37 protein-coding genes are annotated in these 40,686 nt (G+C 66.7%); 20 read left to right on the top strand and 17 right to left on the bottom strand.

Translation table 11 applies throughout. The features are described 5' to 3' along the window. The coding region (locus ACWIQA_RS08420; RefSeq protein WP_448582625.1) for an ACP S-malonyltransferase at positions 1-515 on the bottom strand (515 nt) is incomplete at its 3' end. A 440-nt stretch (positions 516-955) separates the two neighbouring features. Here ACWIQA_RS08420 and ACWIQA_RS08415 point away from each other — a divergent pair. Beyond that, positions 956-2,029, top strand: a complete 1,074-nt coding sequence (locus ACWIQA_RS08415; RefSeq protein WP_448582624.1) for a tetratricopeptide repeat protein — start codon at positions 956-958, stop codon at positions 2,027-2,029. On the opposite strand, the gene pgeF is transcribed toward ACWIQA_RS08415, so the two are convergent. The 4 genes from pgeF to ACWIQA_RS08395 are packed head-to-tail and all read right to left on the bottom strand — an operon-like array spanning position 2,008 to position 7,393. Next, the gene (gene pgeF, locus ACWIQA_RS08410) at positions 2,008-3,306 is read right to left on the bottom strand and encodes a peptidoglycan editing factor PgeF (protein ID WP_448582623.1); all 1,299 of its coding nucleotides are present in this window, start codon (positions 3,304-3,306) and stop codon (positions 2,008-2,010) included. The genes ACWIQA_RS08415 and pgeF overlap by 22 nt on opposite strands. Beyond that, positions 3,303-5,027, bottom strand: a complete 1,725-nt coding sequence (locus tag ACWIQA_RS08405; protein WP_448582622.1) for a class I adenylate-forming enzyme family protein — start codon at positions 5,025-5,027, stop codon at positions 3,303-3,305. The genes pgeF and ACWIQA_RS08405 overlap by 4 nt, the downstream gene beginning before the upstream one ends. Positions 5,028-5,038: 11 nt before the next feature. Then, entirely contained in the window at positions 5,039-6,178 is a 1,140-nt protein-coding gene (locus ACWIQA_RS08400) for an acyl-CoA dehydrogenase family protein (RefSeq protein WP_448582621.1), read from the bottom strand. A gap of 18 nt (positions 6,179-6,196) precedes the next feature. After that, entirely contained in the window at positions 6,197-7,393 is a 1,197-nt protein-coding gene (locus tag ACWIQA_RS08395) for an acyl-CoA dehydrogenase family protein (RefSeq protein WP_448582620.1), read from the bottom strand. A gap of 65 nt (positions 7,394-7,458) precedes the next feature. Between ACWIQA_RS08395 and lgt the strand changes: the two genes are divergently transcribed. The 4 genes from lgt (at position 7,459) to ACWIQA_RS08375 (ending at position 13,104) form a co-directional block, all read left to right on the top strand. Further along, a complete protein-coding gene (lgt, locus tag ACWIQA_RS08390) occupies positions 7,459-8,280 on the top strand; it encodes a prolipoprotein diacylglyceryl transferase (RefSeq protein ID WP_448582619.1) in 822 nt (273 codons plus the stop codon). Further along, entirely contained in the window at positions 8,277-9,332 is a 1,056-nt protein-coding gene (locus ACWIQA_RS08385; RefSeq protein ID WP_448582618.1) for a class I SAM-dependent methyltransferase, read from the top strand. The genes lgt and ACWIQA_RS08385 overlap by 4 nt, the downstream gene beginning before the upstream one ends. Next, positions 9,329-11,131: an aminopeptidase P family protein gene (locus ACWIQA_RS08380; protein WP_448582617.1), complete on the top strand. Its 1,803-nt coding sequence runs from the start codon at positions 9,329-9,331 to the stop codon at positions 11,129-11,131. Before ACWIQA_RS08385 ends, ACWIQA_RS08380 begins: the two co-directional genes overlap by 4 nt. A gap of 209 nt (positions 11,132-11,340) precedes the next feature. Continuing rightward, positions 11,341-13,104: a SulP family inorganic anion transporter gene (locus tag ACWIQA_RS08375; RefSeq protein WP_448582616.1), complete on the top strand. Its 1,764-nt coding sequence runs from the start codon at positions 11,341-11,343 to the stop codon at positions 13,102-13,104. Between the two features lie 161 nt (positions 13,105-13,265). Here the strand turns inward: ACWIQA_RS08375 and pnp are convergent, their stop codons facing one another. From pnp to polA, 5 genes are all read right to left on the bottom strand, one after another. Further along, a complete protein-coding gene (pnp, locus tag ACWIQA_RS08370; RefSeq protein ID WP_448582615.1) occupies positions 13,266-15,566 on the bottom strand; it encodes a polyribonucleotide nucleotidyltransferase in 2,301 nt (766 codons plus the stop codon). A 122-nt stretch (positions 15,567-15,688) separates the two neighbouring features. Next, entirely contained in the window at positions 15,689-15,958 is a 270-nt protein-coding gene (gene rpsO, locus ACWIQA_RS08365; protein WP_448582614.1) for a 30S ribosomal protein S15, read from the bottom strand. After that, positions 15,897-16,859 (bottom strand): tRNA pseudouridine(55) synthase TruB, encoded by a 963-nt coding sequence (truB, locus tag ACWIQA_RS08360; protein ID WP_448582613.1) that lies wholly within the window; start codon positions 16,857-16,859, stop codon positions 15,897-15,899. The genes rpsO and truB overlap by 62 nt, the downstream gene beginning before the upstream one ends. Next, on the bottom strand, positions 16,856-17,437 hold the full coding sequence (locus tag ACWIQA_RS08355; protein ID WP_448582612.1) for a YbaY family lipoprotein: 582 nt from the start codon (positions 17,435-17,437) through the stop codon (positions 16,856-16,858). Before ACWIQA_RS08355 ends, truB begins: the two co-directional genes overlap by 4 nt. 104 nt (positions 17,438-17,541) lie before the next feature. Beyond that, the gene (gene polA / locus ACWIQA_RS08350) at positions 17,542-20,316 is read right to left on the bottom strand and encodes a DNA polymerase I (protein WP_448582611.1); all 2,775 of its coding nucleotides are present in this window, start codon (positions 20,314-20,316) and stop codon (positions 17,542-17,544) included. Positions 20,317-20,631: 315 nt separating this feature from the next. Between polA and ACWIQA_RS08345 the strand changes: the two genes are divergently transcribed. Beyond that, positions 20,632-22,014 carry a hypothetical protein gene (locus ACWIQA_RS08345; RefSeq protein WP_448582610.1) on the top strand — a complete coding sequence of 461 codons (1,383 nt, stop codon included), beginning with the start codon at positions 20,632-20,634 and terminating at the stop codon, positions 22,012-22,014. Between the two features lie 66 nt (positions 22,015-22,080). After that, the gene (locus ACWIQA_RS08340) at positions 22,081-23,082 is read left to right on the top strand and encodes an NAD(P)H-dependent flavin oxidoreductase (protein WP_448582609.1); all 1,002 of its coding nucleotides are present in this window, start codon (positions 22,081-22,083) and stop codon (positions 23,080-23,082) included. Here ACWIQA_RS08340 and ACWIQA_RS08335 read toward each other — a convergent pair. Both ACWIQA_RS08335 and ACWIQA_RS08330 read right to left on the bottom strand, forming a co-directional pair. Then, positions 23,079-24,260 (bottom strand): acyl-CoA dehydrogenase family protein, encoded by a 1,182-nt coding sequence (locus ACWIQA_RS08335; RefSeq protein WP_448582608.1) that lies wholly within the window; start codon positions 24,258-24,260, stop codon positions 23,079-23,081. The genes ACWIQA_RS08340 and ACWIQA_RS08335 overlap by 4 nt on opposite strands. Next, a complete protein-coding gene (locus ACWIQA_RS08330; RefSeq protein WP_448582607.1) occupies positions 24,260-24,994 on the bottom strand; it encodes an SDR family NAD(P)-dependent oxidoreductase in 735 nt (244 codons plus the stop codon). Before ACWIQA_RS08330 ends, ACWIQA_RS08335 begins: the two co-directional genes overlap by 1 nt. Before the next feature lie 113 nt (positions 24,995-25,107). On the opposite strand from ACWIQA_RS08330, the gene ACWIQA_RS08325 reads away from it, so the two are divergent. After that, a complete protein-coding gene (locus tag ACWIQA_RS08325; RefSeq protein WP_448582606.1) occupies positions 25,108-26,358 on the top strand; it encodes an acetyl-CoA C-acetyltransferase in 1,251 nt (416 codons plus the stop codon). A 107-nt stretch (positions 26,359-26,465) separates the two neighbouring features. Here ACWIQA_RS08325 and ACWIQA_RS08320 read toward each other — a convergent pair whose 3' ends face one another. The 3 genes from ACWIQA_RS08320 to metZ are packed head-to-tail and all read right to left on the bottom strand — an operon-like array spanning position 26,466 to position 28,899. Beyond that, complete coding sequence (locus ACWIQA_RS08320; RefSeq protein WP_448582605.1) at positions 26,466-27,266, bottom strand: LysR substrate-binding domain-containing protein; 801 nt, start codon at positions 27,264-27,266, stop codon at positions 26,466-26,468. Positions 27,267-27,280: 14 nt separating this feature from the next. Then, entirely contained in the window at positions 27,281-27,697 is a 417-nt protein-coding gene (apaG, locus tag ACWIQA_RS08315; RefSeq protein WP_448582604.1) for a Co2+/Mg2+ efflux protein ApaG, read from the bottom strand. After that, positions 27,694-28,899, bottom strand: a complete 1,206-nt coding sequence (metZ, locus tag ACWIQA_RS08310) for an O-succinylhomoserine sulfhydrylase (protein ID WP_448582603.1) — start codon at positions 28,897-28,899, stop codon at positions 27,694-27,696. Before metZ ends, apaG begins: the two co-directional genes overlap by 4 nt. Before the next feature lie 116 nt (positions 28,900-29,015). Between metZ and ACWIQA_RS08305 the strand changes: the two genes are divergently transcribed. Next, positions 29,016-29,636: a glutathione peroxidase gene (locus tag ACWIQA_RS08305; RefSeq protein WP_448582602.1), complete on the top strand. Its 621-nt coding sequence runs from the start codon at positions 29,016-29,018 to the stop codon at positions 29,634-29,636. Next, positions 29,633-30,076: an MliC family protein gene (locus ACWIQA_RS08300; protein ID WP_448582601.1), complete on the top strand. Its 444-nt coding sequence runs from the start codon at positions 29,633-29,635 to the stop codon at positions 30,074-30,076. Before ACWIQA_RS08305 ends, ACWIQA_RS08300 begins: the two co-directional genes overlap by 4 nt. A 180-nt stretch (positions 30,077-30,256) precedes the next feature. Here ACWIQA_RS08300 and glpD read toward each other — a convergent pair whose 3' ends face one another. Continuing rightward, positions 30,257-31,711: a glycerol-3-phosphate dehydrogenase gene (gene glpD / locus ACWIQA_RS08295; RefSeq protein WP_448582600.1), complete on the bottom strand. Its 1,455-nt coding sequence runs from the start codon at positions 31,709-31,711 to the stop codon at positions 30,257-30,259. Positions 31,712-31,848: 137 nt separating this feature from the next. Between glpD and ACWIQA_RS08290 the strand changes: the two genes are divergently transcribed. The 6 genes from ACWIQA_RS08290 (at position 31,849) to ACWIQA_RS08265 (ending at position 36,623) form a co-directional block, all read left to right on the top strand. Then, the gene (locus ACWIQA_RS08290; protein WP_448582599.1) at positions 31,849-32,859 is read left to right on the top strand and encodes a thiamine pyrophosphate-dependent dehydrogenase E1 component subunit alpha; all 1,011 of its coding nucleotides are present in this window, start codon (positions 31,849-31,851) and stop codon (positions 32,857-32,859) included. After that, entirely contained in the window at positions 32,856-33,863 is a 1,008-nt protein-coding gene (locus ACWIQA_RS08285; protein WP_448582598.1) for an alpha-ketoacid dehydrogenase subunit beta, read from the top strand. Before ACWIQA_RS08290 ends, ACWIQA_RS08285 begins: the two co-directional genes overlap by 4 nt. Continuing rightward, positions 33,860-34,096, top strand: a complete 237-nt coding sequence (locus tag ACWIQA_RS08280; protein ID WP_448582597.1) for a lipoyl domain-containing protein — start codon at positions 33,860-33,862, stop codon at positions 34,094-34,096. The genes ACWIQA_RS08285 and ACWIQA_RS08280 overlap by 4 nt, the downstream gene beginning before the upstream one ends. A 108-nt stretch (positions 34,097-34,204) precedes the next feature. Then, positions 34,205-34,903, top strand: coding sequence for a 2-oxo acid dehydrogenase subunit E2 (locus tag ACWIQA_RS08275; protein ID WP_448582596.1), 699 nt, complete (start codon positions 34,205-34,207; stop codon positions 34,901-34,903). Between the two features lie 29 nt (positions 34,904-34,932). Further along, positions 34,933-35,646, top strand: a complete 714-nt coding sequence (locus tag ACWIQA_RS08270) for a superoxide dismutase (protein WP_448582595.1) — start codon at positions 34,933-34,935, stop codon at positions 35,644-35,646. Further along, entirely contained in the window at positions 35,643-36,623 is a 981-nt protein-coding gene (locus ACWIQA_RS08265; protein ID WP_448582594.1) for a right-handed parallel beta-helix repeat-containing protein, read from the top strand. The genes ACWIQA_RS08270 and ACWIQA_RS08265 overlap by 4 nt, the downstream gene beginning before the upstream one ends. A gap of 82 nt (positions 36,624-36,705) precedes the next feature. On the opposite strand, the gene ACWIQA_RS08260 is transcribed toward ACWIQA_RS08265, so the two are convergent. After that, a complete protein-coding gene (locus tag ACWIQA_RS08260) occupies positions 36,706-37,164 on the bottom strand; it encodes a TlpA family protein disulfide reductase (protein WP_448582593.1) in 459 nt (152 codons plus the stop codon). A gap of 133 nt (positions 37,165-37,297) precedes the next feature. On the opposite strand from ACWIQA_RS08260, the gene argH reads away from it, so the two are divergent. The 4 genes from argH to ACWIQA_RS08240 all read left to right on the top strand — a co-directional run. After that, positions 37,298-38,698, top strand: coding sequence for an argininosuccinate lyase (gene argH, locus ACWIQA_RS08255; protein WP_448582592.1), 1,401 nt, complete (start codon positions 37,298-37,300; stop codon positions 38,696-38,698). Continuing rightward, the gene (locus tag ACWIQA_RS08250; RefSeq protein WP_448582591.1) at positions 38,695-38,940 is read left to right on the top strand and encodes a hypothetical protein; all 246 of its coding nucleotides are present in this window, start codon (positions 38,695-38,697) and stop codon (positions 38,938-38,940) included. The genes argH and ACWIQA_RS08250 overlap by 4 nt, the downstream gene beginning before the upstream one ends. After that, complete coding sequence (lysA, locus tag ACWIQA_RS08245) at positions 38,940-40,211, top strand: diaminopimelate decarboxylase (protein WP_448582590.1); 1,272 nt, start codon at positions 38,940-38,942, stop codon at positions 40,209-40,211. Before ACWIQA_RS08250 ends, lysA begins: the two co-directional genes overlap by 1 nt. Next, positions 40,208-40,686, top strand: a 479-nt coding sequence (locus ACWIQA_RS08240) for a sugar phosphate nucleotidyltransferase (RefSeq protein WP_448582589.1), incomplete at its 3' end; no start/stop codon positions are given. The genes lysA and ACWIQA_RS08240, both read left to right, overlap by 4 nt.

Below are 40,686 nucleotides of genomic sequence, written 5' to 3'. Positions count from 1 at the left end.
TCCTTGGCGAGGCGCATGGCCCGCGTGACCGCTGCGATATGGCCGGAGACGACGACCTGGCCGGGGGCATTGTCGTTGGCGGCGGCAAGCACTTCGCCCTGGGCGGCTTCGGCAGCGATGGCAGCAACATCCGCAAAGCCGAGGCCGAGGAGGGCGGCCATGGCGCCTTCGCCCTGGGGCACGGCCGCCTGCATGGCCTCGCCGCGCAGGCGCAGCAGGCGGGCTGTGGTGGCAAGCGGAAGCGCGCGGGCGGCGGCGAGTGCGGAATATTCGCCAAGACTGTGGCCGGCGACAGCGACGGCGACTTCTCCAAGGCGCAAGCCCGCCTCCTTCTCAAGGACGGCAAGAGCAGCAAGGCTTGCCGCCATGATGGCCGGCTGGGCATTGGCAGTGAGGGTGAGCTCCGCATCTGGCCCCTCGAACATGAGGCGGGAGAGATGTGCGCCGAGCGCCTCGTCCACTTCGCCGAACACTTCGCGGGCAGCGGCGCTTGCGTCTGCCAGTGCCTTGCCCATGCCGGCAGCCTGGCTGCCCTGGCCTGGAAAGATGAATGCTGTTGCCAATCCCCGCCTCTTCGTTGCGCTGATCCCGGCGCGCCGGCGCGGGTTCGGCGGCGACCTAGTCGCACAGGGCGCAGGACAGAAGCCCCTTTTTTGCCGGAAATCCGCCTTGGCCCAGCGCTTGCCCCCTTTTTTTGCCGGCGCGCTTTGGATATGCCTTTTTCCTTCCGTGGGGAGTGGCCTGCCGTCCACCCGGGGAACCGGGCATGTGCGGCATGTGCCCAAAGCCCTGGGTCCAACGGCGCCGGCCAAGGAGCGGGCAGGCGCGGGAGGTCGGGGCGGTGGTGGCAAATGCGGGCACGGTGCCCGGCAAGCGAGGGGTGGTGATGGCAGTGACTGGGGTTCAATCGAAGGGCAGAGCGGGCTGGCGGTCGCCGCGGGGGGCTGTTTTGGCCTTGGGCCTTCTCTTTGCGGGCGCGGCAGCGCCAGCGCTTGCGCAGGCTCTGCCGCCTGCCGTCGGCAGGCCGCTGCAGGCGGCCCAGAGCGCAGCGCGGGCCGGCAACACGGGCGCAGCGCAGAGCGCGATCGACCAGGCCCGGGCAGCTGCGAAGACTCCGGCCGAGCGGCGGGCAGTTTCCCAGATGGCGGCCTATGTCTACACAAGGTCAGGCAATTTCGGCCGGGCTGCAGCCGAGCTGGAGGCGATCGGTGCGCCGCCGTCGCAGCTGGCGCCGCTCTATTACCAGGCCCGCCAGTATGACAAAGCGATCGCTGCAGCGCAGAAATCGGGCCAGACCACGATTATTGCGCAATCCTATCTGCAGCAGAACAAGCCGGCAGAGGCAGCCAAGATCTACCAGCAGATGGTGGCCAGGAACCCGAACAACCTCGCGGCACTCCAGAACCTTGCCGGTGCCCAATTCGCAATGGGCGATCGCGCTGGCTATACCCAGACCATCCAGAAGCTGGTGCGGCTGGACCCGACTCCGGCGCGCTGGCGCTCGCTCCTTGCGGACATGAAGAACCAGCCGATGTCACGCGAGGCAAAGCTTGGCCTTTATCACTTGATGCTCGAGACGGGCTCCATCCGCAGCGCAGCCGAAGTCGAGGATTTTGCGAAGGTGGCGATCGTCTCCGGCCAAGCGGGCTATGCCGAGAAAGTGGTGCGCAGTGCTGTCGCTGGCGGGCTCGTCGAGCCTTCGAACAGCATGGCGCAGAAGATCGTCGATGCGGCCAGCAAGCGCTCGGCGGACGCGCTGCGCACGGCAACAGCGGACGCCAAGGACCCGGCCCGGGCGCTGGGTGCTGGCAATGCCTTCCTTGGCGCCAACCGGTATCCCGATGCGATCTCGGCCTACACGGTTGCCGAGAAGGGCCCGAACGCGGACTCGGCCAGGCTGTTCCGCGGCATTGCGACCCTGAAGGCGGGCAATCGCGCCGGTGCGCGCCAGATCTTCGAGCAAATGAAGACGGGGCCGATGGCAGACATTGCCGGGCTGTGGGCGCTCTATTCGGCAACCAGCGGCTGAGCGGAAAGGGCAACGAGGCTCAACTGGCGGCCATAGTCTGGCTCGCCAGCGCGCGTTGCGCGGCGGTAGCTGAAGAAGCGCGCCGCATCTGTGCAGGTGTCAAGGCCGAGGTCGATGATCTGGCCGACGTGCGCGCGGGCAAGCCGGGCGCGGCAATAGCCGGGCAGGTCGAAGTGGGGCCGGCCTTGCGGGCCATCGGCGAAAAAGGCAGCGCTGCTTTCGTCTTCGCGCTCGAAGCGGGCGCGGAACTCGGGGCCGACCTCATAGCTTGCCGCCGAAATGGTGGGGCCGATGACAGCGACAGTGTGTGATGGCCGGGCCCCCAAGCGGGCCATGGCGGCAAGTGTTGCTTCGAGCACGCCGGCAAGGGCGCCCCTCCAGCCGGCGTGGGCGGCGCCGATGACGCCGGCGGTGCTGTCAGAGAAGAGCACGGGTGCGCAATCGGCAGTCAGGATCCCGAGTGCCAGTCCAGGCTGGTCGGTCACCAGCGCGTCGGCATGGGGGCGGGCAGTATCGGGCCAGTCTCCAGCTTCGATGCAGCGTGCCGAATGGACCTGGTGCAAGGTGACAAGGCGAGCACCGGGTGCCACGGCTTCCAGCGCGCGGGCGCGGTTGGCGGCGACGGCCGAGCGCCGGTCTGCCGAGCCGAGACTGGTGTTGAGCCCGGCATGGAGCCCCCGGGAAGCCCCGCCAGTGCGGCCGAGGAAGCCGTGGGGCACGCCGAGCGCGGGGGCCTTGAGGCAGGTGAGGCGATCGGCGGGCCCGAGCGGGCGGGCGAGGATGCGGTCATCGTCGATGCGGCTTCCAACCTGGAACGGGTAGCCGCCGATCTCGCGGAAGCCAAAGCCTTCATAGAAGCGCCGGGCGCGGTGATTGTCGATGTAGACGGTGAGGCAGATGTCGTCGAAGCCGCGGGTGGAGGCCTCGTCGAGCGCCCAGGCGAGGAGTGCCTGGGCAAGGCCGCTGCCCTTCGCCTCCTCCTCGAGGTAGAGCTGGCGCAGCACGATCCAGCGCCGGCTGGTCGGCGGCAGGGGGAGCCTTTGCGGGCCAAGCAGGACATAGCCGAGGAGGCGGCCGTCTCTTGCTTCGCCGAGCATGGCAGCAAAACGCGGTTCGGCAAGCTCGGCAGCGAAGCGTTCGACCGGGCATGTCGCAAGGAAGGCGGCGAGATCCTCTGGCGGGTAGAGGTGGCCGAAAGTGGCCGAAAAGGCGCGGTGGAAAAGGTCAGCGACCCGGGAGGCGTCAGCGACGCGTGCGCGCCGCAGCGTGAAGATCACGCGGCCTTGCCCAGATGCTCGGCGCGGAAGCGGGTGCGCAGGCCGACCTTGTCGATCTTGCCAGAGCCGAGCTTGGGCAGCGGCTCGGAGGCAATCCACACGCGTGCCGGCACCTTGAAGGCGGCAAGCTCGCGCGCGACGAACTGGATAACGGCTTCGCCTTCGAGCGGCTCGCCGGGCTTGGGATAGACGACAGCGCCGACGATTTCGCCCAGCCGCTCATCGGGCAGGCCGAAGACGCTTGCCTCGGCGACGGCCGGGTGGCTGTAGATGGCGGCCTCGACTTCGACCGCCGAGATATTCTCGCCGCCGCGGATGATGATGTCCTTCTTGCGGTCAACGATGGTGAGATAGCCGTCTTCGTCGAACCGGCCGAGATCGCCGGTTCGGAACCAACCATCCTTGGTGAAGGCGGCATCCGTTGCAAGCGGCTTCATCCAGTAGCCGCGGACGTTGGCGACCGAGCGGATGCACACTTCGCCGACCTCGCCTGTCGGGAGCGGGCGCATCGCCTCATCGGCGATAATCATCTCGACGATCGGCTTCGACGGCCGCCCGGTGGAGGCGGGCTTGAGGCGGTAGTTGTCGCGGATATTGCCGGCGCCCACGCCATTGGTTTCGGTGAGCCCATAGCCAATGGCCGGGTTCTTGCCGGGAAAGGCTTTGGCAAGGCGTTCGACATGCTCAGGCGGGCGCGGCGCACCGCCGCCGGCGATATCAACGAGGCTTGAGAGATCATATTTGTCACGATCCGGATGCTGCATGAGCTCCAGGCTCATGGTGGGGACGCCGACGAAGTAGGTGCAGCGCTCGGCCTCAATGAGGCGCAGCGCCTCGCCTGCGTCCCAGCGGTGCATGATGATGAGCTTGCGGCCGATTGCGATCGAGACGAGGAGGACGGGGACGAGGCCGGTGATGTGGAACAGGGGGACATTCAAGAGCATGATTTGCTGCGGCGGAAGCTGCACGCCCTGCTGTGATGCAAGTTGCAGCATGGCGAGGCCCTGGACGAGGTAGGAGAGGGTGCCCGAGACAATGCCGCGGTGAGTCGAGACAGCGCCCTTGGGGGCGCCGGTCGAGCCGCTCGTATACATGATGGTCGCATCATCCTCGGGATGGATTTCAGACAGGAACCAGGGCGCGGGCGGCGAGTCGGCGAGCGCGTCATCAAGGGTTGTGGCGCCATGCTCGGCGGCAACGGCGTGGCTTGTGCGCACGGCAATCATGGGGAGGGAAAGGCCCGGAATTGCGGCAATGCGCCGGAGCCGCTCCTCATCGACCAGGGCGAGGCGGGCGCCGCTGTCGCGCAGGCCATAGGCAAGTTCATCTGACTGCCACCAGGCGTTCATGGGCACGACGACGGCACCCAGCATGATGGCGCCGAGGAAGAGCGTGATCCACTCGGGATAGTTGCGCATCGCAATCGCCACCCTGTCTCCTTTGGCGATGCCGTGCCGATGCTGGAGCATGGCGGCCATGCGGGTGGCCAGCGCGCTCACCTCGCCGAAGCGGAGGCGTTCACCCTGGTAGACGAGGAACTCCTTCTCGGCATGGGCGGGCATGAACATGGCAACGAGATCGCGCAGGTTGCCGGGCGCGTTGACGAAGCCGGGAAGCTCGAGGCCGCGCACCGTCACGGGGCCGACGGCGAGCGGCCCGCCGGGGGCCGTGATCGCCGCGATCGCCGCATCCTGGGCGAGATCGAGGGGGGTGAGCGCCATCCTGTGTCTCCCTAATAGCGCATGAGGCGGGCGATGCGGTCGCCATGGAAGGCGAAGTCGCCGAAGGTCTCGGCCGCCGCACGTGCGCGCTTCATGTAAAAGCCGATGTCGGCATCGTCGGTCATGCCGATGCCGCCATGCATCTGGATGCTCTCGTTGGTGGCAAGCTTTGCGACTTCGCCGACCTTGGCCTTGGCAAGGCTTGCGAACACCGGGGCGCGCGCGTCGGCCTCATCAAGCGCCCGCAGCGCCTTCAAGGTGACCGACTTGGCGAGCTCGATTTCGCAGAAGAGGTGGGCGGCGCGATGCTGGAGCGCCTGGAAGCTGCCGATGGGACGGCCGAACTGTTCGCGAGTCTTCAAATAGGCGAGGGTAAGCGCAAAGGCCCGGTCCGCGATGCCGAGCATTTCTGCGGCAAGGCAGGCGCGGCCGGCATCGAGTGCGGCTTCGAGAAGGGCGAGGCCCTCGCCGACGGTGCCGAGGACGTCAGCGCCATCAAGTTCGACACCTTCGAGCGTGACACGCGCCACATTGCGGCAATCGACCATGGAGCGGGGCTCGACTGTCACGCCTTTGGCTTTGGGGTCGACGAGGAAGAGTGTGATGCCGCTCTCCTCTCTCTCGCTGCCAGACGTGCGGGCAGCCACAATGAGACGGTCAGCGACCTGGCCGTCGAGGACGAAGGGTTTGACGCCCGAGAGGCGGAAGCCGTTGCCCGAGGGTTCGGCGCGCGTTGCGATATGGGCAGGCGTGTGGCGGGGCTTCTCATCCGCGGCGAGCGCCACGATCATCTGGGCTGCCGCCATCTTGGGGAGAAGGGCGGCCTTTTGCTCATCGCTTCCGCCTCGGGAGACGAGCGTGGCAGCAAGAATGCCCGTCGAAAAAAAGGGGGAGAGGGAGAGATTGCGGCCGATTGCCTCCTGGATAAGGCCGGCGGCGACCATGCCAAGACCGGCGCCCCCATGGGCTTGCGGAATGGCAACGCCAGCAAAGCCGAGCTCGGCCATCTTCGCCCACAGCTCGCGGTCAAAGCCGGTTGGGTCCTTGCTGTCGCGAAGGCGGCGCAGTTCCGAGACGGGGGCATGCTCGGCGAAGAAGCCTTCGGCGGAGTCGCGGATCATCCGCTCATCATCGGTCAGTGCGAGCGCCATCGCCTCCTCCCCCGGTTTTCAGGCCGCCGGCAGCTGCAGCAAGTTCTTGGCGATGATGTTCAATTGCACTTCGCTTGTGCCGCCTTCAATTGAATTGGCGCGGCTGCGGAGCCAGGCGCGGGCCAAGTCCCCTTCGCGGTCCTTTCCTTCCCAGAGCAGGCTTTCCGTCCCCTGGAGCGACATCATCAGCTCCATGCGGCGCTTGTTGAGCTCGGTGCCATAATATTTGAGCATGGAGGAAAGGGCGCCGACCCCCTGGCCTGCCTTTGCTTCGTCCTTGACCCGCTCCATGGTGAGCGCAAAGGCCCAGCTGTCGATTTCCTGGCGGATGACATCGGTGCGAAGCAGCGAATCGGGAAGTGTCCCGTCTTCGCTGAGGCCGAGCGCGCGCTTGGCAATCTGGGCCATGCCGTCGCGGCCTTCGGTAGCGCCTGAGTCCATCCCACCGATCATCTCGCGCTCGTGGGTCAAGAGATATTTGGCAATTTCCCAGCCGCGGCCACGCGCGCCGACCAGGTTTGCAGCCGGCACCCGGACATTGTCAAAGAAGGTCTGGCAGAAGGGCGAGGAGCCGGAAATGAGGCGGATGGGGGCCGTGGAAACACCGGGGCTTTCCATGTCGAAGAGAAGGAAGCTGATGCCAAGATGCTTGGGCGCGTCTGGCTCGGTGCGCACCAGGCAGAAGATCCAGTCGGCCTTGTCGGCGTAGCTGGTCCAGATCTTCTGGCCATTGACGATGAAATGGTCGCCATCGAGGACGGCGGAGGTGCGCAAGGAGGCGAGATCCGAGCCGGCGCCAGGTTCGGAATAGCCCTGGCACCAGCGGATCTCGCCGCGGGCGATCGGCGGCAGATGCGCCTGCTTCTGCGCTTCACTGCCGAACTTGAGGAGGGCAGGACCCAGCATCCAGATGCCGAAGGACGAGAGCGGGGGACGCGCGCGGATCCGGCGCATTTCCTGCTGCAGGACCTTGGCTTGGGCTTTCGCAAGGCCGCCGCCGCCATATTCGCGCGGCCATTCCGGCACGGTCCAGCCGCGTTCCGCCATCCGCTCCAGCCAAAGCTTCTGGGCGGGTGAGGAAAAGACGAAACGGCGGCCGCCCCAGCAGATGTCGCTGTCGGAGCGGACGGGTAGACGCATCTCCTCCGGGCAGTTGGCCGCAAGCCAGGCGCGCGTCTCGCTCCGGAATTCTGCAAGCTCGGCTGTTTCGTCCATGTCCCTCTCTCCGGCCCGGTTCGGCCCCATGGCGCTTTCGCGCGCACTTCCGTATTGCAGCGCCCATGCCGTTTTGGAAGCCTCCCGTCGAATGGACGCGCCTTGGGCTTGATCCGGTCGCTCTGTCCTTGGGGCCGTTCGACCTGCGCTGGTACAGCCTTGCCTATATCGCTGGGATCCTCCTCGGCTGGCGGCTGCTGGTGCGGATGATCCGGCTGCCAGGGAGCCCGGTGGAGCGGCGCCATGTGGACGATCTCGTCACCTGGTGCACCATCGGGGTAATTGCCGGCGGGCGGCTTGCCTATGTGCTGTTCTACGATCCTGCCACCTATCTCGCCAATCCCGTCAAGATCCTCGCCCTTTGGGAAGGGGGCATGGCCTTCCATGGTGGGCTTCTGGGCGTGATCCTCGCCATTGTGCTTTACTGCCGGGCGCAAGCGCTCAGCGTCTGGCGGGTGCTCGACTATGTGGCGGTGGTGACGCCCATCGGCCTCCTGCTTGGCCGGCTGGCCAATTTCGTGAACGGGGAGCTGTGGGGCCGGCCGACCGACGGCAGCTGGGGGCTCATTTTTCCTGGCGGCGGGCCCCAGCCGCGCCACCCGAGCCAGCTCTATGAGGCGGCGCTCGAAGGGGCAGTGCTGCTGGTGCTGCTCTCCTTCCTGTTCTGGCGCACCGATGCACGGTTGAAGCCCGGGCTGCTTGGCGGCCTGTTCGTGCTGCTCTATGGGCTGTTCCGCTTTCTGGTTGAGTTCTTCCGCGAGCCTGATGCGCAGCTTGGCACGCTTGCGACTGGGCTCACCATGGGCCAGACGCTCTCGGTGCCGATGATCCTCTTCGGGGTGTGGCATATTGCGCGGGTGCGCCATCGCCAGCCTGCCCTGCCGTGAGTTTCCGCGACGCGCTTGTGGCGCGGATCCGGGCCGAAGGGCCGTTGCCGCTTGCGCGTGTGATGGCACTCGCCAACGCCCATTATTATGCCCATTGCGAGCCGTTTGGGGCGGCAGGCGATTTCGTGACGGCGCCCGAAGTGAGCCAGATGTTCGGCGAGCTGGTGGGGGCCTGGTGTGCGGAGCTTTGGCAGCGCGCCGGGCGGCCGCGCGTCTATCTCGTCGAGCTGGGTCCGGGCCGGGGAACGCTCGCCCAGGACATGCTGCGGGCCTGTGCTGCGGCCGGCCTCGTGCCGCCGGTCCATTTCGTCGAGACCTCGGAACGGCTGCGGCGGCTGCAGCGCGAAGCGGTGCCGCGGGCGTGCTTCCATGCCGATCTCTCGACCCTGCCCGATGACGGGCCGCTCCTGGTCGTGGCCAACGAGTTTCTCGATTCGCTGCCCTTGACCCAGTTCGAGCGGACCGCGCTCGGCTGGGCGGTCCGGACGGTGGCCGAAGACGGCGGCGAGCCCGTGTTCCGGGCGGTCGAGCCGGTCAGGCTGGCGATGATCCCGGAAGCGCTGGTCGAGGCACCCGAGGGCGCGGTCTTCGAGCGCAACTTCGCTGCCGAGCAGGTGGCAGCGACGCTCGCGCGGCGGCTCTCGGCGCAGGGCGGGGCAGCGCTCGTCGTCGATTATGGCCATTCCGGGCCGGCGCTGGGTGACACGCTCCAGGCGCTCCTCGATGGCAGGCCGACGCCGCCGCTCGCCGCGCTGGGGGAAGGGGACTTGAGCGCCCATGTCGATTTTGCTGCGGTCGCAGCAGCGGCCGCGCGGGCAGCACCAGTCAAATCCTTCGGGCCGGTCGCTCAGGGCGCGTTCCTGCTGGCGCTCGGGCTTGGCGCCCGCGCCCAAGCGCTCAAGGCCGGCAAGCCCGCCCATGTGCGCGGCCGCATTGAAGCTGAGGCCGCACGCCTGGCTGGCGTCGGCGCGATGGGCGGGCTGTTCCGGGCGCTGGCGCTCGTTGCGCCGGGCTGGCCAGCGCCTGCCGGCTTTCCTAGCATGGCCACATGACCGACTCGCCCCTAGCGCTTCTGCGCGCCGAGCTTGCAGCACAAGGCCTTGATGGCTTCCTGGTGCCACTGACGGACGCCCATATGAGCGAATATGTGGCGGCCTATGCAAGGCGGCTGGAATGGCTGACGGGCTTTACCGGCTCGGCGGGCTCGGCCGTGGTGCTTCCTGGGAAGGCGGCCATCTTCGTCGATGGGCGCTACACGCTGCAGGTCAGGGACGAGGTGGACCCGGCCGACTTTGAAATCTGCGGCGTGCCGCAGACATCGCCAGGGGCCTGGCTTGCTGCCCATGCGAACGCGGGTGCGACCATCGGCTTCGACCCCTGGCTTCACAGCCGCCGCGAGCTCGACTTGATCCGCCGCGCCGCGCCGGGAGTGCGGCTGGTGGCGGTGGCAGCGAACCCGGTGGACCGGGCCTGGGCCGGGCAGCCGCCGCGGCCCAATGGGCCAGCGCTGGTGCACGATCTCGCCTTTGCTGGCGAAACGCACGCAGACAAGCGCGCCCGGATCGGGGCTGCGATTGCCGCAGCAGGTGCGGAGCTTGGTGTCATTGCAGCGCTTGATTCGATCGCCTGGGCGTTCAACCTGCGCGGCACGGATGTTAACCGAACCCCGGTTGTGGAAGCGTTTGCGCTGGTTGCAGCAGATGGGGCGGCGACCCTCTTCATCGCGCCGGAGAAGGTGACGCCAGAAGTGCGCGCCCATCTGGGCGAAGGGGTGCAAATCCGCGCTTACGCCGAGTTCGCCGCAGCGCTGGCAGAGCTCGGCGGCAGGCGGGTGCTGGTTGATCCGGCCGGCTCCGTCACTGCCATTTCCGATGCGCTGGAAGCCGCAGGGGCCACGCTTGTGCTTGCGCGGGATCCGACGGTGCTGCTGAAGGCCCAGAAGAACCCGGTGGAAGTGGCGGGAACACGCGCTGCCCATGTGCGCGATGGCCTAGCGGTTTCGCGCTTTCTCGCCTGGCTCGACCGCGAGGCGCCGGGCGGCGGGCTGGATGAGCTTGCCGCCCAAGCGAAGCTCGAGGCCTTCCGGCGGGAGTCGAACCTGTTTCGGGATCTTTCCTTCGACACGATTTCGGCCTTCGGGCCCAATGGGGCTTTCCCGCACTATCGCTCCTCTGCGGCCACCAACCGCAAGCTCGCAGGCGACAGCCTCTATCTCGTCGACTCCGGCGCCCAATATCCCGACGGCACGACGGACATCACCCGCACGGTCGCCATCGGCACGCCCACGCCCGAAATGCGGGACCATTTCACGCGCGTGCTCAAGGGCCATATTGCGCTTGCTGAGGCGCGCTTTCCGCGAGGTACGCGGGGCGGCCAGCTCGACATCCTCGCCCGCCAGCATCTGTGGGCCGTGGGCCTCGACTATGCCCATGGAACCGGCCATGGGGTGGGGAGCTATCTTTCGGTGCATGAGGGTCCGCAGCGGATCGCGGCCTCGGCAGCGGCGGCGGGGATCGATGAGCCCCTGCTGCCCGGCATGATCCTCTCGAACGAGCCCGGCTTCTACAGGCTTGGAAGCTATGGCATCCGGATCGAGAACCTGGTGCTCGTGGTTGAGGATGCGCGGCCTGGCGACATCGAGCCGATGCTCGCCTTCGAGACGCTGACGCTGGCGCCCATCGACCTCCGCCTGGTTGCACCAGCGCTGATGACGCCAGCGGAGATCGCCTGGCTCGATAGCTACCATGCCCGGGTGCGCGAGGCGCTGCTGCCCCAGCTTGCCGGTGCTGAGGCCCGCTGGCTGGAGGCTGCGACACAGCCGCTCGAACGCGCGCTTGCAGCTGCGGCCTGAGCAAGGGGGATCTCTGGCGGGTTTTCCTGAAGCTTGACTTGCCGCCTGGGGGGCCGAAGGCCAGCTGCCGAGATGGAATTTGCTGCTGGGGAGCAAAGCGGGGCAGCGCAAGGCCATATCAGCGCCTTTCCATCGACGTCTGGCGGTGCCCGACGGCGTGGGCCTCGTCCCGGATGTGCGACCCGGGGCCTGCACGTGCCTGCGGCGCTGTGAGGCTCGCGGCTGCGCTGCCGATCCTGGAGTGGGGGCGGCACTATGACCGCAAGATGCTCGCAAGCGACGTGGTCGCAGCGCTGGTTGTTACCATCATGCTGGTGCCGCAAAGCCTTGCTTATGCGCTGCTCGCCGGGCTTCCCGCCGAAGTCGGGCTCTATGCCTCGATCGCGCCGCTCCTTCTTTATGCCCTGTTCGGCACCAGCCGGACACTTGCCGTGGGGCCAGTGGCCGTCATTGCGCTGATGACGGCAACGGCGGCCGGAAGCGTTGCAGCCGAGGGCAGTGCCGAATATCTTGAGGCGGCGCTGGCGCTTGCGCTGCTCTCAGGCCTGATCCTGCTCGCCATGGGCGTGCTGCGGCTTGGCTTTCTTGCCAACCTTCTCTCGCACCCCGTCATCTCCGGCTTTATCACTGCTTCCGGAATTCTGATTGCAACGAGCCAGCTCCGGCACCTGTTCGGCGTTGCCGGTGGCGGTGACACGCTTCCGGAAATGCTGACGGCGCTGCTGCCGGCGCTCTCTCAAACCCACGTGCCCACACTCGTTGTCGGACTGGCTTCGCTCCTGTTTCTGGTGTGGGCGCGGCAGGGGCTGAAGCCGCTCCTGGAGCGGCTTGGGCTTGCGCCCCGGGCTGCTGAGCTTGCCGCGCGCGGCGGGCCTGCACTTGCTGTCATCGGCGCCATTGCTGCCGTGGCCGGACTTGGGCTCGATGCAAAAGGGGTGGCCGTGGTGGGCACCATTCCCGCTGGCCTTCCGCCGCTCGGCCTGCCGGAGCCCGATCCTGACCTATGGGGGCGGCTTGCTGTTCCGGCCTTCCTCATTGCGCTTGTGGGCTTTGTCGAATCGGTTTCGGTTGCGCAGACGCTGGCAGCGCGGCGCCGGCAGAGGATTGTGCCCGACCAGGAGCTCATCGGGCTTGGTGCTGCAAATGTGGCAGCAGCGGCAACCGGCGGGATGCCCGTGACTGGCGGGTTCGCGCGCTCGGTCGTCAATTTCGATGCCGGGGCCGAGACTCCGGCGGCGGGCGCGTTCACTGCCGTTGGCATATTCCTGGCCGCCCTGTTTCTGGCGCCATTGCTGGCGCTGCTGCCAGTTGCGACGCTTTCGGCGACCATCATCGTCGCCGTGCTTGCCATCATCGATGTCAACGCGCCACTTCGCATCTTTCGCTATTCTCGGCGCGACTTCGCTGCCATGGCGATTACGATTCTGGTCACTCTGCTCGCGGGTGTTGAGCCAGGAATCGTGGCTGGCGTGGCCGCGAGCCTCCTCCTGCACTTGTGGCGGAGTGCAACGCCGCATGCAGCGATCGTCGGCCGAGTGCCGGGGACGGAGCATTTCCGCAACGTCCAAAGGCATGAGGTCATCACTTTTCCGCACCTGCTGACGGTGCGGGTGGACGAGAGCCTCACCTACCTGAACGCCCGCTGGCTCGAGGAATTCCTGCTTGCGGAAGTGGCGGCGCGGCCGGCGCTCTGCCACGTGGTCCTCATGTGTTCGGCGGTGAACGCGATCGATGCCTCGGCACTGGAGAGCCTCGAGGCGATCAACCACCGGTTGGCCGACGCCGGCATCCGGCTGCATCTTTCCGAAGTGAAGGGGCCAGTGATGGACCGGCTGCAGAAGTCGCACTTCCTCGACGACCTCTCAGGCCGGGTGTTCCTGTCCCAGCATGACGCCTTCTTAACGCTTGCGGCCGATCCGGACGGGATGGCGCCACCGCTCCCTGACCCCTGGGGGCCGCGCGGTCTCATCTGAAGGCGGGGGCTCGGCCGCGACTCGGCCCCTGGCGGGCTTGCCCTGCGTGCCTGTGACCGGAACCGGCGCCGGGCCAGGGGGAAAGGCGACGGGAGGCCGGCCGAACCCTCGCCGACAAGGGGATGACAAGGGGTGTGCGGGCCGGAGTGTCACCCCAAGTCCTACTCGTCGCCGACCAGGAAGGCAGGGAGCGGTGCCTTGCTGCCATCGTCCTCGCCTGCCCGCCCGGCGCGTGGCCCGCGGTCACGGCGGAGGCTGCGGCTGCTGCCCAGCTCCTCGCGGCGCTGGCCCTTGCTTGTGTTGCGGTCCCGGCTGTTGCGCTCGCGCCGCTCGCCCTGGGGTTCGCGCGGTGAGCGCGTGTCGGGGAGCTCCTCGCCAGTCTCCTGGTCGACGACCCGCATTGAGAGCTTGACCTTGCCGCGCTCGTCGATGCCGATGACCTTGACCTTCACGACCTGGCCTTCGGAAAGCACGTCGGAGACTTTGGCCACGCGCTCGTTGCGGATTTCCGAGATGTGGACAAGCCCGTCACGAGTGCCGAGGAAGTTCACGAAGGCGCCGAAATCGGGCATGCCGACCACCTTGCCAGTATAGATCTTGCCTACTTCCGGCTCGGCGGTGATGCCGAGGATCCAGTCCTTTGCAGCCCTGATTTTCTCAAGGTCGGGACTTGCAATGCGGACGGTGCCGTCGTCCTCGATGTCGACCTTGGCGCCCGTGGTTGCGACAATTTCACGGATGACCTTGCCGCCAGTGCCGATGACTTCGCGAATCTTGTCTTTGGGGATGGTGAGCGTTTCGATACGCGGAGCGTGGGCCGACATTTCGGTGCGGGCGCCAGTGATGACCTTTGCCATCTCGGCAAGGATGTGGGCGCGGCCTTCCTTCGCCTGGGCGAGCGCTTGCGCCATGATCTCCTCGGTGATGCCGGCGATCTTGATGTCCATCTGGAGCGAAGTCACGCCCGCGCTGGTGCCAGCCACCTTGAAGTCCATGTCCCCCAGATGATCCTCATCGCCGAGGATGTCGGAAATGACGGCAAACTCGCCCCCCTCGAGGATGAGGCCCATGGCGATTCCGGCAACCGGACGGGGCAGGGGCACGCCTGCATCCATGAGGGCAAGGGAGGCGCCGCACACGGTGGCCATGGAGGAGGAGCCATTGCTCTCGGTAATGTCGGAGACGACCCGGATGGTATAGGGGAATTCCTCTTTCGAAGGCAGCAGCGGGTGGATTGCCCGCCAGGCAAGCTTGCCATGGCCGATCTCGCGCCGGCCTGGAGGGCCGAACCGCCCCACCTCGCCCACCGAATAGGGCGGGAAATTATAGTGGAGCATGAAGCGCTCGTAGCGCAGGCCATCGAGGCCATCGATCATTTGTTCCGAGTCCGCGGTCCCGAGGGTGGTGGTGACAATGGCCTGGGTTTCGCCGCGGGTGAAAAGGGCCGAGCCATGGGCCCGCGGCAGGAAGCCGACGATGCAGTCGATCGGGCGGACGGTCCTCGTGTCGCGACCGTCGATGCGGCGGCCTTCCCTGAGGATGGCAGTGCGCACAATCTCGGCCTCGAGGCTTTTTACAAGCTTCATGGCCTTCATCTGCCTGGCCGGCTCGGTATCGGCGAAGAGGCTGCGCGCCTTCTCGCGCGCCTTCTCAAGTGCGGTGTGGCGGTCCTGCTTGCCCGTGAGGCGATAGGCGGCAGCGATGTCGGCTCCGACTGCATCCCGGAGCGCTGCCAGGATGGTAGCGGCGCTGTCGTCGGCCGGCAGCTCCCAAGGGTCGCGTGCGGCCTGCTCGGCAAGCGCGATGATGAGGCCGATGACGGGCTGGATGGCGCGATGGGCAAACATGACGGCGCCGAGCATTTCCTCCTCGGACAGCTCCTTCGCTTCGGACTCAACCATCATGACGGCAGGCGCCGTGCCAGCGACGACAAGGTCGAGACGGCCTTCGGCGAGTTCCGCCTTGGAGGGATTCAGCTGATACTGGCCGTCGCGGAAGCCGACCCTGGCAGCCCCGATCGGGCCCATGAAGGGCACGCCTGAAAGCGTGAGCGCAGCCGAGGCCGCGATCATTGCGACGATATCGGCCTCGTTTTCGCCATCATAGGAGAGGACCTGGGCGATGACATTCACTTCGTTGGTGAAGCCCTCCGGAAAGAGGGGGCGGATCGGGCGATCGATGAGGCGGGAGGTGAGCGTCTCATGTTCGGTTGCGCCGCGCTCGCGCTTGAAAAAGCCACCCGGGATCCGGCCGGCGGCGGAGAATTTCTCCTGGTAGTGGACTGTGAGTGGGAAGAAGTCCTGGCCTTCCTTGACTGTGCGTGCGGCGGTCACCGCGCACAGCACGACGGTCTCCCCATAGGTTGCCAGGACTGCGCCATCGGCCTGGCGGGCGATGCGGCCAGTCTCGAGGGTGAGCGTGCGCCCGCCCCATTCGATCGATTTCCGGACAGTGTTGAACATCTGCTCTCTCTTCCGCCCCCGACCGGATTGCCGAGAGCCTTTCAATGACATGCAGCCGGATGCCGCTCGCGGTGGACCCGGCATGCGAAAACGGCCTCCCGCGAGGGGAGGCCGCAGCCGGGCTATTTGCGCAAGCCCAGCTTGGCGATGAGCGCCTGGTAGCGCTCGGTGTCGGTCCGCTTCAGATAATCGAGCAATGACCGGCGCTTGTTGACGAGCATCAAGAGGCCGCGCCGGGAGTGGTTGTCTTTGGCGTGGACCTTGAAATGCTCGGTCAAGTTGTTGATCCGCTCGGTCAGGATGGCGACCTGGACTTCCGGGCTGCCCGTATCATTGCTGCCCCGGGCGTTGTCTGCGATGAGCGCTTGCTTGCGCTCGGCGGTGATCGACATCGTGTCTCTCCTCCAAGTTCAGTCCCCGGACGACACGGATGTCGCCTTGCGAAACCTCGACCAGTGCGACCGGAACAGACCCGAGCGTCGCAAGATGGAGGCCGGGTTTCGCTTCGGGGCCCGCAATGCGCCGCCCAGCTTGCAAATGGGCTGCGTCTGCGGGAGTGACCGCAAGGACCGGGATGCCGTCCAGTCCAGCGGCAAGCGGCAACAGGGCCTGTTCAACATGTGCCTCCTGCACGAGTCGGAGCGCCTTGTCCAGTGGGAGGGCCTGCTCCTCACGGAAAGGGCCAGCAGCGGTGCGCCGCAGCATCGAAACATGGCCGACGGTGCCAAGTGCTGCTGCGATGTCGCGCGCGAGGCTGCGCACATAGGTCCCCTTGGAGCAGCGGACCTCAAGGGTTGCACTTTCGCCATCGGCTGCAACGAGGGCGAGGCGTTCAATGACGATGTCGCGCTCGGGCAAGACCACCGCCTCACCAGCGCGGGCGCGGGCGTAGGCGCGCCGGCCCTCCACCCGGATGGCGGAGAAGGCAGGCGGGCGCTGGCGAATGCTGCCTGTAAACTGCGGCAGGATGGCAGCAATGGCGGAAGCCTGCGGGCGCAACGGGCGTGTTGCGACCACAGGGCCTTCGGCATCGTCAGTGGCGGTTGCCGTGCCGAAGCGGATGGTGAAGCGGTAGGACTTCGAGCTGTGCAAGAGATGGCCGGCGAGCTTGGTGGCCTCGCCGATGGCAACCGGAAGCACGCCCGTGGCGAGCGGGTCGAGCGTGCCGCCATGGCCCAACTTGGTCTTGCCGTGGCCGCCGGCACGAAGGGCATGCTTGAGCTTGCCAATGATGTTGGCGCTGGTTGCGCCGACGGGCTTGTCAATGACAAGCCAGCCGTGGAGCCTGCTCACCGCCTCGCTGGTACCAGCTGCAGTTCAAGCGCAGGGGCCGCCGGGCCTTCGGCAAGCACGCGGTTCCGCGTGTCAGTGATGTAGCCCAAGCTCCCATCGGGGAATTCGAGGCGGGCCGAGACAGCGTAGATGCGGCCGGGGGTGATGCGCGCTGGATCAAAGCGCAGGAGGAAGTGGAGCGGCACCTGGTTGCCAGCCGTGGTGATCGTTGAAGAGGCGATCTCTTCGGCTGCAGCGTCCATCCGGGAGACGTCGGCAAGGAGCACGCGGGCGCGGCTGCCCGGGGGAAGCGCCAGGCGATCGCGCTTGTCGATCGACCCCCAGAGGATGCCAGGCGTGGGCGCTTGCGGCCGGCGGGGACACATCATCGTGGCAGAACTGCCGCCCCGGATGGTCAGCTGCTCGGGGGTGACGGTCAGGGTGAGCTCGCCAGCGACATAGGTGCCAGCGGTACCCGCCGCCTTGAAGGCGGTGGTCTCGAGCGCGCCATTCTCGACCTCGAGGGTGCCGGCCGCGGGGTTTTCGCGCACTTCAACGAGCCGACCGTTGGGGCAGATATAGGCGGGAAGGGAAGGCATGACGACAACCTCGCTTGGTGGCTGAGCAATGGTGGCAGGAGGCGGCGCCTCCTTCGCGCAGGCGGCCAGGAGCGCAGCGGCGCCAAGGGCGATCCGAAATGAAGTCAATGCGCGTCTCCCCAAGTCTGGCCCCGGCCGACTTCAACGCCCAGGGGCACATCAAGGTCAAGCGCGGGCCGGTGTGCTTGCTCCATGACGGCGACAATGATGTCAACTGCCCGATCCGCCTCGGCTTCCGGGCTTTCGAACAGGAGCTCGTCATGGACCTGGAGGAGCATGCGGGTGCCAGCAAGGCCGGCGGACGCAAGCGCTGGCCCAACGCGGATCATGGCGCGCTTGATGATGTCGGCCGCAGTGCCCTGGATGGGGGCGTTGATGGCGGCGCGCTCGGCATTGCCGCGCTCGGCCTGGTTTTTTGCGCGGATGGCCGGCAGATGGATGCGGCGGCCGAACAGGGTCGTCACAAAGCCGTCGGCGCGCGCCTGCTCCCGGGTTTCGGCCATGTAGCGCTGGATACCGGGGAAGCGTGCGAAATAGCGGTCAATGAACGCCTGCGCTTCCTCGCGCGGGATGCCCATGCGCTGGGCAAGGCCGAACGCGGAGACGCCGTAGATGATCGAGAAGTTGATGGTCTTCGCACGTGCGCGCGCCTCGCGCGGGACAGGCTCGCCCTCCGGGATGCCGAAGACCTGGCGGGCGGTCAGCGCATGGATGTCCGCACCTTCGCTGTAGGCGGCCTTCAATTCGGGCACGTTTGCAACATGGGCCATGAGACGCAGCTCGATCTGGTTATAGTCGGCAGAAAGCAGCACATGGCCGGGTGGAGCGATGAAGGCCTTGCGGATGCGCCGGCCAGCTTCGGTGCGGACCGGGATGTTCTGCAAATTGGGGTCGGTTGAGGCCAGGCGCCCAGTCGAGGTGCCAGCAAGCGAGAAGCTGGTGTGGACTCGGCCAGTCTTCGCGTTGATGCAGGCCTGGAGCGCTTCGGTGTAGGTCGAGCGCAGCTTCTGGACTTCGCGCCAGTCGAGGATCTTGCGGGCGATCTCAGCGCCCTCGCCATGGGCAAGGCGCTCGAGTTCGGTGACATCGGTCGACCACTGGCCGGACTTCCCCTTCCGGCCACCGGGCAGGCCGAGCTTTTCGAACAGGATCGCGCCGATCTGCTTGGGGCTGCCGAGCGTGAAGGGCTCGCCAGCAAGGGCATGGACTTCGCCTTCGAGTCGCTCCATTTCACGTGCGAATTCGGCGGACAATTGCTTGAGCTCAGCTGCATCGACAAGGATGCCAGCGCGCTCCATGGCCGCCACCACAGGAACGAGCGGCCGGTCGCACCATTCATAGGCGCGCGTGACCCGCTCCCGCCAGAGCCGGGGTTTGAGCCTCTGCCACAGCCGCAGCGTGACATCGGCATCTTCGGCAGCATAGGCCGTGGCGCGATCGAGGGGAACGTCGGCGAAGCTGCCCTTGCCAGCGACTTCGCGGAAGCCAAGCGGGAGGTGGCCGAAATGGCGCTCTGAAAGCTCGTCCATGCCATGGCCGTGGAGCCCGCCCGCGAGCGCGTAGGAGAGGAGCATGCTGTCATCGAATGGCGAAATCGCGATGCCGTGGGCGGCCATCACCACCATGTCGTACTTGAGATTGTGGCCGACCTTGAGGACGGCGGGATCTTCAAGGAGCGGCTTGAGAAGGGCAAGTGCTTCCGGCTTGTCGAGCTGGACTGGGCGCTCGGCATAGAGGCCTTCGCCAGAGCGGTGGCCAAGCGGCACATAGCAGGCCCGCCCGGGTGCCGTTGCAAGGCTGAAGCCGACGAGCTCGGCGGCAACCGCATCAAGGCTCGTTGTCTCGGTATCGAAGGCAACGACGCCGGCAGCGCGCGCCTCGGCGATCCAGGCTTCGAGCTGTGCCCGCGTGGTCACGGTTTCGTAGGCGGAGGTGTCGAAGGCCGGCTGGCCGGGCCGGGCCTCCGCCTCGGTGGCGCGCGCGGCTTCGCGGGCCGCGGCCTGGCCGTCGGCAGACAGGCGGGCGGTCAGCGAACGGAAGCCATGGGCCGTGAAGAAGCTCGCGGCGCGGGCCTCGTCGAGGCGGTCGGGGAGTTTGAGGGCTTCGAGCCCGGGGTCCAGCGGCAGGTCGCAACGCAGCGCGACGAGCTGGCGGGAGAGGCGGGCGGCCTCGGCATGGGTTTGGAGCGCCTCGCGCAGCTTCGGCCGCTTCACCTCGTCCAGCCGGGCGAGCAGGCTCTCGACATCGCCGAACTGCTGGACGAGCTCGGCGGCGGTCTTGGGGCCGACCGAGGGCACGCCGGGAATATTGTCGACACTGTCCCCCATGAGCGCGAGGACATCAGCAAGCCGGGCTGGCGAAACACCCCATTTCTCTTCGACTGCGGCTGCATCGAAACATCGGTTGTGCATGGTGTCGCGGAGCGTGAGGCCGGGGCGGACCAGCTGCATCAAGTCCTTGTCGGAGGAGATGATGGTGACACGCCAGCCGCGCGCGAGCGCCGCCTCAGCGTAGGATGCAATGAGGTCGTCGGCCTCATAGTCGGGACGCTCGATGCAAGGGACCCCAAGCGCTGCAACGGCTGCGCGGACGAGCGGGAACTGGGGGACGAGATCTTCGGGCGGATCGGGCCGGTTGGCCTTGTAGAGGGGATAGAGGTCGTTGCGGAAACTGCGCTTGGCAGCATCAAGGACGACAGCGAGATAATCCTCCTCCGGGCTGCGGCGCGCTTCCTCGATGAGCTGCCAGAGCATGGCGGTGAAACCGAAGACGGCGCCGACGGGCGTGCCATGGGGGTCGGTCAGCGGCGGCAAGCGGTGGTAGGCGCGAAAGATGAAGCCCGAGCCATCGATGAGCGTCAAGTGCGGGGGCCGTGCCATTGCCCCTGCCCTAGCCGGGTTCGGCCCGGGGGGGAACCGGCCCTCTGAAACCAACCTGAAATATGGTTAAGCGCCTGTCAGACGAACCGTTCTGGTAACGGGATGGAGCGGTGTTGACCCTCCGCGGGGCTTGGTCGAATTGGTCCTGGCCGCTCGGACGACTGCAGGACAAGCAGCGCAGGGTTGGTGGGAGGTGAGCGCCAGCTGGCGGGGACTGGCTCTGGAATGCGTGTGTTCTGGAGCCTTCCGCTGCGCGTCCCCTTCCTTTTCGAACGCCAGAATGGGTCGCCCGGCCCTGCCGGAAAGGAGTCCAGCATGTCTTTTCCCTTCTCTTGCGTCCGGTTTGCGGACGGTTGTTCCGCCGTGTCGCTGTCGCGCCGGTCGCTTGTGGGTTTTGGCCTTGCGCTTGCGGTTGCGCCTCAAGCCGCGCGTGGTGGCGGAACGCCTGCGGGCAACATGGTGACGGTTTCGACTGCGGCGGAACTTTTGGCTGCGGCCCGTGCTGCGGCCCCGGGGGATGTCATCCTCCTTGCTCCCGGCCATTATGGGGCCGCCAATCTTTCGGGAATCGTCAAGTCCGGCAACGGGATCATCATCCGCCCGGCGACTTCGACAAGGCCCCAGTTCACAGCGCTCAATCTCACCAATGCGCAGGGGCTCACCCTCGTCAATCTCAATGTCGTCGGCTCTGCAAGCCCGGTCGTCAACCTCTCTGGGGCAAGCGACATCCGGCTTGCTGGCCTTCTTGTCAGTGGCAGCCCCAACAACAACCCCTGGGATGATGCGAACACGGGGCTTTGGATTCGCTCGGCGAGCCGGATCAGTGTGGCAAGCTGCCGGTTCCAGGACCTGCGGCTTGGCCTTTATGTCCAGCGCGCAGCAGGTGTCATCATTGCCGAGTCGACCTTCCAGTATGTGCGGGAGGGGATCAATGCCTGTGCAAGCGAGCGGCTCCTCCTCCGCCGCTGCCGGTTCCAGCATTTCCTGCCCAACTATGCGGCAGGCGAGCATCCGGATGCCATCCAGTTCTGGATGAGTGGCGAAACCGAGGGGATGCGGGATGTGGTGGTTGCCGAGAACTTCATGCCATTGGGGGACAAGCGGCCAGTGCAGGGCGTGTTTTTGACCGAAGGCTATCTTCCGCCGGAGCTCAAGGGAACGATGTTCCACGAGCACCTGGAGGTGCGCGACAATATCTACTACGGCTCTTCCTCCCATGGCATCACCTGCGGGTTCGGGAAGAATGTCCTTATCTGGAAGAACACGATCCTTGCCTCGCCGCATGCCGACATCAACGCCATCGTCAATGATCCGACTGGCCGGACGGGAAGCGGCTTCCAGCCGCAGCTGCGGCTGTGGGACGCCTATGGCATCCGCGTGGAGCGCAACATCTCGACCATTTTCAACCTGCCAGCACCTGGGGTGACGCAATCGGCCAACATCAAGCTCTGGGACAAGCAGACCGGAACAGGCGTGCCGCATGCCGAGATTTTCGGCGCCCGGCCGACGGCTCTGTTGCCAGCGCTGTCGGAGTTCCGGGTGCGTCCCGGCTCGATTGCTGCAGCCCAAGGCGCAGGTGCCACACCGCCTGCAACCGCGGGTGCGACCAGCCTTTCCGACAGTGCAGCGCTTGCGCGTGTCAACGGCTACCATGCAACCCTTGCAAATTTTGACCAGTGGTTCAGCCCGGGCTTCTAGGCCGAGGTTGACGGCTGCTTCCCGCAAGCGCAGGGCAGGCGCCGTCTTCCGGGAAGGAGCCTTCTGATGCCGTTTGCAACCCGCATCACCACGCTTCTTGGCATTGCCCATCCCATTGTGCAGGGGGGCATGCAGTCGGTCGGCGTGGCGGAGCTTGCGTCGGCCGTCTCGAACGCAGGCGGGCTTGGCATCCTGACGGCGCTGACCCAGCCGAGCCCTGAGGCGCTGCGCGAGGAGATCCAGCGCTGCCGGGCGCTGACGACGAAACCGTTTGGCGTGAACATCACCGTCTTTCCGACGATGATGCGCCCCGACTATGTCGCCTATGCCAAGGCGGCGCTTGCCGAGGGAGTCCGGATCTTCGAGACGGCGGGCACCCAGGCGGTTGCCGAAGTCTGGGAAGTGCTGCGCCGGCATGACACGCTCATCCTCCACAAGTGCACGGCTGTCCGCCACGCGCTCTCGGCCGAGCGCAAGGGTGTCGATGTGATTTCAATCGATGGGTTCGAATGCGCTGGCCACCCCGGCGAGGATGATATCCCCGGCCTCATCCTCATTCCGGCGGCAGCCGACAAGGTGAAGATTCCGCTGCTTGCTTCCGGCGGGTTCGCGGATGGCCGCGGCCTGGTGGCCGCCCTCGCGCTCGGCGCTGAGGGCATCAACATGGGAACCCGCTTCTGTGCAACTGTCGAGGCGCCCATTCACCCCAATGTGAAACAGAAGTATATCGAGAACGACGAGCGCGGCACGCACCTCATCTTTCGCAACTTCAAGAATACAGCGCGCGTTGGCAAATCCGAAGTCTCGGACGAAGTGGCCCGGCGCCTCGCGCAGCCGGGCGCGCAGTTCAGCGATGTCGCTGAGCTGGTCTCAGGCAAGGCGGGCGCCGAGCTTCTGAAGACCGGGGACCTCTCCAAGGGCGTTTTCTGGGCTGGGATGGCCCAGGGCCTCATCCACGACATCCCCACTTGCGCCGAGCTCATCGACCGGATCATCGCCGAGGCGGAGGCCATCCTCGACCAGCGAATCCCAAGCATGCGCGCACATTCAGTCGCGGCTGCGGCCTAGGCTTCGGTGGCAAGCGCTTTCAGCATGGCGCGCGCAATGACGAGCTGCAGGATTTGCGTCGTGCCCTCGTAGATGCGATAGAGGCGGGCATCGCGGAAGAAGCGCTCCGCTGCATATTCGGCCAAGTAGCCAGCGCCGCCATGGATCTGGACACAGCGGTCGGCCACCCGGCCGCACATTTCGGATGCGAAGATTTTGGTGGCTGCTGCCTCGATGGTGATGCGCTTGCCGCTGTCGGCAAGCCGGCAGGCATCGGCCAGCATGCATTCGGCAGCATAGATTTCGGTCTCGCTGTCGGCGAGCATCGCCTGGATCAGCTGGAAGTTCGCAATTTTTTCGCCGAAAGCCTCGCGTTCGGTGGCATAGCGCGTGGCCGTTGAAAGGATCCGCCGGGCATAGCCAGTCGCAGCAGCTGCGACGGAAAGCCGGCCATTGTCGAGGCTCTGCATGGCAGCGCGGAAGCCGATGCCCTCCTGGCCGCCGAGGAGCGCCTCTTCGCCGACAAGGACGTCGTCCAAGATGATGTCGGCGATCTGGCTGCCGCCCTGGCCCATCTTGCGATCGGGCTGGCCGACGGTGATGCCGGGCCGGTCCATCGGCACCAGGAAGGCGGAGACATGGGCATTGCCGGGGAGGCGCTCGGGGTGGGTGCGGGCCATGACGAGGGCGAGTTCGGCCATTGGCGCATTGGTGATGTAGCGCTTGGTGCCAGAAAGCCGCCAGCCGTGAGAAGTGCGCAAGGCCCTTGTCTGCAGGCCGGCGGAGTCCGATCCCGAGCCAGGTTCGGTGAGGGCAAAGGACGTGATCATGCCGGCGGCGATGCGGGGCAGCCAGTGCGATTTCTGCGCCTCGGTGCCGGCGTTTTTCACAGCCGAGCAGACCATGCCGACCGAAATGGAGATGGCCGAGCGGAAGGCGGGTGCAGCGTGCGAGAGGAGGCGGATGGTCTCAATATATTGGGAGACGTTCATGCCAGCGCCGCCAAAGGCCTGGGGCACGGTGATGGCGAAGAGGCCGAGGCTGCGCATCTCCTCGAGGATCGCCTCGGGCACGCGGTCGGCGGCAAGCACTTCGGGCTCGGCAGGGATGAGTCGCTCGCGGACATAGCGGCTGAGCTGGTCAGCGAAGGCTGCGAAGCTTTCCTCATCCATTCCGCCTTCGTGCCAGACGCGTGGCATCAATGGCCTCCGTCGACCCGCAGCACGGCGCCGGTGATGAAGCTCGAAGCAGGCGCAAGAAGGGCAAGGGCAGCAGTGACAATCTCCTCCGGACGGCCGGGGCGGCGGAGCGCATTGGGGGCAGTGGAGCGGGCCTCCTCGGGCCAGGCGTTGGCAATGTCGGTGAGGAAAGGGCCGGCGGCAATCGCATTCACGCGGACTGTGGGGGCAAACTCGTGGGCAAGGGCTGCCGTCATGGCCTCGAGTGCGGCCTTGGCCATGGCATAGGGCACGACTTCCGGCATGGGGATGCGTGCGGCAATGGACGAGATATTGAGGATGGCACCGCCCTTCTCCCGCATCCGCTCGCCAAGGAGGCTTGCGAGGCGAAACGGGCCCCGGGCGTTCAGTGCGATCACCTTGTCGAACAGGGCCTCGCTCACTTCGGGTGAAGGCATGCGGGGGCCAGAGCCAGCGTTGTTGACGAGAAGGTCGATGCCGCCGAGCGCAGCCCATGCAGCTTGTGCCAGCGCATCACACTGGTCAAAGAGGCTGACATTGGCGGCGATGGGGACGGCGCGGCGGCCAAGCGCCGCAATCTCGGTGGCCACTGCCTCGCAGGCGGCAAGCTTGCGGCTGGCGATGACGACATCGGCGCCGCGGGCGGCAAGGGCGAGGGCCATTTGTCGGCCAAGGCCGCGGCTGCCGCCAGTCACAAGCGCCCGCAGCCCCGTGAAGTCGAAGAGCGGATCCATGGGCGTTGGGTTGCGCTGGTGTTGGCAGGGGGTCAAGGGCTCGCCAATCCGGCAGGTGGAAACGGCGGGTGGCAGGCGCATGGGGCAGGCAAGACCGAGACGGGAGACGAAGCATGGAGGCGCTCATTATCGATGCGGTCAGGACGCCGCGGGGCATTGGCAAGGCGGGGAAGGGCGCGCTCGCGCATCTCCACCCCCAGCACCTGGCAGCAACGGTTCTGAAAGCGATTGCGGAGCGCAACGGCCTTGATACGGCAACGGTTGACGATGTCATCTGGTCCACCTCCACCCAGAAGGGAAAGCAGGGCGGCGACCTGGGGCGGATGGCAGCGCTCGATGCTGGCTATGACGTTCGCTCTTCCGGCATGACGCTCGACCGCTTCTGCGGCGGCGGGATTACGTCCGTCAACCTCGCAGCCGGCATGGTGATGTCGGGGCTTGAGGACTGCATCGTGGCAGGCGGGACCGAGATGATGAGCCTGACTGCGACCATGGCGCAAGAAGAGCGCGCTGCCGGCTTGCCTCCGATGCTGATGGGCGCGGGCAACCGCCGGCTGCAGGAGATCCACCCGCAGTCACACCAGGGCGTGTGTGGCGATGCCATTGCCAGCATCGAGGGCATCAGCCGCGCGGATCTCGATGCGCTGGGGCTTGAAAGCCAGAAGCGCGCGGCCAAGGCCATTGCCGAAGGGCGCTTCGAAAAATCACTGGTGCCGGTCTTCAATGAGGATGGCTCGGTCGCACTCGACAGGGAGGAATATCCGCGGCCAGAGACCACGGCGGAAGCGCTGGCGAGCCTTGAGCCGGCGTTTGCGAAGATCGCGAACCTGCCGCTCGACTCCGAGGGCACGACCTTTGCTGGCCTTATCCGCCAGAAATACCCGAACCTTGACATCCAGCATGTGCACCATGCCGGCAATTCCTCAGGCGTGGTCGATGGCGCGGCGGCGGTGCTAGTGACATCGAAGGCCTATGCCGAAAAACATGGCCTCAAACCCCGTGCGCGCGTGGTTGCGATGGCCAACATGGGCGATTGCCCCACGCTCATGCTGAACGCGCCCGTGCCGGCGGCCAGGAAAGTATTGGCGAAGGCCGGGCTTCGCCTGGAGGACATCGACCTTTTCGAAGTGAACGAAGCCTTTGCAGTTGTTGCCGAGAAGTTCATCCGCGACTTGCGCCTCGACCGTGACAAGGTGAATGTGAACGGCGGGGCGATCGCGCTTGGCCACCCCATCGGCGCGACGGGGGCAATCCTCATCGGCACCCTCCTGGACGAGCTCGAACGGCAGGACTTGAGGCGCGGGCTTGTCACCATGTGCGCAGCTGGAGGAATGGCGCCTGCCCTCATCATCGAACGCATCTAGGAGGGCGCAGTGCGTCCCGGCCGGGGCTCGGGGCGCTGCCGGCGCCATCCTGGCCGGCCGCTTCCGGGCGCGGGGATGCGGGCGGGCCTGCGCGCCCTTCTGGCAGGTCAGGCGGCAAGCAGGGCGCTGACAAGGGCGCGGACCTTCGGGCTCTTCCACTGTGGGGCAGGTGCGCACAGCCAGTAGGCCTCGGCGATGGGTTCCGCAGGCCCACGAATCTCGAGATCGCCGGAGGCCAGCATGGCCGTGGCAAGCGTCTGCGGCACCCGGGCGACACCAAGGCCAGCGAGCGCCCATTCAAGCGCAGCGCCGGCATCGCTCACCAGGATGGCGCCGGGGGCAGCATGGGCCTGCTCGATTGCGCGCCACAAAACTGGCCGGTCGGGTGCGCCGGGGCGCGCGACGGGGACCACGGCTTCGTCTGCAAGCTTGCGGCCGAAGACGCCTTCGGCATCGGGCGGCGGGCCGAAGGAGAGTGCGAGATCGACATTGGCCTGGGTGAAATCGACAGGAGCGTCGAGCGGCAGGATGCGCACCGAGGCGGTCGGGTTTGCGGCAAGCCAGGTCTCGAGCCGGGGTGCAAGCCAGTGGCGCAGAGCGCCGCGGGCAACGGCAATGGCAAGCCGGGTGGCCGCCTGGCCGGAGAGCAGGGTTTCAACCGACTCCTCAAGGCCGAGGAAGCCAGCGCGGAGTGCTGGAAGCGCAGCTTCGGCTTCGGGCGTCAGTTCAAGGCCCTTGGGCGAGCGGCGGAACAGGATGACGCCGAGCGTTTCTTCAAGGGCGCGGATCTGCTGGCCGACAGCGGCTGGGGTGACGGCGAGCTCGTCTGCGGCCTTGGCGAAGGAAAGGGTGCGCGCCGCTGCATCGAACACCCGGAGCGCATTCAACGGCAGGAGCGAGCGGCGCATCACAGCTGCCGGGCCTAGTTGGCAGTGCGCCGGCTCTCGGGGGAGACGAGGGCGAAGAGCGGGATCTTGGCCCGGAAGCGGGTGCCATCGGCCCACTCCATGCCATAGCTTCCTTCCATGGTGCCGGAAGGCGTTCCAAGCGGACAGGCCGAGACATAGTCATGCGCGCCGCCAGGCGGGATGAGCGGCTGCTCGCCGACGACGCCGGGGCCTTCGACGTCTTCGCGGCGGCCGTGTGCGTCGCGGATGATCCAGTGGCGGTCAATGAGGCGGACGGGTTGGCTGCCGTGGTTCTCGATGCGGACATGGTAGCGCCACATAAAGGCACCGGCGGCGGGCTGGCTGTGTTCTGGCGCATAATGGGGCTGGACCCGGACGGTGATGCCGTCTGTCGTGGCGTGGAAGGGGAAGAGCTGTTCCATGAGGCTCATGCGCCGATGCTCCGCAGGGCCTGGTCGAGATCTTCCATCAGGTCTTCGACATCCTCAAGGCCGACGGACAACCGCAGCGTGCCCTCCGTGATGCCCATCTCAGCGCGGACTTGCGGCGAGACGCTGTGGTGGGTGGTGGTGGCGGGATGGGTCATGAGGGTCTTCGAATCCCCCAAGTTGTTCGAGATGTCGATGAGGCGAAGCGCATCGAGGAGGGCGTGGGCCGCTTGGGTGCCGCCTTCGAGCTGGAGCGTGATGATGGTGCCGCCATTTGCCATTTGCCGCATGGCGAGCGCATGCTGGGGATGGCTAGGAAGCCCGGGATAGAGGGTTGGCACGCGGGGTTCGAGAAAGCGGGCGAGGGTCAAGGCATTTTCGGCCGCCCGCGCAAGGCGCAGCGGCAAGGTCTCAAGCGCCTTCAGCACCACCCAGGCGTTGAAGGGCGAGAGGTTGGGCCCCGTGTGGCGGACAAAGGGGAGGAGGGTTTCCGTCATGAACGCCCGGCTGCCAAGGATGGCGCCGGCGAGCACGCGGCCCTGGCCGTCCATGAGCTTGGTGGCGGAATGGGCGACGATGTCAGCACCGAGTGCAAGCGGCCGCTGGACAAGGGGCGTTGCAAAGGCATTGTCGACAATAAGAAGCGCCCCGCGGGCATGGGCGATGGCAGCCACGGCTTCGATGTCGACGATGTCGAGCGTGGGATTGGCGGGAGTCTCAAGAAAGACGGCGCGCGTTTCTGGCCGGAAAGCAGCTTCGACCGCTTCGGGCGTGCGGGCATCGACTGTGGTGGTCGCAATCCCGAGACGAGGCAGGATGGTGTCAACGAGGACCCGGCAGGAGCCGAAGAGGGCGCGCCCGGCAACCAGATGGTCGCCAGCCGAGAGGGTGGCAAGAAGCGCTGCTGTCATCGCCGCCATGCCGGTTGCCGTCGCCCGGGCGGCTTCGGCGCCTTCGAGAAGGGCGAGGCGGTGCTCGAGCATCTCAACTGTGGGGTTCTGGAGCCGGCTGTAGGTCATGCCGACGACATCGCCGCGGAAGCGGGCAGCAGCCTCGCCAGCACTCTCATAGGCAAAGCCCGAGGTGAGGAACAGCGCTTCGCTGGTCTCGCCATGCGGCGAGCGCGCAGTCCCGCCGCGCACGGCCCGCGTTGCCATGCGCCAGCGCGCCGTCTCCTCCGGATCCTGGCCGGCGTCGTGCCTCATGCCAGCGGGCTTAGGCGCGTGCGGGAAGGGCGACAAGCCCGGCGGCATCTGGTTTACGCTGCCGGAGCGTTGCGATATGGCGCGCGCCCAACAGCGGTCGGATGAAGGAGAGCCTGATGCGGAAGTGGGCCTATGTGCTGGGGGGCGCCGCGCTTCTTGCGGGCGTTGCGATGTCGGTGACAGCGACGGGGCGCTATGGCGCAAGCGAGGCGATTGCCCAGACGGCAGCAACGCCGCAGCCAAGTGCAACCCAGGCGCGGACCGCCTTCGACTTCACCATGACCCGGATCGACGGCAAGCCGCTGCCGCTGGCCCAGTTCCGGGGGCAGGTGATGCTGGTTGTCAACACGGCGAGCATGTGCGGGTTCACCCCCCAATATGATGGCTTGCAGAAGCTCCATGAGCGCTACCGGGCCAAGGGGTTCACGGTGATCGGTGTCCCCAGTGGCGACTTCATGGGCCAGGAATATGAGGACAACGCGAAGATCAAGGAATTCTGCGAGACCCGCTTTGGAATCACCTTCCCGATGACTGAGAAGGCGCATGTGAAGGGCAGCCGCGCTGCGCCCTTCTACCAGTGGGCGCGTGCGACCCTTGCGCGCAACAACGAGCCGAAATGGAATTTCCACAAGTTCCTCGTTGGCCGTGACGGCCGGCTTATCGCCGGCTTTGGTTCGACAGTGGAACCCGGCAGCCCCGAGCTGGCAGCAGCAATCGAGAAGGCGCTCGGCGCGTGACAAGGGGTCTCCTTGCCCTTCTGCTCGTGGCGCTTGCCGCCTGCGGCCCGAAGGAAGTGACGAAGGAGGAGGCAGCGCAAGCGCTGGCGCGCGGCGCCGAGGCAAGGCGGGTGCCGCTTGATGCGCTTCCGGTCGACCCGAGCGTGACCGTCTCGCAGTCGGTCGCCTATGAGTGCGAGGGCGGGATGCCAGTGACTGCCATCTATGGCACTGGGCCGGGCGGCGTTGCCGATGTGGCGCTGGTCATCCAAGGCTATGACATCCGCCTCAATCAGACTCCAGCGGCATCCGGCGCGCGCTATGTGGCCGAGATCGGGCTCGAGGCGGGCAAGGGCCTCGTTTGGTGGACCAAGGGGGATGAGGCGACGCTTGCCGACTTTCCCGAAGGGACCGACAGCATGGTAACGGCCGAAGTCAAGCGGACCTGCAAGAAAAGGTAGGCCGAAGGCGGCGAAGCTGGCCTTCGACTCGCCGCAGGCCCGGCCGGCGGGTTCCGGCAACCGCCAGCCGGCGGCTTTGCCGACCGGCGGAGGGCGGACCTGACCGACGACTCCCGCCGAAGCGGGCGGGCGCGAAGCGAAGCTTCCCCGACACCGTGCAGGTCCAGCGGGCGCCCCCCCTCAGGCGCGGACGCGAGGGCGGAGCGGTCGCTTCTCGAGTGTGAGTGCGAGCTTCGTCCGGCGCCAGAGCATGTCTTCCTCCGTGCGGGCGAATTCGCGCGCGACAAGATGGGCGACTTCGGCCTCGAACAGGCCCGAAGGCCGCCGTTCGCCCAAGCCTCCGGCGAGCATTGCTTCCGCCTCGGTGCCATAGAGGCTGGCGAGCCGTTCGACGAGGGCCGGGTCATGGTCGGCAAAGCGGGCCTTCAGCGCCCGCAACCACAGCAGGAAGTTGGCGCGCGCAGTCTTGCCGCCGAGATCAGGGACGTCGCCGCCGGGGAGTGTGGCCGTGCGAGTCCAGGGCCTTGTCTTTGGGAACAGGTGCGAGACGAGATCTTCGGCGAGCCGGCGGAAGGTCGTAATCTTGCCGCCGACGACGGTGGTTGCGGGCACACGCTCATGGATGTGGAAGCGCCAGTCGCGCGTGGTTTCGCGATCGCTCTTCCCCTCCTCGAGAATCAGCGGACGCACGCCTGCGAAGCGGTGGCGGATGTCTTGCGGGGTGAGAGGGCGGGCAAGGACGGCGTTGGCAGCGGCGAGCAGATAGGCTTCTTCCGCCGGCGTGATCGCGGCGTCTCCCGGCTGGGCGACTGGCGTTTCGGTCGTGCCGACGAGCGACCAGTCCCGCGCATAGGGGAGGAGGAAGACAATCCGGCCGTCCTCCTGCTGGAGGAGGAAGGCCTCCTCGGTGCGGTTGACCCGCCGGGTGACGAGATGGGCGCCCTGGACCAGCCGGAGCCGGGGCGGATCGGCAAGGCCGAGGAGATCGCGCGCGACCGTCTCGGCCCAGGGGCCCGTTGCGTTCACAAGGTGGCGGGCGGCAAGCCGCTGGCCCGAGGCTGTCTCCACCTGCCAGAGACCATCGGCGAAGCGGGCACGCACGGCGCCGTCACGGACCCGGATGTCAGCGCCGCGGTCATGCGCGTCGCGGGCAAGGAGGACGACGAGGCGGGCGTCATCGACCCAGCCGTCGAAGAAGCGGAAGGCGTGGCGGATCCCCGGTTTCAGCGCACCGCCAGCGACTTCGGCCCGAAGATCGACTCGGCAGGCGCCAGGCACCTGACGGCGGCGGGCGAGATGGTCATAGAGGAGGAGGCCGCAAGCGAGCATCCAGCCCGGCCGGCCGCCGGGGACAAGGGGCAAAAGGAAGGGGAGCGGCCAGCTGATGTGGGGGGCAGCAGCGAGCAGCCGGTCGCGCTCGATGAGCGCTTTGCGGACAAGGCCTAGGGCGCCGAACTCGAGATAGCGCAGGCCGCCGTGGACGAGCTTCGTCGAGGCGGACGAGGTGGCCCCGCCGATGTCGCCCGACTCAAGAAGGGTGACAGCAAGCCCGCGCCCGGCAGCGTCGCGGGCGATGGCCGCACCATTGACACCCCCGCCGAGAATGACGAGGTCGGGGATCGAGCTTCCACCCATGGCGCGAGCCTAGCATGCGGCAGCGCAACAGGGCAGGGGGAGCAGGCCGGGGGCCTATCTGCCACAAGCAACAGGGCTGTTGGTGCTGGCCCTTGGGCTAGGGCGAGGCGCGCGGGCAAGAGCGGGAGGAGGAACGAATGGGACTGACGGCCGAGCTTCGACAAGGCTTCTTCCGCACCATGGCGCTCTCGCGCGCCTTTGATGATGCGATGATCGCGCTCTACTGGGAAGGAAAGCTCCCCATCTTCCAGTTCGGGGCCGGGCCGCTTCCAGGCGAGCTCCACTGCTCCAACGGCGCCGAGCCGGTGGGGGCGGGGATCTGCGCTGCCCTTGGCCCGGAGGACATGATCACGGCCGATCACCGGCCGCACCATGTGGCCGTCGCGCGCGGAGTCGATCTCGACCGCATGGCCGCCGAGCTTCTCGGCAAGAAGCCGGGCCTCTCGCACGGCAAGGGCGGCCACATGCACATCTATGATCCAGCCGTGAACTTCGCCTCGTCAGGCATCATTGCCGAAGGCATGGCGGTTGCGGCCGGCATGGCACTGGCCCGGCGCCTCCAGAAGCGGCCCGGCGTGGCCCTTGCCTTCATTGGCGAGGGGGCAGCAAACCAAGGCGCCTTCCATGAAGTCCTCAACATGGTGGGGCTGTGGAAGCTCCCTGTGATTACGGTGGTGCAGGACAATGAATGGGGAGTCTCGACTGCCAAGTCGGAATCAACGGCCATTGAGCGCAATGCCGACCGGGCGAGCGCCTACGGGCTTGCGGGCGAGTGGGTCGGCACCAACGACCCGGACGACATCTATGAGGCGGCCGTGCGCGCAGTGGCCCGGGCCCGGGCTGGCGAGGGCGGCACCATCCTCGAGGTGAAGACCGCGCGCCTGGCCGGTCACTTCATGGGCGACCAGCAGGCCTATATCCCGGAGCAGATGAAGCAGGTGGACCCCATTCCGCTCTACCGCGAGAAGCTCATCCGCGAGGGCGTGCTGACGGCAGACGCAGCCGATGCCATCGAAGCGGAGGCGAAGGCGCGGATGGCAAAAGCCATAGAATTCGCCAAGGCCGCGCCCTATCCCGAGCCGGCCGAAGCGTTTGACCATGTGTTTGCCAGCACAAGTGGTGACCACCGGACGGGAGAAGCCGCATGAGCCGTATCCTTACCATGAGCCGTGCCGGCCGCGAGGCGCTGGACTGGGAAATGGAGCGCCGGCCGGAGATCTTCTGTCTTGGCGAGGATGTCTTCAAGTTTGGCGGGATCTTCGGGACCATGGACGGGTTTGGCGCCAAATATGGCCCCGAGCGGGTGATTTCGACACCCATTTCCGAGACCGGCTTCATCGGCATGGCGGCAGGCGCGGCGATGGCGGGCATGCACCCCGTGGTCGATCTTGCCTACATCGACTTCATCGGCGTGTGCTACAATGTGCTTCTGAATACGGCATCAAAAACCCACTATATGTCTGGCGGCGCAGTCAAGGTGCCGATGACGCTTCTCATTGGCACCGGCGGGGGCTACAACAATGCGGCCCAGCATTCGCAGTGCCTGCATGCAACTGTTGCCCATATTCCGGGCGCGAAGGTGGTCTATCCCTCCAACGCCTATGACGCGAAGGGGATGCTGCACACGGCGCTTCGTGACGAGAATTTCGTCATCTTCCTGACCCACAAGGGCACCGCCGGGGTGGGGTGGATGGGAACGCCCATCAAGACGACGCTCGCGGAAGTGCCGGAGGCGCCCTACACCGTCCCCTTCGGCAAGGTGCGAGTCTATCGCGAGGGAAGGGATGTCACCATCACCGGGCTTGGCATGAGCGTGCACGAGAGCCTGAAGGCCGCGGACGAGCTTGAAAAAGAGGGGATTTCGGCCGAGGTCGTTGATCTGCGATCGCTTGTCCCGCTCGACCGTGACGGAATCGTGGCGAGTGTCGGCAAGACCGGCCGGCTTATTGTGACGGATGAGGATTACATGTCCTACGGGGTCTCTGGGGAAGTGATTGCAACCGTCACCGAGCGGGACCCGACCCTGTTCAAGAAACCCCCAGTCCGGGTGACCACACCCGACATCCCCATCCCCTTTGCCCGCCCGCTTGAGCAGGCCATCTTGCCGCTTGCCGGGCGGATCGCCGACGCAGCACGAAAGCTCATGGCATGACGACGCCCGTCATCATTCCCAACGACCTCTGGGACGAGGACGACAAGACCGGCTCGATCGTGGTCTGGCTCTACAAGGACGGGGCGCAGGTGAAGGAGGGCGACCTCATTGCCGAAGTGCTGGTCGAGAAGGTGACCCTTGAACTGGTGGCGCCAGCATCTGGCACGCTTCGCATCCGGGTGGAGCCGGAAGTGGTGGTGAACAAGGGCGACGAGGTTGCAGTCATTGAGTAACGCAACGGCGGCGGGCCCCGGTTGCGTTTGCGCCGCTGGGCTGGACGTGTGCCTGGGCGGTGCGGCAGGCCGCGGCTTTGCAGCAACCAGGGCCCAAGCGCGACCAACGTGACAGAGGATCCCTCGCTGGCAAAGCCGGCTGCCCTGCGATTCACGGGCGTGCGCGGGGTCATTGCGAGGCGCATGGCGGAGTCGCTGGCAACAACCGCCCAGCTCAGCTTCTTCGCCGATGCCGATGCCTCCGCCATGACTTCGGCGCGCGCGGCGTGGAAGGCGGCGGGTGTGAAGGTGGGTTACGAGGATCTCGTCATCCACGCGCTCGCCCGCATCCTTCCGCGATTTCCGCTGTTCAATGCCCTGGAAGTCGAGGGCGAAGTGGTGCCGCAGGCCGAAATTCATGTCGGTGTGGCGATCGCGCTCCCGGGGGCGCTGGCGGTGCCGTGCGTGTTCGACTGTGCGGGGAAGGACCTGCCGACCATTGCCGCCGAGCGGGCGAGCCTCGTTGCGCGGGCGCCGCGGAACAAGCTGACAGTCCGGGAAATGTCGGGTGCGACCATCTCGATCTCGAACCTGGGGTTGACGCGGGTCAGGCACTTCACGCCCATCCTCAACCGGCCGCAGACGGCGATCATCGGGCTTGGCACCATTGGCCGCGACGGCAGCATGGGGATTTCGCTCACCGTCGATCACCGGGCAATCGATGGGGCGCCAGCAGGCGAATTCCTGACCGCGCTTTGCGACGCGCTTGAAGCGCCGCAGCCGCTCCCTCAAGCCACAGGGGTTGGCCCAGGCCGCGCGCCGCCCTAGAGGGGCCCCGGGGCAGAAAGGAGAGACGGATGCGCAACATGATCGCAGCAGCGCTGCTGCTGGCTGCCGGGCCGGCCTTGGCGCAGCCTGTGGCAGCGCCTGCAGCGGAAGCGCCCAAGGGCCCGCATGTGCTCGATCCCTTGCCCTATGGCTTCGACGCGCTCGCCCCCGTCATCGATGCTGAGACCATGCGGCTCCACTGGGGTGCCCACCACCGGGCCTATGTCGACAATCTGAACCGCGCGGTCGCTGCCGACCCGGCGCTGGCGAAGCTCTCGCTCGAGGCGCTGATGGCGCGCATGTCCACACTTCCCAAAGCCATCCGCGACAACGGCGGGGGCCACTGGAACCATCGCTTCTTCTGGAGCCTGATGGCGCCGCCCGGCACCGGCGGCCAGCCGAGCCCGGCGCTGCTTGCGGCCATCACCCGGGACTTCGGCAGCCTGCCTGCCTTGCGGCGCCAGTTCGAAGAGGCCGGGTTGCGCCAGTTCGGCTCCGGCTGGGTGTGGCTTATCGTCAGGGCCGATGGCAGGCTTGCGATCACCACCACGCCAAACCAGGACAATCCGCTGATGGACCTTGCCGAAGTCAAGGGCCGGCCCATCCTCGGCAATGACGTGTGGGAACACGCCTATTATCTCTCCTACCGCAACCGCAGGGGCGAATATCTCCAGAAATGGTGGGACGTGGTCAACTGGAAAGAGGTAAGTCTGCTGTTCGAGTCCGCAAGGGCTGGGCAATGAGATCTGCTGCCCTTGTTGCCGGCGCGCTGCTTGTGGCCTGTTTCCAAGCGCCAAGCCTTGCTTCCGGCGGGACGATCCGGGCGACCTGCGAAAGCTTCGCGGCTGTTGCAAGGCAAGCGCCAGCTGGTGCCACCGTCCGCCTCCGGGGCGATTGCGGTCTTATCCAGCTGCACGGCCGCAAGACGCCGCTCACAGTCGATGCAACGGGTGCGCGCATGCGCGGCCTGTGGCTGATGCACGTCCGGGATGTGACCTGGCGGGGTGGAACGGTGGAAGCGCCCAAGGGCCGCAATGGCGAGAATTTCAACGGCTATGGCGGCACCCTCGAGTGGGCAGAGCGCGTGACGATCGAGGGCGTGACGTTCGCCAATGCCTACCGAGGCCTCGTCACTCGCCGCGAGAACAGCGACATCACCATCCGCAACAACCGCTTCACCGATCTCCGGTCGGACGGGCTCAATCTGACGGGCGTCACTCGGGGTCTTGTGGAAGGCAATCGCTTCGAGAGCCTCTCCCCCATACGCTCCACTTGCACCTTCCCTGACGGCCGGGTCGAGGGTGGTGGCTGGAACCGGCGAGTGTGCGAAGGCAAGGGCGGCCGCTGGGCCGATGGCGACCACAGCGACTGCATCCAGATGTGGGGCACGCTCGTCGACGTGACCGTGCGTGGCAATGTCATCAATACGCCCGCGCCCAATGCCTGCCAGGGCATTACCACCTTCGGCCAGCGGCAGGACCGCTACACAAGGGTCCAGATCCTCGACAACGAGGTCATCACCGACGACTGGAACGGGATTGCGGTCGGTGCCTGCACCGACTGCCTTATCCGCGGCAACAAGGTGCGCGCGGCTACGCGCGAATTTGCCGACCGGCCCTATATCCGCACCTATGGCGAGCCTGCGGTTGCTCTGTGTGGCAACGACGTCACGGGTCCGCACCCCAAGCAGCGGATCGGCACCGAGCGCTGCCGTTCGTAAGCGGCCGCCCGCATGGCTGCCGCCTGCCCTTGGCCGACAGCGGAGCCTCTCAATCCACATGCGCCGAGCGGCGGGCAATGGCCTAGATGCCGAGAAGTGCGCGCGCCTGTGGGCTCGACCAGTCGAGATCGCCAGCGTAGCGCCAGACCTCCTTCCCGTCGGGTCCGTAGAGGATTGTCAGGGGAAGGCCGGTCGCCTTGAGGGCAGCGCCAAGCTGCATGCCGGATTCGAGCCGCGTCCTGAGATTGGGGTAGGCCTCCGCCGTGAAGGCAGGCGAGACCTTGCGCCAGCCTTCCATGTCTTGGCTGACTGGCACGACAACGAGCCGGCCCTTCGTCTCGGCGGCAAGCCGGTCGAGGGTGGGAAGTTCCTTCAGGCAGGGCGCGCACCAGGTGGCCCAGAGGTTCAGGAGCAGCGGCTTGCCCGGATTGGCGGCGAGGATATCGGCGAGCGTTTCGGTGGCGCCGCCAGGGCCAGTTTCAAGCGGGATAAGAGGTGCTGGCGTGCCGGCGAAATCGCGCAGCAGCCGGTCGGGCCGCAAGGAAGCGCCCTGGGAAACGCCCTGGGCCGCCGCGGCCGTTCCTTGCTCCGCGCCCCCGTGCTCGCTAGGCGATTGTGCCTCCGGCTGCGGCGCGCCGCAAGCGGCAAGGAGGGCGAGGACGGAAAGGCAACGCATGACGGGCTCCACGACCAACCGCGCCTGGGGCGGCCGCTTCACAGAAGGCCCAGACGCCGTCATGGCCCGGATAAATGCCTCCATTCCCTTCGACAAGCGGCTGTGGCGGCATGACATCGCGGGCTCGATCGCCCATGCCCGGATGCTGGGGGAGACGGGAATACTGGCGGCGGAAGATGCCCAGGCGCTTGTGGAGGGGCTTTCGGCGCTGGCGGCGAAATGGGAGGCGGAAGGCGTTCCCGAGGACCCGGCGCTGGAAGACATCCACATGACAGTCGAAGCCAAGCTTGCCGAGATGATCGGGCCCGTCGCCGGCCGGCTCCACACGGCACGGTCGCGCAACGACCAGGTTGCAACCAGCTTCCGCCTGTGGGTTCGCGATGCCATCGATGGTCATGCGCAAGCGCTTGTTGCCTTCGCGCACATCCTCATCGACCGTGCGGAGGCCGAAGCGCAAACCATCATGCCTGGCTTCACCCATCTCCAAGTCGCGCAACCCGTGACGCTCGGCCACCATCTCATGGCCTATGTCGAGATGCTCTTGCGTGACATCGACCGGTTTCGCGCCGCCCGCGCCAGGCTCAATTTCTGCCCGTTGGGCTCGGCCGCGCTTGCTGGCACCGGCTTTCCGATCGACCGCGCGCTGACTGCCCAGCTGCTCGGCTTTGATGCGCCCACGGCCAACTCCTTGGACAGCGTCTCCGACCGGGATTTCGCACTCGACTATCTGATGGCAGCGACCCAGTGCGCGCTCCATCTCTCGCGCCTGGCCGAGGAGCTGGTGCTGTGGGCGAGCCAGCCGTTCGGCTTCGTGACCCTGCCCGATGCCTGGTCAACCGGCTCCTCGATCATGCCGCAGAAAAGGAACCCGGATGCGGCCGAGCTGGTGCGCGGCCACTCGGGGCGCATCCTCGGCCTCATGACTGGCCTTGCCGTTACCATGAAGGGCTTGCCGCTGGCCTATTCCAAGGACATGCAGGACGACAAGGAGCCGCTGTTCGAGGCTTCTGACCTGCTCGAAGTCTCTCTCGCAGCGATGGCGGGGATGATGGCCGATGTGACGTTCATGCGCGAGCGGATGCGGGAAGTGGCAGCGAGCGGATTTTCAACGGCAACCGACCTTGCCGACTGGCTGGTGCAGGCGAAGGGCGTGCCGTTTCGCGAAGCGCACCATCTGGCCGGACGTGCGGTGCGCGCCGCCGAAGCGGCAGGCGTTGGGCTCGCCGGGCTATCGGCTGACGCACTGGCTGCCATCGATCCGCGGCTGGCGGATGCAGGATCCGCGCCGCTTTCGGTCGAAGCTTCGGTTGCCTCAAGGCTGAGCCAGGGGGGGACCGCGCCGGCGGCAGTCCGGGAGGCGGTTGCGGCAGCGCGGCGGCGGCTGGAGGCGCTGGCATGAGGCCCGTGGTGCTGCTGATGGCCCTGCTGGCTGCCAGCTGTGGGCACAAGGGGGCGTTGACCCGGGTTCCGGCGGATTCCGACTGGACGGTGGAAGAGCGCCGCGCGCAGCGCGCACAGGACGAAGCCGACACGGCGGCCGGGCTGAAGCTGCCGCCCGAAGCACGGCCAGTGCGGCAGGACGATGTGCTGGCCACCACCCGCGAGCGCCGCACCGACGGGTTCGACCTGCCGCCGCCCTGATGGACCATTTCCATCTTCACGACGGCGTCCTCCATGCCGAGGACGTGCCGCTCGACCGCCTCGCCGAAGCCGTTGGCACGCCCTTCTACTGCTATTCGGCGGCGACCATCACACGCCACGCCCGGGTGTTCCGGCAAGGGCTTGCCGAACTCATCGACCCGCTCCTTGCCTATGCGGTCAAGGCCAATCCCAATCTCTCGGTCATCCGCTTGCTTGCGCGCGAGGGCTATGGCGCCGATGTTGTCTCCGAAGGCGAGATGCGGCGGGCACTGGCCGCCGGCGTGCCAGCCGAGCGCATCATCTTCTCGGGCGTGGGCAAGACAGCGGGCGAAATGGCGGCAGCGCTTGCGGCCGGGGTCGGGCAAGTCAATGTTGAAAGCGAAGCCGAGCTGCAGGCGCTCTCGGCGCTTGCCACGCAGATGGGGCGGGTTGCGCGCGTGGCGCTCAGGGTCAATCCGGATGTGGATGCAAGGACCCATGCGAAGATCGCAACGGGGAAGTCCGAGAACAAGTTCGGGATTCCGGCCGACCGGATTGTGGCGCTGTGGGCGGAAGGTGCAGCGCTTCCCGGGATCGCCATGCAGGGCCTTGCCGTCCACATCGGCAGCCAGATCGCCGAGCTGGCGCCCATGGAGAGGGCGTTTGAACGGCTCGGGGCGCTCATTGCCGACGTGCGCGCCGCTGGCCACCGGGTCGAGACAGTCGATCTCGGCGGCGGGCTTGGCATTCCCTATGATCCAGCACTTCCCGCGCCGCCAGCGCCGGATGCCTATGGCGCCATGGTTGCCCGTGTGACCAGGGGCTGGGGGGTGCGCCTGGTGTTCGAGCCCGGGCGGCTCATCGTTGGCAATGCCGGCGTGCTGGTGGCGCGCGTGGTCCGAGTGAAGGAGGGGGCAAGCCGCCGCTTCGTGGTGCTCGATGCTGGCATGAATGACTTGATCCGCCCGACCCTCTATGGCGTGTTCCACGATATCCGCGCTGTGGTGCCAAGGCCGGGGCGCGAGGTTGCGAGCTTCGTTGGGCCGGTGTGCGAGAGCGGGGACAGTTTCGCCGAGGACCGGGCGACGACACCGCTTGTGGCTGGCGATCTTGTCGCGCTGATGACGGCAGGAGCCTATGGCGCGACGATGGCATCCACCTACAATTCCCGTCCGCTCGTCCCGGAAGTGCTTGTGAACGGGAGCCTATGGGCTGTCGTACGGCCGCGGCAGACCTATGAGGAGCTGATTGGGGCGGACCGGATCGCGCCCTGGCTTGAGGAGAGGGAATGAGCGCAGTCGAGATCGCGGTGCTGCCAGTGGGTGGCATGGGCACCCGCTTCCTGCCGGCCACCAAGTCGGTTGCCAAGGAGCTGCTTCCCGTCGTCGATCGGCCGCTGCTGCAATATGCCGTCGACGAGGCACGCGCGGCCGGCATCCAGCAGTTCGTGCTGGTGACAGCGCGCGGCAAGGCGAGCCTTGCGGACTATTTCGATGTGCCAGGCGAGCTGGTGCGCACGCTTGAGGAGCGCGGCCGGGAGCGCGAGCTTGCCATCCTTGCTGAGACGCAGCTGCCGCCGGGCGCTGTCATCTCGACTCGCCAGCAGCAGCCGCTGGGGCTTGGCCATGCCGTGTGGTGTGCGCGCCATGCGGTCGGCCGGCGGCCCTTTGCCGTGCTGCTGCCCGACGAGTTCCTGCACCATCCGGCCGCACCCTGCCTCAAGCAGATGGTCGAAGCCCATGACCGGCTGGGCGGCAACCTCATTGC

This window comes from Thermaurantiacus sp. (assembly GCF_053487655.1).
The sequence above is the reverse complement of the archived record's forward strand: the minus strand, read 5'-3'. Positions and strand labels throughout refer to the sequence as shown.

Coding starts and splice junctions, on each gene's coding strand:
- ACWIQA_RS08405 (WP_448582622.1), bottom strand. CDS start 5,027: ATGGCGCTCACCCCCCTCGATCTCGCCCAGGATGCGGCGATCGCGGCG.
- ACWIQA_RS08400 (WP_448582621.1), bottom strand. CDS start 6,178: ATGGCGCTCGCACTGACCGATGATGAGCGGATGATCCGCGACTCCGCC.
- ACWIQA_RS08395 (WP_448582620.1), bottom strand. CDS start 7,393: ATGGACGAAACAGCCGAGCTTGCAGAATTCCGGAGCGAGACGCGCGCC.
- lgt (WP_448582619.1), top strand. CDS start 7,459: ATGCCGTTTTGGAAGCCTCCCGTCGAATGGACGCGCCTTGGGCTTGAT.
- ACWIQA_RS08380 (WP_448582617.1), top strand. CDS start 9,329: ATGACCGACTCGCCCCTAGCGCTTCTGCGCGCCGAGCTTGCAGCACAA.
- pnp (WP_448582615.1), bottom strand. CDS start 15,566: ATGTTCAACACTGTCCGGAAATCGATCGAATGGGGCGGGCGCACGCTC.
- rpsO (WP_448582614.1), bottom strand. CDS start 15,958: ATGTCGATCACCGCCGAGCGCAAGCAAGCGCTCATCGCAGACAACGCC.
- ACWIQA_RS08355 (WP_448582612.1), bottom strand. CDS start 17,437: ATGCCTTCCCTTCCCGCCTATATCTGCCCCAACGGTCGGCTCGTTGAA.
- polA (WP_448582611.1), bottom strand. CDS start 20,316: ATGGCACGGCCCCCGCACTTGACGCTCATCGATGGCTCGGGCTTCATC.
- ACWIQA_RS08345 (WP_448582610.1), top strand. CDS start 20,632: ATGTCTTTTCCCTTCTCTTGCGTCCGGTTTGCGGACGGTTGTTCCGCC.
- ACWIQA_RS08340 (WP_448582609.1), top strand. CDS start 22,081: ATGCCGTTTGCAACCCGCATCACCACGCTTCTTGGCATTGCCCATCCC.
- ACWIQA_RS08335 (WP_448582608.1), bottom strand. CDS start 24,260: ATGCCACGCGTCTGGCACGAAGGCGGAATGGATGAGGAAAGCTTCGCA.
- ACWIQA_RS08330 (WP_448582607.1), bottom strand. CDS start 24,994: ATGGATCCGCTCTTCGACTTCACGGGGCTGCGGGCGCTTGTGACTGGC.
- ACWIQA_RS08325 (WP_448582606.1), top strand. CDS start 25,108: ATGGAGGCGCTCATTATCGATGCGGTCAGGACGCCGCGGGGCATTGGC.
- ACWIQA_RS08320 (WP_448582605.1), bottom strand. CDS start 27,266: ATGCGCCGCTCGCTCCTGCCGTTGAATGCGCTCCGGGTGTTCGATGCA.
- apaG (WP_448582604.1), bottom strand. CDS start 27,697: ATGAGCCTCATGGAACAGCTCTTCCCCTTCCACGCCACGACAGACGGC.
- metZ (WP_448582603.1), bottom strand. CDS start 28,899: ATGAGGCACGACGCCGGCCAGGATCCGGAGGAGACGGCGCGCTGGCGC.
- ACWIQA_RS08305 (WP_448582602.1), top strand. CDS start 29,016: ATGCGGAAGTGGGCCTATGTGCTGGGGGGCGCCGCGCTTCTTGCGGGC.
- glpD (WP_448582600.1), bottom strand. CDS start 31,711: ATGGGTGGAAGCTCGATCCCCGACCTCGTCATTCTCGGCGGGGGTGTC.
- ACWIQA_RS08290 (WP_448582599.1), top strand. CDS start 31,849: ATGGGACTGACGGCCGAGCTTCGACAAGGCTTCTTCCGCACCATGGCG.
- ACWIQA_RS08285 (WP_448582598.1), top strand. CDS start 32,856: ATGAGCCGTATCCTTACCATGAGCCGTGCCGGCCGCGAGGCGCTGGAC.
- ACWIQA_RS08280 (WP_448582597.1), top strand. CDS start 33,860: ATGACGACGCCCGTCATCATTCCCAACGACCTCTGGGACGAGGACGAC.
- ACWIQA_RS08270 (WP_448582595.1), top strand. CDS start 34,933: ATGCGCAACATGATCGCAGCAGCGCTGCTGCTGGCTGCCGGGCCGGCC.
- ACWIQA_RS08265 (WP_448582594.1), top strand. CDS start 35,643: ATGAGATCTGCTGCCCTTGTTGCCGGCGCGCTGCTTGTGGCCTGTTTC.
- argH (WP_448582592.1), top strand. CDS start 37,298: ATGACGGGCTCCACGACCAACCGCGCCTGGGGCGGCCGCTTCACAGAA.
- ACWIQA_RS08250 (WP_448582591.1), top strand. CDS start 38,695: ATGAGGCCCGTGGTGCTGCTGATGGCCCTGCTGGCTGCCAGCTGTGGG.
- lysA (WP_448582590.1), top strand. CDS start 38,940: ATGGACCATTTCCATCTTCACGACGGCGTCCTCCATGCCGAGGACGTG.